Origin of the sequence: Kitasatospora sp. NBC_01266 (genome assembly GCF_036242395.1) — a bacterium.
GTDB lineage: Bacteria > Actinomycetota > Actinomycetes > Streptomycetales > Streptomycetaceae > Kitasatospora.
Genome location: NZ_CP108458.1, coordinates 2623289 through 2679249 on the forward strand (window position 1 = coordinate 2623289; position 55961 = coordinate 2679249).

The following is a 55961-nucleotide window of genomic DNA, read 5'->3' on the forward strand; positions in this document are numbered from 1 at the left end:
GAGACGGCGTCCGCCAGCCCGGCCACCCGGCGGGCGGTGAAGACGGAGGCGATCAGCGAGCGCACCCGCAGGTGGTGCGGGGCGTTGGTCTCCAGGATCGACCGGCTGAGCATCAGCTTGGCGAGGTGCTCGCGGAAGTCGGGTTCGAGGACGTCCCTGGCCTGGGCGTCGGCCATGCCGAAGGACTGGTCGCGCAGCACCTGATGGACCGTCCGGTACCCGGTGGCGAGCAGCATGGCACCGTCCCAGACCGGGACGACCGGGCCGAGTTCGCGCGCGCGGGCGTAGAGGGGGTAGGGGTCTGCCGTGCCTTCTGGGGCCAGCAGCGTGTCGATCAGCTCTGTACCGTCCACACCACGCTGAACGGCGGGGTGGTCCGGCAGGGTTCCCGGGGCTGCGTACCCTGGCCGGATGGAGATCTGGATCAACCCGCGCTGCGGCAAGTGCCGAGCCGCGCTCACCGAGCTGGAAGCGGCCGGCCTGAAGTACACCGTGCGCCGCTACCTGGAGGACCCGCCGTCGGTCGCCGAACTGGAGGAGGTGCTGGGCCGGCTCGGGCTGGAGCCGTGGGACATCACCCGGCTGGACGAGGCCATCGCCAAGGAGCTGGAGCTGCGCGGCTGGGGCCGCACGGAGGCGGACCGCCCGCGCTGGCTGACCGCGCTGGCCGAGCACCCGATCCTGGTGCAGCGCCCGATCATCACGGCCGACGACGGCCACGCCATCATCGCCCGCACCCCGGAGGCGGTGCGCTCGATCCTGCCGTGACCGGTGCGCCACACTGGGCGGGTGGCAGACCAAACCTTCATCGCCTTCCTGCGCGCGGTCAACGTCGGTGGCCGCACCGTCAAGATGGAACGCCTGCGTGAGCTCTTCGCCGAGCTGGGCCTGCGCGACGTCCGGACGTACATCCAGAGCGGCAACGTCTTCTTCACCACGGACGCGGACGTCGACCGCGCCGCGCTGACCCGACGGATCGAGGAGCACCTGGCAACGGCGCTCGGCTACCCGGTGCCCGCCATGCTGCGCACGGTGGCGGAGCTGGCGGCGGTGGTCGACGCCGACCCGTTCCACGGGGTCGAGGTCACCCCGGACCTCCGGCTCTGCGTGGTCTTCCTCTCCGAGCCGCTGCCCGTCGGCCTCGCCCTGCCGCACCTCACCCCCAAGGGCGACCTGGAGGTGATCGCCGCCACCCCGACCGAGGCCTACGTGGTCGCCCACCTCATCAACGGCCGCCCGACCGGCAACGCGGCGACGGCCTTCGGCAAGGCGTACCAGGGGCACGGGACGGCGCGCTTCTTCCACACGACGGTGAAGATCCTGGCGGCGGCACGGAAGGGCTGAGCGCGGTGGGGGCGATGGCGGCGCTGGGGGAACTGCTGGACGCGTCGGTCGAGCAGATCGCGCAGGCGGCGGCGAGCGGGCACGTGTACGACCGACAGGCCGTCGTGCGACTGTCGGATGTCTGGGACAACAACACCGGCCCGTTCTTCGCGGCGGCCACGCGTCGCACGCCCAGAGGGCGGGAGTTGGCAGCCCGGCGGGCGTTGAGCTGGCTGGCCGACTTCGGGGCCGAGCGGCGGGCCTGGGTGGAGCGCACCGCGCAGGTCACCGGTCTGCTGCCACCGATGAGGAGCCCCGCGCCCGAACGCCCGCTGGCGGAGCTGGCCGAGGCCTACGACCTCGACCAGGCGCGGCTGTCCGGCGTGCTGGTGGAGCGGGAGGGCCCGGAGCGGATCAGCGTCCAGGTCACCGCCCGCCTCTCGGGCGTGAAGCTGTGGCTGACGTACCCGGACGTCGACCGACTCGACTTCCAGGTCCACGCCGGTGGTGGCCCGGTACCCCGGCTGAGCTGCCCGGGAGCCAGCGGGTTCACCAATGACCGGCCCGGCGAGCCCTGGACTCAGCCACCCCGGCCGAGCCACGCGGTCCGAGGTTCCGAGGCGAACCGGGCGGCCCGCCTCCTGCACACCGCGATGCTGCAGATCAGAAGTCTCCGCCGCAGCCGCAACAGCGACCTCCGCACCGTCCGGGCCCTGGCACAGGCCCTGCACGGCGCCGGGGCCGACATTCGCACGGCGGGCGAGCGGCACTGGGGACACGAGCGGGCATTCGGCGCGCTGAGCGCCGAATGGCTGCGCCGGGCGGGACCGGTGATCGGCCCGTGGTGGGAGGCGACCGCGACCCGGCAGGCGCCCTGGCGCAATCCGCCGACCGCTCCCCCGCCGCCGCTCGACCTCGACACCGCGCGGCTGCGGATGGTCAGCTACGCGGCAGGCGAGCTGACCGCCCAGCTGGTAGCCCCCGACGGCAGTCTGCACGTGGTCGGGCACACCGGTGTCGACCGGCTGACGATCAGTGCGGAAAGGCCTTGGGTGGCCGTAGCCGGGGCAGTTCGTCTCGGCAGTCTTCGATGATCGAGGAGACCTGGCGCAGCAGCACGGTGGGTTCCAGGCGGTCCAGGAAGAGGTGGCGCTGGGCCAGGCCGGTGGCGGTGACCGCGAAGTAGATGGTCATCAGCGGGTTGATGAACAGCTCGCTGCCCCGGGTGCGGGTGGTGAAGCGGACGTCGCCGAACTGGCCGCGCAGCGCGGCGGCGATCGAGCCGTGCACGATGCTGGGGTGGTCGGCCGTGGCCGCCTGGGCGTGCGCGACCGCGTCGAGGTAGGCGGCGCCCGCGGGGCTGTCGGCGGGCAGGGAGAAGGCGCCGAGGTAGTCGCCGGTGCGGGTGAGGGCGGCGAGGTTCTCCAGGACCAGGGCGTGGTTGACGCCGTGGTAGGCGTCGATGCCGAAGCCGAGGCAGGCGACCAGGCGGTCCGTCAGGCCGGTCAGGCCGGCCACCGCGGCCAGGCTGGTCAGGTCCTCCTCGGGTGTGCCGAGGCCGGCCTCGTCGCCGCGCAGCAGGATGTCGGTGCCGCCGTCCACCAGCACCACCGCCTCGATGCCGAGGTGGTCGATCAGCTCCCGGTAGGCGGCTCGCAGCGGCTGGACGCCGACGGTCGGGAAGGCCCAGACGGTGTCCGGCTGCCCCTGCTCGCGCAACCAGCGGGCCAGCGCGTGCTCGGGGAAGTAGCCCCGGCCGCCGTCCGGGGTGTCGGCCCGGACGGCGGCCACGTCCGGCGCCAGCCAGACCTCGCGCGGCAGCCCGTACAGGTCGCTGAAGGAGAGGTTGGCCAGGTGCACCTGGTGCCCGGCCGCGCGCAGCGCGAGGGCCAGCGGCAGGCCCGCGTAGACGTCGAAGCCGCCACCCGCGCCGGCGATCAGGATCCGCTCGGCCCGGCGCAGCCTGCTGAGCAGCGGTGGCTCGAAGAGGGGCGGTGCGGCGGCTGGAGAGGAGGGCACCCGGTGGACGCTAGCAGGACGCGGCGGGGCCGCCGGGCCGCCCGCCGCTGCTCCCAGCGCGGCGGAGCAGCGAGGCGGGGCGGCGGGCGGCGAGGCGGCGGGCGCGGTGCCGGGCCGTCAGGCGCCGGCGAGCCGGGCGGTGGTGGCGTTGCTCAGCGCGAGCGAGTCGGTGGCGAGCGGCGCCAAGGCGGACCGGACGGCGGGGCCGTCGACCTGCCCGGCCGAGGCGGTGTCCACCAGGGCGGCGGCGTCCTGCTGGAGCGCCGCGAGCCGCTCCTCGACGCTCGCGGCGGGCGCGGACGGCAGCTCGCGCTGCATCGGGCCGCCCGGCTGAACGCCGCCGGGCAGCGCGGGCACGCCGGGCAGGCCGGGCGTCGAGGGCGCACTCGGCAGCGCCGCCCTGAGCTGCTCCGCGGCCGCCCCCAGCTGTCGCAGCCTGCCCTTCAGCGCCACCGCGTCCACGGGGCCGGCCACCGCGCCCGCGCCGGCGCCCTGGTCCGGGGCAGCCGCGGCGGCCAGGTCGTCGAGCTGCGCCAGGACACCGCCGAGCGCGCCCATGGCCGCCACGGTCCGGCGCGCGTCCGGCGCGGCGGGCGCCGCCGGTGCGGTCACCGCTGCCGTCAACGGCGGCTTGATCATCGGGTGGCGGGCGAGCGCGGTACCGGCGGCGATGCCGGTGGTGGCGGCGACGGAGCCGGCCAGCACGGTGCCGAACAGGACCGTGGTCCACTTGCTGTGCATGGGGGGTGAGCTTCCTTCCGGGGAACGGGAGTCAAGGTCAGGGCCGCAGAACGGCCCTCCGCCACCCTGAGCACCGGCAGCCCCGAAGCGCCAGCCCGCGTAGCCCGAATGCCCGTCAACTCACCTGTTCCACGGGCGTGTCACTCCCCCGCGGGCGCCGCTCCCCAGAGCTCCGCCGAGCATCGCGAGTAGACCGCCTGCCAGTGCGGCCACTGGCGGGCCGTCAGGTCGTCGCACTCGGCCAGCAGCGCCTCGATCTGCTCCGCCGCGACCCCCTCGAGCAGCCAGGCCAGCGCGTCCGGGGCGCCCGGGCCGTCGGCCAGCCGCAGCAGGTCGAGCAGTTCGCCGAGGGTGCCGACCCGGGAGGTGGGGGCGAACAGCTCGGCCATCGCCGGCAGCAGCTGCTCCTCCTCGATCCGCAGGTGGGTCTCCAGGCGGGCGGTCAGCTCCTCCACCGCGTAGGCGACCGGCCAGGCGCTGGCGGGGTCCCGGGTGCCGATCCGCATCAGGGTGGTGGTGCGGGTGAAGGAGTGGTCCAGGTTGTGGTGGTCGTCCTCCAGCCAGTTGACCAGCAGCCGCAGCTCCGGGGCGAAGCGGCGCAGCAGCGGCCAGAGCCGGACGTCCTGCTGCTCGTGGTGGCAGGTGAGCATGGCGGTGAGGAAGTCCCAGTGCCGGCGCAGCGCCTCGGCCCCCGCGTCGTCGCCGGGCTGCAGGAGGCGAAGCGCGTTGGGCAGCCGGGCGAGGTCACGGCGCAGCGCGGCGTGGACGAGGCGCAGACCGGCGAATCGGACGGGTCGCACGGCCGGCGCCACCTCACTGGGACCGCGCTGAGCGGGGACGGTAAGCAGATGCGGCTGCATGGCACTCTCTTCAGGACTGTCATGGCGGGCGTCGGAACCAGGTTGCGCTTCCCGCGGCGGGTGAGTCGGGCGGGCGGCGCGACGTTGGGGTTCAGCGTGGCCACAGTCGATCGGAGGTGAATGAATGACGGATTGCTGTGCAGGTCAGGACGGGTACGAACGCGGAACGGGCGGTGCTGACAATTCGTCAGCACCGCCCGTTCCGGATCCCGGAGATCAGCTCAGGCCGGGGTCGGCCCCGCCATGTTCTGGGTCAGCCACTGCAGGGTGTCCGGGATCATCTTCTTGAAGTGCGAGGTGAGGTGCTTGCCGCCGGGCTGCTCGTAGTAGTCGATCTTGGTGGGCGGCGCCGCCTTCGCCACCCAGGCCTTGACCAGCTTGACCTCGTCCGGCGTCGCCCCGCCCGCCGTGGCCAGCATCCTCACGTCGGCCTTGCTCTGACCGACCAGCACGTCGGGGCTGTTCGCCAGCCGATCCGCCTCGTGCCCCTTCCAGAACTCCGAGTCCGGGTCGAAGTAGCCGTCGATCGGCACGGCGGCCTTGTAGAGGTCGGGGTGCTGCAGCGCCATCTTGGCGCTGCAGAACGCGCCGGTGGAGGCGCCCATCAGGCCCCAGCCGTCACGGCTCTTCAGGGTGCGGAAGTTGGCCCGGACGAAGTCGGGGACGTCCTGGGACATCCAGGTCCCCATCTTCGGCTGGCCGGGGATGTCGCTGCAGTCCAGCGTCTGCTTCTCGTCGGCGACCAGGTTCTGCACCGGCATCACCATGATGAACGGGTGCGCCTTGCCCTGCTTGACCAGGTCCTCGTCCGCCACCTGGATCGGCAACTGGTCGTCGGTCCAGGTGTTGTAGCCGTTGCTCTGACCGCCCGCGTAGAGGGTGAGCACCGGGAAGCCGTAGTCGGCGTACTTGGGGTCGTTGTACTCCGGCGGAAGCCAGATCCAGACCTTGGCGGTGACCCCGGACTTCTTGCCGGCCAGCGTGGTCATCATGATCGGCCCGGCGGCGGTGTCGCGGGCCTTGGTCAGCTGGGTCGCGGGGCCGGTCGGCAGCTGCACCTTCGCCGAGTCCCCGGACGGCGCCGCGCTCGCGCCCGCCGAGGGCGAGCCGCCCGCGGCCGCACCGCCCGCGGCCGCACCGCCCGAGGCGGCGGCCGCCGGCGCGGCGTTGGCCGCCGGCTTGTCGCCGCCGCACGCGGCGAGCGTGAGCGCCAGGCCGAGGACGGCGACGGAGGACAGGACGGCACGTGGACGGGCGAACGGCGGCTGCACGGGGGGAACTTTCCGAGTAAGGGGTGGCGCCCGGGTGATGGCTCCGGGCTGCGTCGTCGACCCAGGCGGAGTCGGCGCGCGGTGAAGTTGATCCTATGACGCGGCCCGTAGCTGCCATGGTTGCGACCTGGCGGCCCACCACCCAACAATTGGTACCCGTTTGGCAAAACTCCAGCCGTTCGGCCCCCGCCGACCGGCCGGTCGACCGGTCGCCCGGCGGATCACCACCCGGCGCCGCACTGGGGCCTGTGGGAGGCGCCGCCGACCTGGTCAGTGACCGGTCGGACCGCAGGGGTCGGCCGCGGCCACGGTGCCGTGCCAGAGCGGCTGCAGCGCGCGGTGGCGCGGGTCGGGTTCGGCACCGATACCGGCGCCGGCGGGCAGCACCAGTCGACCGTCGACCGGACGCTCGGCGCCGGTGAGCAGCTCCGGGCGCCAGGCGGCCCCGCCGAAGGCGAAGCCGAGCGACTCGGCGCAGAGCAGGGCGGCCAGATGCGCACTGTGCAGGGTGGCCACCGGGCCCGCCGGGTTGTGCAGCGAGACCCGGGCCGAGCCGGCCGCGGCGGCCAGCGCGAGCACGGCCGACGGGCCGCCGGCGTGCTTGACGTCGGGCAGCAGCACGTCCAGCAGGCCGTCGACGGCCGCGAGTTCGGCCGGTGCGGCGGCGAACTTGGCGCCGGCCAGCGGCAGCTGGGTGCGGCGGCGCAGCTCGGCCAGCTCGGCCGGGCGCCCGATCCCCACGCCGTCCGCCAGCCGGCCGACCCCGAGCTCGGCGAACGGGTCGAGCAGCGGCGAGAGTTCGGCCAGCGAGAGGCGCTCGCGGCAGTCCACCAGGATCCGCACGTCCGGCCCGACCGCCGCCCGCACCGCGCGCACCCGGGCCAGCCCGAGGTGGGCCAGCCGGTCGCCGTCGACGCTGTCGAAGGGCGCGAGCTCGACCGCGGTGAACCCGGCCAGCACGGCGGCACTCGCGGTGGCCGCCAGCTCGGCGGGGGCCCGGCCGCCGGGCGCGCGGTCGAGGTCGGCGTACAGCGGCACGGCGACGGGCTGCTCGCCGATCGGCCCACCTCGGGCTGGCCCGGTGAACGGCCCGGCGAACGACTCACCGCACGGCCTCGCGTCCGGCCCGCCGAGCCAGCGCCACAGCGGCAGTCCGGCCCGCCGGGCGCCCTGGTCGGCCAGCGCCTGGGCGAGCGCCCCGCGCACCGTGCGGCGGGTGAACGCCCCGACCTCGCCGTCCCCGTCCAGCACCCGCAGCACCGCCGCGCGCGGCCCGGCGTCGGAGCACTCGCCCCAGCCGGTCACCCCGTCCTGGTCGGTGAGCCGCAGCAGCAGCCAGTCGGTGCGCCCGCTGACCGCGCAGCGGTACAGCTCGGCGTACTGCGTGCGGGTGGTGCTCGGTGCGACGGTCGTGGTCACAGCAACCCCAGGGAGGTGAACGGTTCGGTGATGACCCGCTCCAGCACCGGCACCGCCGAGGACCGCACCAGGGTCCGGGCGCCGAACACGGCGGGCACGATGTCCTCGGCCACCGCGGCGCCGCGGTGGCTGCGCTCGGCGACCTCGGCGCGCAGGTCGTCCAGGTACTCCTCGGCCACCAGGATGCCGCCGGCCAGCACCACCCGGCTCGGGTTGAGCAGGTCGACCAGGGTGGCGACCGCCCGCCCGGCCCGGCGGGCGCGGCGGCGCAGCAGGTGCTGGGCCCGCTCGTCCCCGCTGCCGGAGCCGGCCGGGCGGGCGGCGGCCACCAGGCGCTCCAGGTCCAGCGAGCCGCCGGCCGGGCCGCTGGGGGCGGGGTCCAGCAGTCCGGCCGCGCGGGCCTCGGCGACCAGCGCGAGATCGCCGGCCGCCACGCTCAGGCAGCCGGTCCCGCAGCGCGGGCAGCGCACCGCCGGATCGTCGGTGACCGGCAGGTGCTCGATGCCGCCGGCCGCCGCGCCGGGGCCGCGGTGCACCGTACGGTCCACCACGATCGCCGCGCCCAGCACGTTGCCGATGAAGACCAGCGCGAAGTCGTCCACCTCGCGCCCGGCGCCGAACCAGAGCTCGGCCCGCGCGATGGCGCGCACGGTCTGCTCCAGCACCAGCGGGCCCGGCAGCCGGCCGGCCAGCTCGGCCAGCAGGTCCACGTTCCGCCAGCCCAGCGGCCCGTGCTCGACCACCAGGCCGCGGACACCGTCCACCCAGCCGCCGATGCTGACGCCGGTGCCGACCAGGCGGCGCCCGGCCAGCTTCTCGTCCAGGAAGGCCCGCACTCCCTCGGTGGCGGCGGCGACGATCCGGCGCGGCGTCAGCTCCTGGGCGCCGCCGTGCGCCAGTTCGCGCTCCACCAGCACCCGCCCGTCCAGGCCGACCAGCCCGAAGGTGGTGCGCAGCAGGCCGAAGTGCACGCCCAGCGCGACGGTGCGCTCGGGGTCGACCCGCAGCGGCACCCGGGGGCGGCCCTGGGTGGGTTCCACGGGGGCGAGCTCGCCGAGCAGTCCGGCGTCGATCAGGGTGCTGGTCAGCTTGGTGACGCTGGGCGCGGAGAGCCCGGTGTGCCGGGCGATCTCGGCGCGGGAGACGGGGCCGTAGGCGAGCACGGCGCGCAGCACCGCGGAGGCGTTGCCCTGCCGCATGTACTCGGCACGCTGACCGGGGGTGATCAGCCCTTGGGGCTGCTCGCTGCGGTTGATCACGGTGATCGCCTCCTTCCCGGCACCCTATCGTTTCCCCCGGTTACTAACTTTCGGAAACTTAATAAGCCTCGGCGGTCCTGACAAGCCCCCGCGCAGCCCGATGACGCCGTTCGGTGGACTCCTACCAATGACAGCCGATGAGCGGATCGGCCATCATCGGGCTCACCAGCAGCCCGAGGAGCACCAGATGCCGCACCAGATGCCGCAGCAGATCGCCGTCGTCACCGGAGCCGGCAGCGGAGTGGGCCGCGCCGTCGCGCTCGAACTCGCCGCCGCCGGCTGGCAACTCGCGCTGGCCGGACGCCGGGCCGAACCGCTGCACGAGACCGCCGCACTGAGCGGCACCCCGGCCGCCGTCATCCCGACCGACGTGACCGACCCGGCGGCGGTGGACGCGCTCTTCACCGGGACGGCCCAGCGCTTCGGACGCGTCGACCTGCTCTTCAACAACGCCGGTACCTTCGGCCCGCAGACCCCGCTGGAGGACCTCTCCTACCAGGACTGGCGCGCGGTGGTGGACCTCAACCTGACCGGCGCCTTCCTCTGCGCCCAGGCCGCCTTCCGCCAGCTGAAGCGGCAGCGGCCGCAGGGCGGACGGATCATCAACAACGGCTCGATCTCGGCGCACGTGCCGCGTCCGCAGAGCATCGCGTACACCGCGACCAAGCACGCCGTCACCGGTCTGACCAAGTCGCTCTCGCTGGACGGGCGGCCGTACCGGATCGCCTGCGGTCAGATCGACATCGGCAACGCCGCCACCGACATGACCGCCGCGATGAACCTGGGGGTGCGCCAGGCCGACGGACGGATCGCGCCCGAGCCGACCATGGACGTGGCGGATGTCGCCCGCACCGTGCGGCACATGGCCGAGCTGCCACTGGAGGCCAACATCCAGTTCGCCACCGTGCTGGCCACCACCATGCCCTACGTCGGGCGCGGCTGACAGCCGAACGGCGACCTTCCCGAGCCTGTCTGACGTTGCGTCAGGACACCGCCCGGCGCTGGCCCCGGACGGCCGCCGGGATGGCCGGCATCCCCAGCGCTGTGAACGCCGACTGGTAGGCCGCCATCGCCGGCCCCCGCTGCCGCCGCTCCGCCCAGGAGTCGCCGAGCCCGCGCCAGAGCAGCGCGACCGATCGGTGCCCGCCGGCCCGGCCCAGCAGCTGTGCGCAGCGCCGCAGTTCGGCCTCGCCCCGGGCCTCCTCCCCTGCTCCCAGGTAGGCCCGCCCGAAGGCCAGCGCGAGTGCCGCCCGCTCCTGCCAGAGCTGGTCACCGATCCCGTCGAGCAGCCCGGCGCCCTGCTCGACCCACGCCAAGGCCTCGATCGGGTTGCCGAGTTGGACCAGCGCCTCGGCCAGCAGCGTGACGCAGCAGACGACTTCGCGGATGGTGGCGCTCTCCCGGACGATCGGGTAGGCGACCACCAGCAGGGCCAGCGCCGCCGCCGGCTCCCCCCTGGCGATCAGGACCAGCGCCAGGTTGCAGCGCAGCACGCCCTGGTGCCGGGCGTTGTCCGCCTCCGCCATCAACGCCAGTGCCCGTTCGGCCTGGACCAGCGCCTCGTCCAGACGGCCCTGCTGCCGGGCGATCAGCGAGGCGTTCCACTCCACCGTGCCGAGCGCCACCCGGGAGCCGGTGGACCGGGCCAGCGGCAGCAGCCGTTCGGCCAGCAGCCTGGCCGAGGCCAGGTCACCGCGCGCGAGGTAGCAGCCCAGCAGCGCCGAGCCGAGCTGCACGTACTCCTCCAGCGGGGCGGCCCGGTGCTCGGCCAGCGCGGCCAGCGCCCGCTCGCCGAAGTCCACGCCCATCGCCTGATCACCGACGTCCTGGTAGCAGCGGCACAGGGCCGCCGCGAGCAGTGCCCAGTCGGCGCTGCCGAACTCGGTGTCGGGCTCGGCCAGCAACGCGCGACAGGCCTCGATCGCCTCCGCCGGGCGGCCCAGCTTCTCCAGCGCCCAGGCCCGGCCCCGCCGGGCCCGGCGGGCGGTCGGCCGATCCGGCGGCGGGTCGGCGGCCAGCACCCGCCCGAAGACCGCCAGCGCCTCGGCGTCACCGCCGTTGCGCAGGGCCAGTTCGGCGAAGGCTGTCTCCAACCGAAGCGTCACAGGGCCTGTCCCCCTCTGCGGTCGGCCGGGTCGGCGACGGGCAGCTGCCGGGTTCGCGGATCCGGGTCAGGCTACCCACCGGTTGTCCGGCCAACCCCGGCGATCCACCGACCCGGCCGGCACCAGGCGCCCGGTCACGGTCACGGTCACGGTCACGGTCACGGTTCGGACGGCCGCAGCACCGCGCGCAGCGGGGCGGCGCCCGACAGGCCGGCCGCCGCGAGCCCCTGCCGGTAGGCGTTCATCGCCGCGTCCGGGCAGCCGTGCCCGAGCCACTGGTCACCCAGCGCCCGCCAGGCCTCGGCCCGCTCCCGCCCACCGGCCAGTCGCGCCTCGGCCTCACCGAGCAGCAGTTCCACCGTGCGCAGCGCCGCGGTGGCCGCCTGCTCCTGGCCCTGCAGCCGGCGGGCCTCGCCCAACTGCAGCCAGGCCCAGACGCCCAGCCCGCTGTACTGGCGACCCACCAGGTCCAGCGCACGCTCCGCATGGGCGGCCCCGTCGGCGTACTGACCGAGCATCAGATCCGCTCGGGCCAGGCTGAGTTCGCAGCCGGCCCGATCCAGCGGGCGCCCGCAGCGGGCGAGTTCGGTGCCGGCCAGGGCCAGGTACTTCTTGGCCTGCCCGGGTTCCGGTGCCGGGCCGTCCAGCAGCAGCGAGCCGTAGCCGGCCTTGAGCAGGCCCAGATGGCGGGCCAGCTCGTCCTCGGCGGGAAGCGCGAGGGCGCGCTCGGCCAGGATCAGCGCCAGCGCGGTCTCGCCGCGCTGCTGCGCCCGGCGGCTGGCCTGCCGGAACGCGGTGGCGCGGGCGGCCGGGGAGGCGGCGCGCTCGGCGTGCGGCAGCAGCCGGTCGGCCAGCTCCTTGGCCGCGGCCAGCGCACCGGCGCGGTGGTGCGCCTCGATCAGCACCACGCCCAGGCCCAGGTGGTCCTCGGTGGGCGGGGCGAGCACCGCGTCCAGCCGGGCCAGCGCCGCCCGGCCGAACTCCACGGCGCTGGCCGGCTCGCCCGCCAGCAGGTGGCAGCGGCAGAGCGCCACCGCGAGCCGCAGCCACTCGGCGGACCCGGGGCCCAGCGCCTCGTCGCGGTACAGCTCGCGCAGCCCGGCCAACGCGTCGGCCGGGCGGTTCAGCCGCTCCAGCGCGTCGGCGCGGGCGATCTCGGCCCGGCGCCGGGTGGCCGGATCGGCCGGCGGCTCCTCGGCCAGCACCGCGTCGCAGGCCGCCAGCGCCGCGCCCAGCTCGCCGCCGCGCAGCGCCAGCTCCGCCAAGGTGGTGCGGAGCAGCAGCTGCTGCTGGCGCTCCAGTTCCTGGTCGCTCGCCGCTCCGGTGCGCAGGTACTCCACCGTGCAGTCGAGTTCGGCGGCCAGCCGGCGCAGGATGACCGGGGTGACGGGACGCTTGCCGGACTCCAGCAGCGACAGGTAGCTGACCGACATGCCTTCACCGGCCAGATCGCTCTGCTTGAGCCCGCGTTCACGACGCAGGTCACGCAGCCGTCGACCGATCTCCGCTGTGGCGTCCTGCGCGTATTCCATGCCCGCCCTTGCCTCGGCCGTCCCGGCGCAGCCGCGCACCGAGTCACTTGACTCCATTGTTTACAGGATTGACAACGTCACTCCAAGACCCGTGGACGGAATGATCGGCACGCGGTGCCCCGGCACCAGCGCGCCTCGAGCACGACTCGGGCCGGCGGACCTCGCGACAAGCCGTCCGGGTGATGCGCCGCCCCGGCGCTGATCAGCTCCGCAACCGGGACCCCGCCTCGCCCCCGGCATTGCGAACGGGTAACAATGGAACGCATGTGTGCCCCTCTGACGCGCGCTACCCGCGCGTACTGTGCCGCCTCCCCCACCCCGGTCGGGGGCAGCCGAGTCGCACTGAGGGAGGACAGCCGGTGAAGAATCCACGACCAGAGGATGATCGGACGGCCACGGATCGTCTGGCAGACTTCTCGTCCATGGGGGAACCGACCGAGATCCAGACGCAGGACGGCGACGACGCCGCCCGGCTGCGAAGCGGTGGTTCCGTCCAAGCCTCGGCCCGATCGGCCGAACAGGTGACGGACGGAGCCAGCGGCAGCACCGCCGTAAGTGCCGCCAACTCACTGCGGCGACGGATCATGGCGCAGCGCCGCGGTCCGGCCCGCCCCCGGCTGCTGTTCGAGCTCGCACTGATCGGCATCAGCTACTGGATCTACTCGCTGGTGCGCAACGCGGTGCCCGAGCAGGCGGTGGTCGCCCAGAAGCACGCGATGTGGGTCTGGCACACCGAGCAGTTCTTCGGCATCAACGTGGAGCGCTCGATCAACCACGCGGTCAACTCGGTGACCTGGGTGATCGTGGGGATGAACTACTACTACGCGACGCTGCACTTCGTCATCACCATCGGCGTGCTGGTCTGGCTCTACCGCAGCCACCCCGGTCGCTACGCGGCCGGACGCACGGTGCTCTTCATCACCACCGCCATCGCGCTGGTCGGGTTCTACTTCTTCCCGCTGGCCCCGCCGCGGCTGGCCGGGCTCGGCTTCGTGGACACCGTCGAGGTGCACCACACCTGGGGCTCGCTGGCCTCGGGCGCGGGGGCCAGCGTGAGCAACCAGTTCGCCGCGATGCCCTCGATGCACATCGGCTGGTCGACCTGGTGCGGGCTGACCATCTTCTTCCTGGCCGAGCGCAAGTGGGTGCGGGCGCTGGGGCTGATCTACCCGCTCTTCACCCTCTCGGTGATCATCTCCACCGCCAACCACTACTGGATGGACGCGGTGGGCGGCCTGATCTGCCTGGCCTTCGGCTTCGCGGTCACCCGGCTGATCTACCACCGCTGGGCCTACCAGTTCCCGCAGATCCCGGCCTCCTGGCAGGCCCAGGCCGCGGTGCCCGAGCAGCGGCCCACCCCGGTGGGCGTCGGCTCCCAGCGCTGAGCCGCCACACCGGCTGAGGCCTCGGCGCCACCGCCGACGCCCCAGCCGCGGCGGCTAGCCGTAGAAGAGCCGCTCCACCACCGAACGGGCCCGCCGGGTGGCCCGCCGGTAGTCGTCCACCAGTTCCCCGCTGTGGCCCGCCCCGTATCCGAGGTAGCGGGCCACTTGCGCGAGTTCCCGCGGCTCGCTCGGGAAGCTGTCACCGGGGCGCCCGCGCACCAGCATCACCGCGCCGCGCACCCGGGAGGCGAGCACCCAGGCGGTGTCCAGCACCGCCGCGTCCTCGCCCGCCAGCAGGCCCGCCCCGGCCGCCGCGAGCAGCGCCTGACGGGTGCGTGTGGTGCGCAGCCCGGCCACCTCGTGACCGTGCTGGAGCTGGAGCAGCTGCACCGTCCACTCGACGTCCGCCAGGCCGCCGCGCCCGATCTTGGTGTGGGTGGTCGGGTCGGCCCCGCGCGGCAGCCGCTCGCTCTCGATCCGCGCCTTGATCCGCCGGATCTCCATCAGGTCCCGCTCGGGCACGCCCGCCGCCGGGTAGCGCAGCGGGTCGATCAGCTCCCGGAACCGCTCCCCCAGCTCGGCGTCGCCGGCCGCCGGCTCGGCGCGCAGCAGCGCCTGGCTCTCCCAGACGTGGGACCAGCGCGCGTAGTACGCCGCGTACGAGCCGAGCGTGCGCACCAGCGGGCCCTGGCGGCCCTCGGGGCGCAGGTCGGCGTCGACCAGCAGCGGCGGTTCGGTGGACGGCGCGGCCAGCAGGGTGCGCAGCTCGTTGCAGACCGCGCGGGCGGCGGCGGTCGCGTCGTACTCGGTGCCCGGCAGCGGCTCGTGCACGAAGAGCACGTCGGCGTCCGAGCCGTAGCCCAGCTCGTGACCGCCGAACCGGCCCATCGCGATCACCGCGAGCCGCGCCGGGAAGGCCTCGCCGTGCGCCTGCTCCCAGCCGGCCGTGCAGGCCGCCAGCGCGCCGGCCAGGGTGGCGGCGTTGAGGTCGGTGAGCGCGTTCGCGGTGGTCTCCAGGGCCTGGTCCGGCTCCGCGCCGTGGCGGCCGAGCAGGTCGCCCGCGGCGGTGCGGAACAGCTCGCGGCGGCGCACCGCGCGGGCGGCGGCCACCGCCGCCGCCGCGCTCGGCGCCCGGCCGACCGCCGAGCGGATCTCCTGCTCCAGCACCACCCGCCCGCGCGGCTCCAGGCCCTGCGCGTCGCCCAGCATGGCCACCGCCTCGGGCGCGCGCAGCAGCAGGTCGGGGGCCAGCCGCCCGGCCGACAGGATCCGGGCCAGGCCCTCCGCCGCCGCGCTCTCGTCGCGCAGCAGCCGCAGGTACCACGGGGTGCGGCCGAGCGCGTCGGAGACCTGGCGGAAGCCGAGCAGCCCGGCGTCCGGGTCGGCGGAGTCGGCGAACCTGGCCAGCAGCACCGGCAGCAGGGTGCGCTGGATGGCGGCCTTCCGACTCACCCCGCTGGCCAGCGCGCCCAGGTGCCGCAGCGCGGCCGACGGGTCGGCGAACCCGAGCGCCTTGAGCCGCTCCTCGGCCGCCACCGGGCTCATCGCCTGGGTGCCGGGGATGATCGCCTCACCGGCCGACAACTCGGCCACGGCGGCCAGCAGCGGACGGTAGAAGAGCTTCTCGTGCAGCCGGCGCACCTCCAGGGCGTGCCGCTTCCACTCGCGTTCCAGCGCCGCCAGCGGGTCGGCCCGGGTGTCGTCGTTGATCATCGCGGCCAGCGAGCGGGCCAGCCGCCGCAGGTCGGCCGGATCCTTGGGCATCAGATGGGTGCGGCGCAGCCGGTGCAGCTGAATCCGGTGCTCCAGGGTGCGCAGGAAGCGGTAGGCGGTGTCCAGCGAGGCGGCGTCGGCCCGGCCGACGTAGCCACCGGCCGAGAGGGCGGCCAGCGCTTCCAGGGTGTTGCCGCTGCGCAGCGCCGGGTCGGTGCGGCCGTGCACCAGCTGCAGCAGCTGCACCGAGAACTCGACGTCGCGCAGGCCACCCGGACCGAGTTTGAGCTGGCGGTCCAGCTCGACGGCCGGGATGGCCTCGATCACCCGGCGGCGCATCTGCTGCACGTCCACCACGAAGTTCTCACGTTCGGCAGCCTGCCAGACCAGCGGTGCCAGCGCCGCGACATACGCCTCGCCCAACTCGGTGTCGCCGGCCACCGGGCGGGCCTTCAGCAGCGCCTGGAACTCCCAGGTCTTGGCCCAGCGCTGGTAGTACGCGAGATGGCTGGCCAGGGTCCGCACCAGCGGCCCGTTGCGGCCCTCGGGACGCAGATTGGCGTCCACCGGCCAGATGGTGCCCTCCCGGGTGGTGTCCGAGCAGAGCCGCATCATGGCCGCCGCGAGCCGGGTGGCGGCCCGCAGCGCCGCCTGCTCCTCGGCGCCCTCGCGCGGCTCGGCCACGAAGATCACGTCCACGTCGGAGACGTAGTTGAGCTCGCGCCCGCCGCACTTGCCCATGGCGATCACCGCGAGCCGGCAGGCGTCGGCGGCCTCCGGCTCCTGCTCGGCGGCGATCTCCAGCGCGGTGCGCAGCGTGGCGCCGGCCAGGTCGGCGAGCTCGGCGGCGGTCTGCGGCAGGTCGATGGTGGCACTCAGGTCGCGGGCGGCGATGGTCAGCAGGCAGCGGCGGTAGGCGGCCCGCAGCGCGTCGGCCGGCTCGCCGTCGGCGTCCCGGACCCGCTGCTCCAGCTCACGACGGAAGTCCCGGATGCCCGGGTGCATGTCGTGCCGCTCGAAGGTGACCAGGGCGTGCCAGTCGCGCGGGTGGGTGGCCAGGTGGTCGCCGAGCGCGGCGGAGGCGCCGAGCACGCCGAGCAGGCGGTCGCGCAGCGGCTTGGAGGCGGTCAGGGTGTCGCGCAGGGTGTGCCGCTCGGCCTCGTTCAGCGCCTCGAGCAGCCGGGCCAGGCCCAGCAGCGCGAGGTCGGGATCGGCGGTGGCGCCGAGCGCGTCGAGCAGGATCGGGTCGTCGGCCAGCCCGTGCAGGGCGGGGGCGGCCAGTCGGCGGACGGCCGCCTCGGGGTCGGTGAAGCCCCGCCGGACCAGGCGGTTCTCGGGCCTGCTGAAGCGGCTGCCACCGGTGGTCATCGCGCTCCTCGGTGCTACGTGCGGGCTTGGTGCTTCATCTGATGATCAGCTCATAGCCTAGGTACTCATTCCCCGGTACGGGCCCCTGACGCACAACTGCCGCGGGGCCCGACCTGATCGGTCGGGCCCCGCGACTGAAGAAGGGTCAGCGCCGCCGCGAGCGGCGGGAGAGCAGGACCAGCCCGCTACCGCCGGCCAGCAGCAGCACCGAACCGATGATCATCGTCGGGGTGAGGCCCGCACCGGTCTGCGGCAGGGTGCCGCCCCCGGGCGAGGTCCAGCCACCGGGCGGGGTCGAACCGCCACCCGGCGGGGTCCAGCCGCCACCAGGGGGCGTGGACCCGCCACCCGGAGGCGTCCAACCACCACCGGGCGGGGTCGAACCGCCACCGGGCGGGGTCCAGCCGCCACCGGGGGGCGTGGAGCCACCACCGGGCGGCGTCCAACCACCCCCGGGCGAGGTCGGCGGACAGCTGGGGCTGCTGGGGCTGCTGGGCACCTCGACGGTGCAGCCCTGCTCGGTCCCGGTCGGGCAGTTGCTGAACTGCGGGCCGGTGACCGCGTCGCGCAGCCGCATCGGCCCCTGGTCCGGGTCCGCGGCGGTGACGCTGTAGACGATCCTGGTGCTGTCGCCCGGGTTCAGGTCGCCGATCCAGGTGAGGATCGGCTGCTGGTACCGGAGTTGGCCGGCGCCGACGGTGGCGTCGTTGTTGTACGAGCCGTCGGCCAGGTCCCCGGAGAGGTCGTCGGTGACCACGGCGCCGGTGATCGGCTGGTGGCCGTCGTTGGTGAGCGTGATGGTGTAGGTGATCCGCTGGCCCGGGAGGTAGGAGGTCCGGTCGGCGGTCTTGAGGATGCTCAGGTGGCAGTAGGTGTCGTCGTCCCGGTTGCCCTGGGCGGCACTGGCCGGCCCGGGAACGCTGACGGCGGGGGTGGCCGCAGGGGCTGCGGGAGCCGACGGAGCCGCGGGTGCGGCGGGTGCGGCGGGTGCGGCGGACGGGGCGGTCGACCCGGGCGAGGCCGATGCCGAGGTCGAGGTCGAGGGCGTGTCGGACGACGCCGGGGCACCCGGAGCCGCCGGGGAGTCAGGTGCCGCCGGAGACCCGGGTGCTGCCGGAGAGTCGGAAGCCGCCGGCGCGGCCGGTCCGGACGCCGACGCGACCTCAGAGGCAGCGGCAGAACCGGTCGGCGCGGACGCGGAGTCGGAGGCCGACGGGGAGTCAGGCGCGCTCGGCGCAGCCGGTGATCCGGAGGCGGCGGCGGACGCGGACGCAGAAGCGGTGGCGGTCGGCGCAACCGACTGCCCGGCCGCCACCGGGACCGCCGCAGCCGCCACCGTGGCGGGCGGCTCCACCTGCGCACTCACCGGCAGGGCGGCGGCCAACAGGCCGGCGCTCGAGGTGCAGAGCACCACGAGCGGAACGATCCAGCGGCGCATGCCTCTCATCGCCCCACCCCGCAACGGCCCGCCGACTGTCTACTGATGCAACCCACAGCAACTCCTTCACGACACCGAGTGAACATCACCTCGATCATGAAACCGCCCCCGGATAAATACGATCAGCGCGCCGATCACTCCATCGGCGGCCAGCAAAATTCACCCGTACCGCCCAATCCGGGCAGAGCGAAGGCCCGCCCTCGATCACGAGGACGGGCCCGGAGCGCCGGAGTTGACGTGACGTCAGAGCACCTGGAGGTTCTTCCGCAGCTCGAACGGCGTGACCTCGCTGCGGTACTCCTCCCACTCCTGGCGCTTGTTGCGCAGGAAGAAGTCGAACACGTGCTCGCCCAGGGTCTCCGCGACCAGCTCACTGCGCTGCATCAGGTCGATCGCCTCGCCCAGGTTCTGCGGCATCGGCTGGATGCCCATGGCGCGGCGCTCGGCGTCGGAGAGGGCCCAGACGTCGTCGTCGGCGCCCGGGGGGAGTTCGTAGCCCTCCTCGATGCCCTTGAGGCCGGCCGCCAGGGTGACCGCGTAGGCGAGGTAGGGGTTGCAGCCGGTGTCCAGGGAGCGGACCTCGATCCGGGTGGACCCCTGCTTGCCGGGCTTGTACATCGGGACCCGGATCAGCGCCGAGCGGTTGTTGTGGCCCCAGCAGATGTAGGACGGAGCCTCACCGCCGGCACCGGCGGTGCGCTGGGAGCCGCCCCAGATGCGCTTGTAGGAGTTGACCCACTGGTTGGTGACGGCCGCGGTCTCGGCGGCGTGCCGCAGCAGGCCGGCGATGAAGGAGCGGCCGACCTTGGAGAGCTGGAACTCCGCACCGGACTCGTGGAAGGCGTTGCGGTCGCCCTCGAACAGCGAGAGGTGCGTGTGCATACCCGAACCCGGGTGCTGGGAGAAGGGCTTGGGCATGAAGCTGGCGTGCACGCCCTGCTCCAGCGCGACCTCCTTCATCACCAGGCGGAAGGTCATGATGTTGTCGGCGGTGGAGAGCGCGTCGGCGTAGCGCAGGTCGATCTCCTGCTGCCCCGGGGCGCCCTCGTGGTGCGAGAACTCCACCGAGATGCCCATCGACTCCAGCATGGTGATCGCCTGGCGGCGGAAGTCGTGGCCCACCCCGCGCGGGGTGTGGTCGAAGTAGCCGGACTGGTCAGCCGGTTCCGGCGGGGTGCCGTCGCCCGGGAGGTTCTTCAGCAGGAAGAACTCGATCTCCGGGTGGGTGTAGAAGGTGAAGCCCTGCGCCGAGGCCTTCTCCAGGGTGCGCTTGAGCACGAACCGCGGATCGGCGTAGGAGGGCGAGCCGTCCGGCATCGCGATGTCGCAGAACATCCGGGCCGTGCCGGGGGTCTCCGAGCGCCAGGGCAGTATCTGGAAGGTCGTCGGGTCCGGCTTGGCGATCATGTCCGACTCGTAGACCCGGGCGAAGCCCTCGATCGCCGACCCGTCGAAGCCGATGCCCTCCTCGAAGGCCTGCTCCAGTTCGGCCGGCGCGACCGCCACCGACTTGAGGAAGCCGAGCACATCGGTGAACCACAGCCGGACGAACCGGATGTCACGCTCTTCGAGCGTACGAAGCACGAACTCCTGCTGCTTGCCCATGGGGACAGTCTCACCTCTGCTCTTTACGCCCGTGTTACGCAAACGGCCCACCCGCGAACGGACAGGCGAGCGACTACGTCCCATCATTCCGGATTCCGGCACCACTGGGGCACCCAGGGCGGCGGAACAGCTCGGGAACGGCATCGGGACGGGCGGTGGAGCCGGACGGTGCCGTCCCCGACCCCCCATAGCGTCAGAACGACGATTAGACTGGTCCCATGCCGAATCTCCGCCTGGCCATGGCCCAGTTCGACCCGCACGTCGGCGACATCGCGCGCAACGGCGAGGAGGTGGTGCGCTGGACCAGGCGGGCCGCCGAGGGCGGTGCGCGGGTGGTCGCGTTCCCCGAGATGGCACTGACCGGGTATCCGGTCGAGGACCTGGCGCTGCGGGCCTCCTTCGTGGACGCCTCGCGGGCGGCGCTGGTGGAGCTGGCGCGGCGGCTGGCGGCCGAGGGGCTGGGCGGGACGGCCGTGGTGCTGGGCTACCTGGGGCGGTCCCAGGCGACCGCACGCCCGCAGAACTGCGCGGCCGTGCTGCACGACGGGCAGGTGGTGACCCGGTTCGCCAAGCACTTCCTGCCGAACTACGGGGTGTTCGACGAGTACCGCTGGTTCGAGCGGGGCGACCAGCTGCCGGTGCTGCGGGTGGACGGCATGGACGTGGCGCTGGCGATCTGCGAGGACATCTGGCAGGAGGGCGGCCGGGCGCGGGCCGCCGGGGAGGCCGGGGCCGGCCTGCTGCTGGTGGTCAACGGGTCGCCGTACGAGCGGAACAAGGACGACGAGCGGCTCGCGCTGGTGCGGCGCCGGGCCGCCGAGGCGGGCTGCCCGCTGGCGTACCTGAACATGGTGGGCGGCCAGGACGAGCTGGTCTTCGACGGCGACTCGCTGGTGGTGGACGCGGCCGGGCAGGTGCTGGCCCGCGCGCCGCAGTTCGAGGAGAGCCTGCTGGTGGTGGACCTGGAGCTGCCGGCCGCGAGCGCGCAGGACGCCGACGGCACGCTGTTCAGCGACGGGCTGCGCCTGGTGCGCACCGAGCTCACCACCGGCGCGGCCGGGGCGCCGCAGGCGGTCGCGAGCCGGATCGCGCCCCGGCTGAGCGACGAGGCGGAGATCTACGCCGCGCTGGTCACCGGCACCCGGGCGTACGTGCGCAAGAACGGCTTCACGTCGGTACTTATCGGCCTCTCCGGCGGCATCGACTCCGCACTGGTGGCGGCCATCGCGGTGGACGCGATCGGCGCCGAGAACGTGCACTGCGTCTCGATGCCCAGCCGGTACTCCTCGCAGCACTCCCGGGACGACGCCGCCGAGCTGGCCCGGCGCACCGGGTTGCACTTCCGCACCGTGCCGATCGCGCCGATGTTCGACGCCTACATGGACTCGCTCGGGCTGACCGGGCTGGCCGAGGAGAACCTGCAGTCCCGGCTGCGCGGCACGCTGCTGATGGCGATCTCCAACCAGGAGGGGCACATCGTGCTCGCGCCCGGCAACAAGAGCGAGCTGGCGGTCGGCTACTCGACCCTGTACGGCGACTCGGTGGGCGCCTTCGGCCCGATCAAGGACGTCTACAAGACGCTGATCTTCCGGCTGGCCGGCTGGCGCAACGAGGCCGCCGTCGAGCGCGGCGAGGTGCCGCCGATCCCGGAGAACACCATCCTCAAGCCGCCGAGCGCCGAGCTGCGCCCGGACCAGGTGGACACCGACTCGCTACCCGACTACGACCTGCTGGACACCATCCTGGACGCCTACATCGAGGGCGACCAGGGCCGCGACGCGATCGTGGCGCGCGGCTTCGAGGCGGCCGTGGTGGACCGGGTGGTGCGGCTGGTGGACGGCGCCGAGTACAAGCGGCGGCAGTACCCGCCGGGCCCGAAGATCTCGCCCAAGGGCTTCGGGCGGGACCGCCGGCTGCCCATCACCAACGGCTGGCGCCGGGGGTAGTGAAGGGCCCTCAGCGGCTGCATCAGCGGTTGTAGCGGTAGTCGGCGGCGATCGCCCGGTGGTCGCTGCCGTCCTCCGGCAGCACCCAGGAGTCGGTGGGCCGCATGCCGCGGCTCATGATCTGGTCGATCCGGGCCATCGGGAACTGGGCCGGGTAGCTGAAGCCGAAGCCGGAGCCCGCCGTGCCCTGGGCCGAGCGCAGCTGCGAGGTGATGGGGGCCAGGCTGCGGTCGTTCATCGTCCCGTTCATGTCGCCTAGCAGCAGCACGTGGCCCAGCGGCTCGGCCTGGATCGCGTCGCCCAGCGCCTGCGCGCTGACGTCGCGCTGCCCGGCCGTGAAACCGCTGTCGAACTTCACCCGGACAGAGGGCAGGTGGGCGACGTAGACCGCGAGCGGGCCCTGCGGGGTCGCCACCTCGCTGCGGAAGGCCCGGGTCCAGCCGATCTTGATGTCCACCACCCGGGTACCGCTGATCGGGTACTTCGACCAGAGCCCGACGGTGCCCTCCACCACGTGGTACGGGTACACCGGCGCCAGCCCGCTGGTGTACAGGGACAGCTCGCCGGCCGGCAGTTCCTCCAGCGCGACGATCTGCGCGCCGGAGCCGTTGACCAGGCGGACGGTGCTCTGCGGGTCGTGGTTGGCGGCCCAGACGTTGTGGGTCAGCACGGTGAAGTCGCCCTTGCCGGTGCCCTTGTCGCCGAGCAGCCCGCCGAAGAGCCCGAACCAGAGCACGGTGGGCAGCAGCAGCACGATCAGCGCGGTGGCCGAGCGGCGCAGCAGCGCGGTGAGCAGCAGCACCGGGACGAACAGGCCCAGCCAGGGCAGGAAGGTCTCCAGCAGGCTGCCGAAGTTGCCGAAGGAGTTGGGCACCTGCCGGTGCAGGCCCAGCAGCAGCGCCAGCAGGGCGCCGAACGCCGCGCTCACCCAGCCGCGCCGCCAGGTCGAGCTGCCGCGGCGGTCCTTGCCCCAGTCGAGCACCCAGGGCCGGCGGCGGGCGGAACCGGAGCCGGGCTGCCCGTCGGCCGCCGTGAGGGCGCTCGCGCCGGTGGCCGCCGCGGCGCCGTCCGGCGGCGCCGCTTCCTGCTCGGCCTGCGTCATCTGGTGACCCCTTGTCGGTCGTCCGGTACCTGTCCAGGCCGCGCCGGATTTATCCAGCCTTAACAGGATCTTCGGCCCAGCCTATGCGGAGACAGACGCGCGGGACGCCAGCCCGGGTTCCACCGGACAGGCCTGGCGTTGGTGGACGACCGGTCCGGCGGTCAGCCGGTGGGCACGCCGCGCGACGGGCCGCACAGCCCCTCCAGCAGCGAGTCCACGATAGTGGCGGGCAGCTCGGGGTCGTCCAGCGGCGATTCGTCCCAGAGCACCGTGCGCAGCAGCATCGGGCCGATCAGCATCTCGCCGAGCAGCTCGACGTCCAGGTCGGCGCGGAACTCGCCCGCGGCCACACCGCGCCCCACCACCTGGTGGATGATCCGGCGGCGGCGCATCACCACCTGGTCGTAGTAGACCTCCTTGAGCGCGGGCATCGAGTGCATCTGGTCCAGCACCACCCGCAGCACCCAGCGCGAGCGCTTGGCCAGGCCCCGGCGGCGCATGAAGTCCAGGATCACCACCAGGTCGTCGCGGGCGCTGGTGCCGGGCAGCACCGGCTCCGGCTCCTCCAGCCGGACCAGCACGTCGACCAGCAGCGCCTCCTTGTTGGGCCAGCGCCGGTAGATGGTGGCCTTGCCGACCCCGGCGGCCTGGGCGATGCCCTCGATGGTGAGGTCCGCCAGGCTCTTGCCGTCCGTCATCAGCCGCTCGACGGCCTCGCAGATCGCCTGCTCGGCCGCCTCCGAACGGGGCCGCCCCCGCCGCGGCGGCACGCAGTGCGGCGCCGCGGCGGGGGCGGTGAGGGTGGCCTGACGCTCCGTGTCCATGGCCCCATTCTCCATCGTGCGGATCAGGCCTTGGTCGGCTGGACCGCCGGGGCCGCCTCGGCCTCGGCCCCGGTGGGCGCGCCGGCACCCGGGCGGCCGGGGGCGGCGATCCTGGCGGGCAGGAAGAACCAGGCCAGCACCACGCCGACCAGGGTGACCCCGGCCGAGACGCTGGCCACCACGTGCATCGCGTGGACGAAGGAGTCGAAGGCGGGGCTGATCAGGCCGGCGCCCTTGGGGCCCATGCTCTGGGCGATCCCGACGGTGGCCTCCACCGACTCCCCCGCCTTGTCGCGCAGCGGCTGCGGCAGCGGGGCGAGCTTGTCGGCGATGCCGTTGCGGTAGCTGGTGGAGAGCACCGCGCCGAGCACCGCGACCCCCAGCGAGCCGCCGACCTGGCGGAAGGTGTTGTTGATCGCCGAGCCGGCGCCGGCCTTCTCGCGCGGCAGCGAGCCCATGATCGCCACGGTCACCGGCGGCATCACGTGCGCCATCCCGGCGCCCATGATGAAGCCGATCACCTCGAGCACCCAGATCGGGGTGGTCCGCCCGAGCAGCAGGTAGCCGAGGAAGGCGAGCGCGATCAGGGCCATACCGCCCGAGCAGGTGGCCCGCACGCCGAGCCTGTCGACCACCAGCCGGGCCCGGGGGGCGAAGATCAGCTGGGCGCAGGCCAGCGGCAGCATCAGCGCGCCGGAGGCCAGCGCGCTGTAGCCGCGCACGCTCTGGGTGTAGAAGACGCCGAAGAAGGAGACGCCCATCAGCGCGAAGAAGACCATGCCGATCACCGTCACCGAGGTGGCGAAGGCCTTGTTGCGGAACCAGCTGACGTTGAGCGCGGGGTGCTCGATCCGCTTCTCGTAGACCACGAAGGCGGCCAGCGCCAGCACCCCGATCGCCACCGGCACCCAGGCCTGGGTCGCGGTGATGTCGGCCAGGTCGCCGGCCTTGATGATGCCGTAGATCAGCGCCACCAGGCCGACGATCGACAGCAGCACGCCGATCGGGTCGAGCTTGCCGGGGTTGGGGTCGCGGGAGTCCGGGACCAGCAGCGTCATCACGACCAGCGCCACCACGACGATCGGGACGTTGATCAGGAAGACCGAGCCCCACCAGAAGTGCTCGATCAGCAGTCCACCGGTGATCGGGCCGATCGCGATCGCCAGGCCCACCGCGCCGGCCCAGATGCCGATCGCCTTGGGCTGCTCGTGCCGCTCGAAGACGTTCATGATGATCGCCAGCGTGGCGGGCATCACGAAGGCGCCGCCCAGGCCCATCACCGCGCGGAAGGCGATCAGCTCGCCGGGGCTGGTGGCGAGCGCGGAGAGCAGCGAACCCGCGCCGAAGATCAGCATGCCGGTCAGCAGCGTCTTCTTGCGGCCGAACCGGTCACCGAGCAGCCCGGAGGTGAAGAGCAGGCCGGCGAAGACCAGCGTGTAGGAGTTGATCGCCCATTCGAGGTCGCTCTGGCTGGCGCCCAGACCCACCGGCGCCGGGGTCGCGATGGTCTTCATCGCGACGTTCAGGATCGAGCTGTCGAGGACGACGACGAGCAGCGCCAGGATCAGCGTGCCGAGGATCGCCCACCGTCGACGGTGGATGGCTTCCGGAACGCGTGGCGCGGTGCCGGCTGGTGCGGTGGTCATACGTCTGTCCCGTTCCGTACGGAGGTGTGCGGGCTTCCTGGGACTCAGCGAGACGGAAGCGTCTCGTAATCCCCCGCCGAGAACTCTACTGCCATTTGCGATACGAGACGTACCCGTATCGCAAAACCCTGGCAACGATTAGGGGTCGCGATCCGCAACCCCGGCTCTTTGCGCCGCGAGCGGGCCGTGCAAGCATGGAGGAGATCCGGGGACGCCGCACGGCGCCACGAGACCACAACCCTTCAGGAGCCTGTTCCATGAACGCTTCTCAGCTTCCGCCTGCCCAGACGCCTGCCGCGGGAGCGGCGCCGACGTCCCAGGGGCGGACTCTCTACGGCGGCGTGACCAACCGGCGGGTCACCGTCCGGGACCTGGCCGCCGCCAAGCGGCGCGGCGAGCGGTGGGCGATGCTCACCGCCTACGACGCCCTGACCGCCGGCGTCTTCGACGAGGCCGGGATCCCGGTCCTGCTGGTCGGCGACTCGGCCGGCAACTGCCACCTCGGCTACCAGACCACGGTGCCGGTCACCATGGACGAGATGGTGATGCTCTCGGCCGCCGTGGTGCGCGGCACCGAGCGCGCGCTGATCGTCGGCGACATGCCGTTCGGCTCCTACCAGGAGTCCCCCGCCCAGGCCCTGCGCAACGCCGCCCGGCTGATGAAGGAGGCCGGGGTCGGCGCCGTCAAGCTGGAGGGCGGCGAGCGCAGCGCCCGCACCATCGAGCTGCTGGTCGAGGCCGGGGTGCCGGTGATGGCGCACATCGGGCTGACCCCGCAGTCGGTGCACGCGCTCGGCGGCTACCCGGTGCAGGGCCGGGGCGACGAGGCGGCGCACAAGCTGCAGCGCGACGCCAAGGCCGTGCAGCAGGCCGGTGCCTTCGCCGTGGTGCTCGAGGCGGTACCGGCCGAGCTGGCCACCCAGGTCACCGAGTCGCTCTCGGTGCCGACCGTGGGCATCGGCGCCGGGGCCGGCTGCGACGCCCAGGTGCTGGTCTGGACCGACATGGCCGGGATGACCTCGGGCAGTGTGCCGTCCTTCGTCAAGCAGTACGCCAACCTGCGCAAGGTGCTGGGCGATGCCGCCCGCGAGTACGCCGCCGAGGTGCTCGGCGGCAGCTTCCCGGCGGCGGAGCACAGCTTCAAGTAAGACCGACCAGGCCCGCTGTCAGGTGCCCACCGGCTCCTGACAGCGGGCCGACCGCCGTGACAGTGCCGTGAGAGCGGCCTGGCAGCGGGGGCGGACAGTCTTGGCGCATGACAACGACGACCACCGCCCCGAACGACCAGGGGCACCGCGGCACCCTGCGCATCGCCGGCCAGGCCAGTGCCGAGCAGGCCGGCACCGACCGGGCCAACGCCGTCGAAGCGCGCGGGATCGTCAAGCACTACGGTGCGACGAAGGCACTGGACGGCGTCGACCTGACGGTCCGCCAGGGCACCGTGCTCGGCGTGCTCGGCCCCAACGGAGCCGGCAAGACCACGCTGATCCGGGTGCTCTCCACCCTGATCAAGCCGGACGCCGGCACCGCCGCCGTCGCCGGCTACGACGTGCTGCGCCAGCCCAAGCAGCTGCGCCGCGCCATCGGCCTGACCGGGCAGTACGCCTCGGTGGACGAGTTCCTCTCCGGCTCGGAGAACCTCTACATGATCGGTCGGCTGCTCGACCTCTCCCGCAAGGACGCCAAGGCCCGCGCCGCCGAGCTGCTGGAGCGCTTCTCGCTGACCGAGGCCGCCGGGCGCCCGGCCAAGACCTACTCCGGCGGGATGCGCCGCCGGCTCGACCTGGCCGCCAGCATGATCGGCCGTCCCCGGGTGCTCTACCTGGACGAGCCCACCACCGGCCTCGACCCGCGCACCCGCAACGAGGTCTGGGCGGAGGTGCGGCAGATGACGGCCGAGGGCACCACCGTGCTGCTCACCACCCAGTACATGGAGGAGGCCGAGCAGTTGGCCACCGACCTGACCGTGATCGACCGCGGCAAGGTGATCGCCAACGGCACGGTGGACGGCCTGAAGGCGGAGGTCGGCGGCCGGACCCTGCGGGTGCGCCCGGCCCGCCCGGACGAGCTGGCCGAGATGGTCCGCTGCCTGACCGACGCCGGGGTCGCGGGGGTCACCGCCGCCCGGGACGGCGACCAGCTCACCGTGCCGATCAGCGGGGACGAGCAGCTGACCACCGTGATCGGGGTACTCGGCGGCCGCGGCTTCGGCATCGCCGGCATCGACACCGACGTACCCAGCCTGGACGAGGTCTTCCTCGCCATCACCGGCAAGCCCGCCGCCACCGAGGAGACCCAGCGATGAGCACCGCGACCGCCACCCTGCCGCGCCCCGCCGGCCCGCCGGCCCGCCAGGACCCGGACAGCCGCACCACCGTGCGCGACCACCTGCGCCACATCGGCGCGCTGACCCGGCGCAACCTGATGCGGATCAAGGCCGACCCGGAGTCGATGTTCGACGTCGTGCTGATGCCGATCATCTTCACGCTGCTCTTCGTCTACGTCTTCGGCGGCGCCGTCTCCGGCAACCAGCAGGCCTACAAGCAGTACCTGATCCCCGGCCTGCTCGGCGGCACCGGGCTCAACCTGGCGATGGCAGTGGGCACCGGCCTCAACTCGGACCTGCAGACCGGCGTGATGGACCGGTTCAGGTCACTGCCGATCGCCCGCTCCTCGGTGCTGGTCGGCAAGATGATCGCCGAGGCGCTGCGCGGGCTGCTCTCCTTCACCATCCTGATCCTCTTCGCGCTGCTGCTCGGCCTGCAGTTGAAGACCGGGATCGGCGGGGTGCTCGGCGCGGTCGGGCTCTCGCTGGTCTTCGGGATGTCGCTGGTCTGGATCTCGATGCTGCTCGGCCTGGTGATGAAGAACGCCCAGTCGGTCCAGGGGGTCAGCATGCTGGTGGTGATGCCGCTGCAGTTCGGCAGCTCGATCTTCGCGCCGACCAGCACCATGCCCGGCTGGCTGCGCGCCTTCACCAAGTACAACCCGCTCTCCAACCTGGCCGACGCCTGCCGCAGCCTGATCAACGGCGGACCGCTGGCCCACTCGGTGACCATGGTGCTGGTCTGGTCGGTGACGGTCACCGCGATCACCGCGCCGCTGGCGGTGCGGCGGTTCCGCAAGCGGGTCTGACCTGCCGGCCGCGTGTCAGAGCTCGGCCAGCACCGTGTCCAGCAGGGCGGCGACCTCCTCCCAGGAGAAGGCACTGCCCTGCTCGCACGCGTCCCGGTACCCCGCCTCACCCAGCATCGCGGTCAACGTCCGCTCGCGGATGTCGCGTTCGATCCGGACCAGGAACGAGCCCTGCGCGCCGAACCGGCCGACGCTGTGCGCCCCCTCCAACACGGCCGCCCAGCGGGCGAGTTCGCGGTCGTCGTCGCGCTCGGCCCGGACCACCAGGGTGCCGGCCATCACCGGGAGCAGCAGCAGCGTGACGTGCTGGGTGAAGGCCAGCACCACCGACGGCACCTCGCGCAGCTCGCGCAGCCCGGTCCGCAGCGCGGCCACTCCTTCGTCCACCTGCCCGCCGCGGGCCAGCACCAGGCCCTCGGTGCAGGAGACCAGGGCGTTGGTGAGCCCCGGCACACCGGGGCCGAAGCGGGCCTGCGCCGCCCGCAGCCGGTGCAGTTCCTCGCGGGCGGCGGTGAAGTCACCCTGGTGCGCGTAGAACCCGCTGAGCACCGTGTGGCCGAAGATCAGGGCACCGTCGGCCTGCTGGCCGGCGCCCTGGGCATCCGCGATGCCCAGGCGGATCAGCCGCTCGCCCTCGGCCCGGTCCCGCTCCAGCAGCGCCTCGCCGAGCCGCACCCGCAGCAGCGGCACGTCCTGCGGGGCGTCGAGCTCCTGGGCCAGCTCGATGGCCCGCCGGTAGGCGGCCACCGCGGTGTCGACGTCGCCGACGCAACCGGCCGTCTCGGCCTGCGCCGCGAGCGCCTCCGACATGCCCCAACTGTCGCCGAGCCGGGAGTAGATCGCCATCGCCTCGTCGCCGTCCCGCCGGGCCCGCGCCAGGCCGCCGACCTGGTCGTTGAGCATCTTGGCGCGCAGTTGCAGGGTCCAGGCCAACTCGCTCTCGCGCCCGTAGCGGCGGCAGCCGTCGACGGTCCGGTCGAGCAGCGGGAGCATCTCGTCGGGTTGGCCGGCCAGGAAGCAGGCGAAGATCCGCAGCAGCGCCGGGTGTTGGTAGGCCTGCGGCAGGTCGGGGTGGTACGCGCGCAGGATCCGCGGCGCGCGCTCGGCCAGCGCGTGGTCGCCCATCGCCTCCATGAGGCCCTCGAACTGGACGACCAGTTGCAGGATCCAGGCCTGCCGGCGGGCCTCGGCCAGGACCACCGGCGGCCAGGGCAGCGGGTGGCTGAGCGGGCCGGACTCCAGCGGTTCGGGCGCGGGGGCGTCCTCGGCGAACGGGTCGGTGGTGAGCGCGCAGACCTGGTCGATCCAGCCGCGGGACTCGGCGCGGTAGTCGCGCAGCACCCAGAACCAGACCATGCCGAGCACCATCGCCAGCGCGTCCGGCTCGGCACCGGTGTCCAGCGCGTGGCGCAGCGCGGCCCGGACGTTGTCCTGCTCGCGTTCCAGTACGCCCATCAACCGCAGTTGCTGGTGGCCGCGCAGATGCGGTTCGGCGCAGCGCACCACCTCGCGGAAGGTGGTCAGGTGCCGGGCGGCGACGGCCGGCCGCTCACCGGACTCCGCGAGCCGCTCGGCGGCGTACTCGTGGATCGTCTCCAGCATCCAGTAGCGCGGCGGGCCCTGCGGGTCCAGGCCGGCGACCAGCAGCGACTTGTCGACCAGCGAGAGCAGCAGCTCGGCCACCGCATCGCCGTCGACCGCGCCGGCACCGGCCGGGCCGGTGTCCGCGCAGACCGCCGCGGCGTCCTCCAGGGTGGCGCCACCGGCGAAGACCGACAGGCGGCGCAGCACCGCGCGTTCGCGCTCGTCCAGCAGCTCCCAGCTCCAGTCGACCACCGCGCGCAGGGTCTGCTGGCGGGGCAGCAGCACCCGGCTGCCACCGGTGAGCAGTGCGAACCGGCCGTCCAGCCGGTCCGCCAGCTGACGGGAGGTCAGCGCGCGCAGCCGGGCGGCGGCCAGCTCGATGGCCAGCGGCAGGCCGTCCAGCCGGCGGCAGATCTCGGCGGCGGCAGCCGGGTCGTCGCTCACCGCGAAGCCGGGCCGGGCCGCCGCGCCGCGCTCGTCCAGCAGACGCAGCGCGATCGGGTCCGGCAGCGGCTCGACCGACAGCACCGCCTCGCCCGGCACGCCGAGCGGCTCGCGGCTGGTGGCCAGGATGCTCAGGTGCGGGCACTCGGTGAGCAGCCGGTCGGCCAGCTCGGCGGCGGACTGGATCAGGTGCTCGCAGTTGTCGAGCAGCAGCAGCATCCGGGCCCGGCCGCAGTGCTCGATGATCCGGCGCACCGGATCGTCCGGTCGGCTGTCGGTCACCGGGTGGTGCAGCACGGTGCCGCGCAGGCCGAGCGCGGAGAGCACCGCGTCGGGGATCGCGGCCGGGCTCTCCAGCGGGGCCAGCTCGGCCTGCCAGACGCCGTCCGGCCACCGGTCGTCCGCCTGGGCGGCACGGCCGGCCTCGACGGAGAGCCGGGTCTTGCCGGAGCCGCCGGGCCCGGTGAGGGTGACCAGCCGGGCCGAGCCGATCAGCTCGGCCAGCGTGGCCAGGTCCTGCTCGCGGCCGACGAAGCTGGTCAGCCGGGGTCGCAGGTTGCCGCCGCCGGAGCGGTCGAACGGCGCGGCGGCGGCGGTCGGGGGCGCGGCGGCGATCGAGGACGCCGGGGATATCGACCCCTGCTGGAGCAGCTCCTGGTGGACGGCGCGCAGCTCGGCGCCCGGGTCGGTGCCCAGCTGCTCGGCCAGCGCCCGGCGCAGCCGCTCGTAGCGCTCCAGCGCCTCGGCGGTGCGGCCGCAGCGGTGCAGCGCGCGGATCCAGAGCACGTGCAGCGGCTCGTCCAGCGGGTGGTCCGCGCAGAGCCCGGCGAGTTCGGCCGCCACCTCCACCGCCCGCCCGAGCGCCAGGTCTGCGCCGATCCTGGCCCGGCGGGCCTCGGCCCACTGGGCCTCCAGGCGCACCGCCCGGCCGGCCCGGTCCGGCAGGTCGGCCAGCGCCGGGCCGCGCCACAGCGCCAGTGCCTCGCGCAGCTGCTCGGCGGCGGCCCGCGCGTCACCGGCCGCCAGCGCCCGCTGCCCGTGCTCGGCCAGCTGCTGGAACCGGGTCAGGTCGCTCTGACGCTGCGTCAACCAGTAGCCGGCCGGGCCCGATCCGACCTCCTCGCGACCGATGGTGCGGCGCAGCCGGCCGACCAGGGTCTGCAGCGCGGCGGCCGAGTCCTGCGGCAGCTCACCGTCCCAGACCTCGGCCACCAGGGCCTCGGCCGGTACCGGGCGGCCCTGGCGCACCACCAGCGCCGCGAGCAGCGCGCGCAGCCGGGCGCCGCCGAGCGGGACCGGGGTGCCGTCGTCGTGATGAGCGGTCGTGGTGCCGAGGATGCCGTAGTGCACGAGGACCATTCTGCTGCTTCCCCCCGGCCGCCTCCCCCACGCACCGAACGGAACGGGGCCGGGCCGTGAGACGTTCACTTGTCGACGGCGCGGGCCGACCGGCATGATCGGTGGAGCCTGCACCTCCATTTACCACCGTTTGCCATCCCTTGACGGAGACCCGTTCCCATGAGCTTTGCCACCACACGCCGCCCGACCAGCGAGGAGCGCCGGATCAGCCCGGTGTTCTGGGTGCTGCTGGCGACCCTGGGCACCTCGGGCTGGGCGGTGTGGACCGGCTACGGCTCGACCCGCTTCGCGGTCTTCCTCTTCGTGGTGGCCGGCTGGATGGTCTCGCTCTGCCTGCACGAGTACGCGCACGCCCGCACCGCGCTGCACGGCGGGGACATCACGGTGGGCGCCAAGGGCTACCTGACGCTCAATCCGTTCAAGTACGCCAACTCGGTGACCAGCTTCGTGCTGCCGGTGGTCTTCGTGGTGCTGGGCGGCATCGGCCTGCCCGGCGGCGCGGTCTTCATCGAGCGCAACCGGATCCAGGGGCGGCTCAAGCACAGCCTGATCTCGGCGGCCGGGCCGCTGGTCAACCTGGCCTTCGCGGTGGCGCTGCTGGTCCCGGTGGGCGCCGGCTGGCTGGACGGGGTGAAGCCGGAGTTCCTGGCCGCCCTGTCGTTCCTCGGCATGCTCCAGATCAGCGCCGCGCTGCTGAACCTGCTGCCGATCCCCGGCCTGGACGGCTACGGGATCGTCGAGCCCTGGCTCTCGGCGCAGACCCGCCGCGCGGTCGCGCCGTTCGCGCCGTACGGGATGCTGGCGGTCTTCATCGTGCTGTGGCAGTCCAAGGTCAACACCTGGTTCTTCAACCTGGTCTACGACGTGATGAACCTGTTCGGCGTGGACCGCACCTTCGCCTGGGCCGGGGACTACCTGTTCCGGTTCTGGACGAACTAGCCGTCCGGCGGCCCTAGCCGCGCTGGCCGGCCGCCCGCTCCAGCTTCTCCTTGCGCAGGTAGTACCAGGCGATGTTGCTGGCCACGCCGGCCATCAGCACCCAGATCACGCCCAGCCAGTTGCCCTCCACGAAGGAGACCACGGCGGCACAGACCGCGAGGACGAAGACGATCGAGGCGTACAGGGCGTTGCGGGGCATGACGGCCGGCTCCAGGGAGATCGGGTGGGTTTACGTACCCCATTCTCACGGAAGGTCCGGATCCGCCCGCAGCCGGGTGGGTCCGGACCTTCCGTGTCGTCACGCGATCGTCATGCCCGGACAGCACTGCGTCACCTGCGCGTCGGTCACACGTCGGTGATCCGCAGCCCCGCGTGCGCCTTGTAGCGCCGGTTGACCGAGATCAGGTTGGCCACCAGCGACTCGACCTGGTGGGCGTTGCGCAGCCGGCCCGCGTAGACGCCGCGCATGCCGGGGATCCGGGCGGCCAGCGCCTGGACCAGGTCGGTGGCGGCCCGCTCGTCGCCGAGGACCAGCACGTCGGTGTCGATCGAGTCGATCTGCGGGTCCTGCAGCAGCACGGCGGACAGGTGGTGGAAGGCGGCGGTGACCCGCGAGTTCGGCAGCAGCGCGGCGGCCTGCTGGGCGGCGCTGCCCTCCTCGGGCGTGAGCGCGTAGGCGCCCTGCTTGTCGAAGCCCAGCGGGTTGACGCAGTCCACCACGACCTTGTCCGTGAGCTCGCCGGCCAGGGTGGCCAGCAGCTCACCGTGGCCCGCCCAGGGCACCGCGACGATCACGATGTCGCTCTGCCGGGCGGTGGCCGCGTTGTCCGCGCCGCGCACGCCCAGGCCGAGTTCCGCGGCTGCGGCCTCGGCCCGTTCGGCGCTGCGCGAGCCGATGATCACCTGCTGGCCGGCCTTGGCCAGTCGGTAGGCCAGGCCGCGCCCCTGGTCGCCGGTGCCGCCGAGGACACCGACCACCAGCTGGGTGACGTCGGGCAGTTCGGGGGCGGGGTTCGCTGATTCGAGGGAAGTCATACCGAGATCCTGCCAAAGCCGCGGGCCCACCTCCATCCTGGCGTGATGGACGTGACGAGAGTGAGCGCACTGCGCGAGGTCCTGTCCGGTTCGCCGCTGCTGGACTCCACCAGGAGCTTCGCCGGCTCGCTGCGCCGCGCGGTGACCCGGCGCTCGGCGCTCGGCCTGCTGCTGGTCGGCAGCGCGGGGTACGAACCCTGGCACCTGGCGGCGCACCTGGACGACGAGGCGAGCTGGTCCCGGCTTCCCGGCCTGGCACCGACCCTGATCCGCCATCAGGTGCCCGACCCGGCCACCGCCGCACCGCAGTTGCGGCACGACCTGCGGCGACTGGCCGCCGCCGGGCGCGGCGAGACGGTGCTGGTGGTCACCCCGCGGGACCCGGGCGGCGCGTTGCTGGAGCGGGTGCACGACGCCCGCCGCGGTGGCGCGACGGTGCTCGCCCTGGCGGCGGACGCCCCCGAGCTGGCCGGGCTCGCGGACGAGAGCCTGACCGTGGAGAGCCCCGACGAGCCGGGGTTCGACCTGGTGCAGCACCTGGTCAGCGCGGCGGCGGGCGAGCGGCCCCGGTCGCGGTTCGCGGGGCTGGCGGGGCTGTCCCGACTGGTCGGGCAGTTCACCACCGAGCCGGTCAACCGCTGGTGACCCGCCAGGCCCGCCAGGCCCGCCACGAGACCGGCGGTCGGCGGCCCGGATGGTCTCGGCGCCCCGGATAATCCGTTGCGCCCACCGAGCCGCAGCCCGCAGGATGTCCGCTCGTGACCGAGGCCTGCCATACCGCACCTGAACCGCCGCCCCCGAGCCTGCTGCGCCGCCTGCGCCCCGACCTGGCGCCGATGCGGACCTCCCGGGACTTCCGGCTGCTCTGGGGCTCGGGCTGCGTCTCCAGCTTCGGCAGCTTCCTCACCTACGTCGCCGTCCCGCTGCAGATCAAGCAGCTGACCGGCTCCTACCTGGCGGTCGGCTCGATCGGCGCGGTCGAGCTGCTCCCGCTGATCGTCTTCGGCCTCTGGGGCGGCGCGCTGGCCGACGCGCTGGACCGCCGCAAGCTGGTCCTCTGCGCGGAGGCCGGACTGGGCCTGCTGAGCGGCGTGCTGCTGCTCAACGCGCTGCTGCCGCACCCCCGGCTCTGGCCGCTCTACCTGGTGGCCGGCCTGGTCGCGGCCCTGGACGGCCTGCAGCGCCCGGCGCTGGACACGCTGGTGCCGCGGATCGTGCCGCACGAGCAGATGACCGCCGCGTTCTCGCTGATCTCGCTCTACCGCAGCACCAGCACCATCGCCGGCCCGGCGCTGGCCGGCTTCATCGTGGCGTACGGCGGCGGCCCGGCCACCGCCTACGCGCTGGACGTGGTGACCTTCGCCGTCTCGCTCCTGCTGCTGGTGCGGCTGCGCGCGGTGCCGCCGCCGACCGGGGCCGCCAAGCCCTCGGTGGCGGCGATCATGACGGGTGTCCGGTACGCCTGGAGCCGTCCGGAGCTGCTGGGCACCTACCTGGTGGACATCGCCGCGATGCTCTTCGCCTTCCCGAACGCGATCTTCCCGTTCCTCGCCGACGACCTGCACGCCGACTGGGCGCTGGGGCTGATGTACGGCGCCACGGCGGTCGGCGCGCTGCTCGTCTCGGCCACCAGCGGCTGGGCCGGCGCCGTCCACCGGCACGGCCGGATGGTGCTGCTGGCCGCTCTCGGCTGGGGCGCGGCGATGACCCTGGCCGGGCTGGCGGGCAACATCTGGCTGGTCCTGCTCTGCCTGGCGGCGGCCGGCGGCGCGGACATGATCAGCGGGATGGGCCGCTCCACCATGTGGAACCAGTCCATCCCGGACGAGCTGCGCGGCCGGCTGGCCGGGGTGGAGCTGCTCAGCTACTCGGTCGGCCCGAACCTGGGCCAGGTGCGGGCCGGCGGCACGGCCGCGGTGGTCGGCGCCCGGGGTTCGGTCTGGCTGGGCGGGGTGGCCTGCCTGCTGAGCGTGGGCGGGCTGGCGGCGGTGCTGCCGAAGCTGCTCGCCTACGACGCGCGGACCGACCCGCACGTGGCGGCGGCCCGCGCGGCGCGCGAGGCCTCCGCCGCGCGCGAGGGCGGCAGCGCGGGTGGGGCCGGCGCGGCACAGGCGGCGACGGTCGGGGTCCAGGCCGACTGAGCGGGCGTCAGCCCCGGTCCTCCTCGGGAGGTTCGGCGCTGTCGTTCCACCGCGGGTCGTGGCTCCACTCCTCGTTGCGCTCGCGCGCCGTCTCCAGCGCGTGCTCCGCCTCCTCACGGGTCTCGTACGGGCCGAGCCGGTCCTTGGCCGGGCACTCCGGGCCCTCCTCGACCTTCTGGTGCTTGAGGCAGAAGTACCACTCGCCCGGTTTCCCGGCGGTCCTCCGCTTGAACAGCGCCATGTTCTCCTCCTCGTCCGCTACTGCTGATCATGCCCGCCGGCGCCTTCGCACACACAGCCGGGACGCCGGAGCCGAGCGCTAGACTCGCCGCCATGGCTCACCTCGTTCCCGGCATCCAGTCCCCCACTCGCAAGGTCCCGGCACACATCGCCCGACCGGAGTACGTCGGCAAGCCCGGTCCGACGCCGTACACCGGGCCCGAGGTGCAGGACGCGGAGACCATCGAGAAGATGCGGATCGCCGGCCGGATCGCCGCCCGGGCGATGGCGGCGGCGGCCGAGCTGATCGCGCCCGGGGTGACGACCGATCAGTTGGACGTGGTGGCCCACGAGTACATGTGCGACCACGGCGCCTACCCGTCCGACCTGGGCTACCGGGGCTTCCCGAAGTCGATCTGCACCTCGGTCAACGAGGTGATCTGCCACGGGATCCCGGACTCGACGGTGCTCCAGGACGGCGACATCGTCAACATCGACGCCACCGCCTACATCCACGGGGTGCACGGCGACCTGAACGCCACCTACCTGTGCGGCGAGGTGGCCGAGGAGTCGCGACTGCTGGTGGAACGGACCCGGGAGTCACTCGACCGGGCGATCAAGGCGGTCAAGCCGGGGCGCCAGATCAACGTGATCGGCCGGGTGATCGAGTCCTACGCCAAGCGCTTCGACTACGGCGTGGTGCGCGACTTCACCGGGCACGGGATCAACACCTCGTTCCACTCCGGCCTGATCATCCCGCACTACGACAGCGACCGGGCGACCCAGGTGATCCGGCCCGGGATGACCTTCACCATCGAGCCGATGCTCACGCTGGGGACGTACGACTACGAGATCTGGCCGGACGGCTGGACGGTGGTCACCAAGGACCGCAAGCGGACCGCGCAGTTCGAGCACACGCTGCTGGTCACGGCCGACGGTGCGGAGATCCTCACCCTGCCGTGACGGCCGAGGCCGAGGCCGTGACCGGGCCCGGGGGCGCACCCCGGGCCTGACCGCACGGCCGCTCTAGCCGATCAGCCACTGCTCCTCGGCGACGGCGCCCACCTCGGTGCAGGCGTCGGTGAGCACGTCCAGCACGCGCAGCGGGTCCGGCAGCGGCTGCTCGGGCCCGCGCAGCCAGCGGACCTGCGAGCCGTCGGGCAGCGCGGCCGGGGGCAGCAGGGTGTAGGAGCCGCGGCAGTGCCAGCGCAGGCCCGGGTGCTCGGACATGGTGTCCGGGTAGGTGTCCAGCGCGCTCGACCACCACTCGTCCTCGTCCTCCGGCCGGCCGCGGGTGGCGGTGAAGAAGAGGTAGCGCTCCTCACCGACGGCAGCGACCGGCCCCTCCACGCCGAGCGCGGTGAGCCGGTCGAGCGCGAGGCGGCCGGCCTCGGCGGGGACGTCCAGCACGTCGTGGGCGCGTCCGGTGGCGGTGATGAAGTTGGCGAGCGGGTCACGGGTGAGCCAGCGGGTCAGCTGCTCGGCATCGGTGGTGGCCTGCGACTGCCAGGCGAAGGAGACCGGATGCTGCGCCGGGGCCGGACAGCCGACCCGGTCGCAGGAGCAGCGGTAGCCCGCCGGGTGCGCGGCCGGGGCGAGCGGGAAGCCGGCCTCGACCGCGCCCAGCAGCAGTTCGAGCCGGGCCGCGGGGGAAGTCTCGCCTGCGTCCGACCCGGTGCGCTGCCGATCGCGTCGCTGCCACCACGTCGTCCACCTGCTGCTGGCTTCCATCGGGCCCCTTTCGCACGGCTGTGACGGGTGCGGCACAGTGTCGCTCCTACGGACGCAAACGCCCGGCGCTGCCCACGGCTTCCCGGGATCACCGGTGCGCCGCTCCTCGGCGGCGGCGGTCGTCAGGCGGGGTCGGGCGCGTCGTCGCGCGCCGTAGCCGACCCGCGACGGGCCGCTGACCCGGGTCGGGCCCGAGGGCGTACAGAGCAGGATAAGGGAGTATCCAGGTTGCCCGGACCGGGGGGTGTACGGGCCGCGGTGTTCGAGCCACAGCGCCGGAGCACGGCTCGGCGGACGCCGCGTTTGGGCCGACCGGGCCATCGGTGCGAAGCTGGCCGGATGAGGAGCGCGGATACGGAATTCATCGGTGGGCCGCTGGACGGCCGGGTACTGCCGGTCTACCTCAGTCCGTTCAACGCGGTGCCCAAGGTCTACCAGGTACCGGTGCCCGCGACCGACGAGCAGCCGGCCCGCACGCTGGTGTACCTCCGGGCCAAGCGGTACAGCTCGAAGGGGCGACCGCGCTGGGTGTACGAGTACCAGGTGCCGGAGTCCGAGCGGCCGCTCGAGGAGCAGCGCCCCGAAGAGCAGCGGCCCGACCCCGGAACGGAGCGGCCGGAGTCGGGCGCCGAGTGACTCACCCCTCCTCGGCCAGGATCAGGTAGAGCTTCTTCCTGGCCTCGACCAGCACCGCGAGCCCCTTGGTCCGCTGCTCCTCGGTGCCGGTGGACATCACCTGCCGGATCGCCTGCTCCACCGAGGCCAGCGCCTGGCCGACCTCGTGCACGGCCTCCCAGTCGATCCCGCGTCCGGCCTCCTGCCAGGGCTCGGCGGCCCCCGCCTCGGCCTGCGCCCGACCGGTCTCGGTCAGCGTGAACAGCCGCTTGCCGCCGGTCTCCTGAGCCTCGATCAGCCCCTCCTCCTCCAGCAGCTGGAGGGTCGGGTAGACCGAACCCGGGCTGGGCCGCCAGGCCCCCGACGTCCGCTCACCGATCTCGGTGATCATCTCGTAGCCGTGCATCGGCCGCTCCTTGAGCAGCGCCAGCAGCGAGGCCCGCACATCACCACGACGGGCCCGCCCGCCGTGCCGCCCGCGCCCCCGGCCGCCGTGGCCGCCGAAGCCGCCCCGGAACGGACCGCCGAACGGTCCCCCGAAGGCCCCGCCACCGGGCGGGAACGGCGGGCCGTAAGCCTCACGCTGCTCGGCGTACTCGCCCGGGATCCGGTCGAACGGCCGACCACCGTCGCGGCGACCACGGCCGCCGCCGGTCATCCTCTGCCTGCGCATGACGCGCACCACCTTTTCGCATCGGCCGACGAAGCGCTCACGAGGTTTCGCGAGCTACCTTCGTACGATCTCGATGCTTCGACGATATATCGGTAACTGTCGCTCGTCAACGACAACCGAGCACGCACCCCGGCGCGACCGGACTCCACGGGACGGCAGCGGGGGGGCAGCGGGGGGCAGCGGGAGGACAGCGGCGACCGGGACGGTCAGCCGATGGTGAGGACGACCTTTCCGGTGACGCGGCCGGTGTCGCCGAGCCGGTGGCCCTCGGCGGCCTGGTCGAGCGGGAACTCGGCCGCCACGACGGCGCGCAGCCGGCCCGCCGCCGCCAGCTCGGCGATCGCTTGCATACCCGCCTGGTCCGCCTCGACCAGCAGGCCGCGGGAGCGCACCCCGCGCGCGGCGGCCCGCTCGGCCAGGTCCGCCGGGAGGTTCATCAGCGAGATGGAGATCAGCTGGCCGCCGGGCCGCAGGACCTCCAGGGAGCGCACCGCCGTGTCGCCGCCGAGGGTGTCGAGGACCAGGTCGACCGGGGCGATCTCGGTGAAGTCCGCGGTCCGGTAGTCGATCAGCTCGTCGGCGCCCAGCTCGCGCAGCAGCGCGTGCTTGGGGGCGCTGGCGGTGCCGATCACATGGGCGCCGCGCTCCTTGGCGATCTGGACGGCGAGGTGGCCGACCCCGCCGGCGGCCGCGTGGATCAGGACGCGCTGGCCCGGCTGGACCTCCGCCGCGTCCACCAGGGCCTGCCAGGCGGTCAGGGCGGCCAGCGGGAGCGCGCCCGCCTGGACGTGGTCGATCGCCGCCGGCTTGCGCACCAGCGCGCGGGCCGGGGCGACGACGTACTCGGCGAACGAGCCGACGCCGTGCGGGTAGGGCAGCATGCCGAACACCTCGTCGCCGGCCTGGTGCAGGGTGACGCCGAGGCCGACGGCCTCGACGACACCGGCGACGTCCCAGCCGAGCACCAGCGGCAGGCGGTCGACCAGGCCGGGGAACTGGCGGTGCTTCCAGTCGGTCGGGTTCATGCCCGCCGCCCGGACCCGGACGAGCGCCTCGGAGGGGCCAGGGGTGGGGCGGTCGAGTTCGACCCGGTGCAGGACTTCCGGGCCGCCGTACGTGGTCTGGCTGATCGCGTTCATCGTGGTCATGTGCCCAGGATGTCCCGGTGCCGAGCTGCGGGAACAGTGGCCCGGAGGCCATGATGTGCAAGAATCGGGCCATGCCTGCTGCCGTGCACCGTGTCGTGGTCCTGGCCCTGGACGGGGTCATTCCGTTCGAGCTGAGCCTGGCGTCGAGGCTGTTCGGGGTCGCTGCCGACGCGGACGGGCAGCCGCTCTACCAGGTGGTCACCTGCTCGCCGGACGGCCGACCGGTGCGGACCGCCGCCGACTTCTCGATCACCGTGGAGCGCGACGCCTCGGCGCTGGCCGAGGCGGACACGGTGGTGATCCCGGCCGCCGAGCAGTTCGCCGAGATCACCGGCCCGGACGCGCTGCCGCGCCGGATGGCCGAGGCGCTGAGCCGGGTGGGGCCCGACACCCGGATCGTCGGGATCTGCGTCGCCACCTTCGTGCTGGCCGCGGCCGGCCTGCTGGACGGCCGGCCCGCCGCCACCCACTGGCACCACAGCGCCCGCTTCCGCCGGCTCTACCCCGAGGTCGAACTCGCCCCGGACGTGCTGTTCGTGGACACCGGCCGGGTGCTGACCTCGGCGGGCGCGGCGGCCGGCATCGACCTGATCCTGCATGTGATCCGCAAGGACCACGGCAGCGCGGTCGCCAACCACGTCGCGCGGCGGTGCGTCGTCCCGCCGCAGCGGGAGGGCGGTCAGGCCCAGTACGTGGAGCGGCCGGTGCCGCAGGACTCGGCCAACGGGACGTCCGCGACCCGCGCCTGGGCGCTCGACCGGCTGCACGAGCCGCTCCAGCTGGCGGATCTGGCCCGGCACGCGGACATGAGCCGGCGCACGTTCACCCGCCGGTTCCGGGCCGAGGTCGGGCTGAGTCCCGGCCAGTGGCTCACCCAGCAGCGGGTCGAGCTGGCCCGGCAGTTGCTGGAGAGCAGCGACCTGCCGGTGAGCCGGGTCGCCGAGCGGGCCGGTTTCGGCACCGACGCCGCGCTGCGGCAGAACCTGCACGCCGCGATCGGCGTCTCGCCCGGCGCGTACCGGCGCACCTTCCGGGCCTGACCGGCCTCAGGCCCGGCGGCGCAGCACCACGACCCGATCGCCGCTGAACAGCACCGCATAGCCGCTCCCCGGGTGCAGCGCCGCGAGGTAGCCGGCCGGGTCGGGCGCGACCGGGTCGTGCTCGGCGAGTTCCAGGCAGACGTACTGCGGCGCCGCCTGCCTGGCGGCGCCGATCAGGTAGGTGTCGTCGCGGGCGGCCAGTGGGGCCAGCGTGACCAGCGAGGACTCGACCCGGACACCCGGCGGGATCCGGGCGATCGCGGCGCGCAGCGCGGCGACATGCGGCCCGCCCGGCCAGGCACCCGGATCGGCGAGTCCGCCGAACCCGACCGGCAGGCTGACCAGGCAGGCCACCGCGATCACCGGGGCGGCCGCGACCACCGCTTCGGCATAGTGCTTCAGCCAGGGCGGCGCGGCCTCCCGGCAGCGCCGGACCGCGTCCGCCAGCGCGAGGAAGAGGATCGGCATCAGGGTCGCGCTGTAGTGCCAGTCCGGGCCCCAGAACGCCGGGTTGGAGCTGGCGAACCGCCAGGCCAGGGTGGGCAGGGCGATGATCGTCAGCGGTGAGCGCAGGGCCAGGAATCCGACGATGCCCAGCAGCCAGCCCATCGTCTTCCAGACCGTCAGGCGGGTGAACGGAGCGCCGAACACCTGCCCGAGGTTCGGCTGGACCCCGCCGGGCAGTTTGGACCAGTAGTCGTACTGGTGCAGCGGGTTGAAGTGCGGGACGAGCAGCGCGAACGTCAGGGCCGCGAAGCCCAGCCCGAGGAGGACCAGCACCGACCCGGTGCAGCGGCGGCGTCCCGACCAGGCCAGCAGCACGCCCACGACCGCGACGGTCAGCCCGAGGTCCTCCTTGACCAGCACCAGCGGCAGCGACCACCAGGCGGCGCGCTCCCATCTGCCCAGCAGGATCTGCCGACCGACCACGGCGAGCAGCGGCACGGCGAAGGCGATCTCGTGGAACTCCGCGTCGATCGCGCGCTGCAGGCCCCAGGAGAGACCGTAGGCGGTACCGATCTGCAGGCCCTGCGCGCGCCGGTGCAGGACGCGGGCCGAGGTCTGCGACACCACGCCCACCGACCAGGCGAAGAGCGCGGCCTGACCGACCAACAGCGTTGCGGCGGACGGCACCAGGCGGAAGAACGGGGCGAGCAGCAGCAGGATCGGCGACCAGTGGTCGCCCAGCGCGTTGAAGCCCGGACCCTTGGCCGAGACCAGCGGCGCCCCGAAGTGGGCGTATCCCTTGACCGCTTCGGTGAAGATGGCCAGGTCCCAGGAGGGTGAGCCGAAGCGTTCGTAGCGGACCAGCGCGAGCAGGCAGTACCCGGCCAGGAACGCCAGGGCGAGGGCGAGGTGCGGCCAGTTCTCGAACAACCGGTCGGGGCAGCGCAGGCGCACGGCGCGCCTCCAGCCCGCGGTGCGCTGGGGCGGGGTCGCGCTCTCGCGGAGCTGCGCCATGCAAGTGCCTTCCTGAGCTGCCCGAATGAGGTGCGGGACGGCTGCACGGTATCCCGGGCCGCTTCGGACGCCAGGGCCGCTGATCGCGAACTGCCGTGAGCTTCCGTCGATCGGAGCAGGGCCGAGGACAGGTGCTCAGCTCCTCAGGTCCTAGGCTGGGCGCATGGACTCGTCCCCCCTCCCCGCGGTGCTGCGGATCGTGTCGCGCTCCTCCCCGATGGCACTGGCCCAAGTGGCAAGGTTCCGGGCCGAACTGGCCGAACTGCACCCCGGGATCCGCACCGAGGTGGTCCCGGTGACCACCGCCGGCGACCGCTGGACCGGCTCGCTCTCGGCGCTCGGCGGCAAGGGGGCGTTCACCAAGGAGGTGGACGCCGCGCTGCTCGCGGGCGAGGCCGACGTCGCCGTGCACTGCGTCAAGGACGTGCCGGCCGACCGGCCGCTGCCGGCCGGCACCGTCTTCGCCGCCGTGCTGCGCCGCGACGACCTGCGCGACGCCCTGGTGCACCCCGACGGATTGACGCTCGATCAGCTGCCGCCGGGCAGCAGGATCGGCACCTCATCGGTCCGCCGGGTGGCCCAACTCGCCGTCAGCCACCCCCAGCTGAGCTGCGTGCCGATGCGCGGCAACGCCAACGGCCGGCTGGCCAAGCTGGCCGCCGGCGAGGCCGACGCCCTGCTGCTGGCCGCCGCCGGGCTGGCCCGGATCGGCGAGCAGCGGCAGATCAGCGAGGTGCTGAGCCTGGAGACGATGTGCCCGCCGATCGGCGCCGGCGTGCTCGCCCTGCAGTGCCGCGAGGACGACACCGCCACCATCGAGGCGGTGCGCGGCCTGAACGACGAGGCCGCCTGGCGCGAGACGACGGCCGAGCGGATGTTCCTGCACGTGCTGCAGGGCCACTGCAACAGCCCGATCGCCGGCTACGCGCGCGCCGAGCGGGACGGGCGGCTCTCGCTGCGCGGCCGGGTCTTCACCCCCGACGGCAAGACGGTGCTGGACGCCCACGAGTGGGCCGGCCCGCTGGACCCGGCGACCCTGGGGACCTCGGTGGCGGTGGCGCTGCTGCGCCAGGGGGCCCGGGAGCTGATCGACAGCATCCCGCACTGACCGCCGCCCCGGCTGTCACGGGCCGCACGCCCCTCGTCGGTGCGGGCCGCTACTCCCGCTCGCGCCGGTTCTCCTCCGCCGTCTCGGCCACGGCCGCCTCGTGCCCGGCCACGTAGACCCGGCGGACGAAGTCGGCGGCCTGGTCCTGGGTCAGGTCGCTGGTCAGCGTCATCAGCTCGTCGGTGAAGCGGATCAGCCAGTGCTGTCGGTGTGCCATGCCTCCCATGCCACACCGTCAGCAAGCGGCTCGCGCGCGCTGTCACCCGTTCGGGGGTTCGAGCCCCGAACGGGTCACGGATCCGCAAAACTGGCCGACACCCAGCCCGCGAGGAGCAGCCGATGACGATGACGATGGCCCAGCACATCCACCACACCCTGACCGCCTATCTGGCCCACCATCCCGAGGAAGCGGCCGAGCTGGCCCCCGCGCTCCGCCTGGCCGCCGCCCCCGAGACCGAGCCGGCCGAGCACTTCACCGTCAGCACGGCGCTGCGGGTCCGCGGCCCGCGGGCCGAGGTGCTCTACCTGCACCACCGCGCCCAGGCCGACTGGCTGCTGCCCGGCGGCCACCTGGACCCGGCCGACCCCTCACTGCTCGCCGCCGCCGAACGCGAACTGGCCGAGGAGACCGGGATCGCCGGCGCGGTGCCCGCCGCCACGCTCCCCGTCGACTTCTTCCGCTACACCAGCCGGATCACCGGCCGCACCGCCTACCACGCCCGGTTCGCCCACACCGTGGACGCCCGCCCCGCCTGCCGCCTCCAGGAGTCCGAGGTCACCGCCGCCCGCTGGGTCCCGCTGGCCGAACTGCCCGACGAGCGGCTGCGCGAGCGGCTGCGCGCGGTGTGACCCGCGGATCAGGCAGTCGACCAGGCAGTTGATCAGGCGGCGGATCAGCGGCCGGGGGTCGCGGCGCTGTGCTGATAGAGGTCGCGGAGCAGTGCGATCTCGGCGCCGTGGTGCAGGAGTTCCTGGTTGACCCACCAGACCACGTCCAGGAACCGCTCCTCCGAATCACCGCCGTACGGGTAGGTGCAGTACCCGACCGTGTCGAGCGCGGCGTCGTCGGCGCCGAGCAGCGCCGCTCGCCAGGCGGTCGCGCCGGCCTCGAAGGCGGCGACCGCGTCGGCCGCGCCGGCGGGGCAGGGGTGGTCGTCCCGGGTCAGCGCGCGGCCGCCGTTGGTGTACTCGGCGCGGAGCGCGAGCAGCTCGCTCAGGTGGCTCAGGCGCCAGGCGATCGTGGTGAACGGCGGCGGCACCGGATGCGGGCTCGGCGCCGAGTCGCGCCCCCACGCTCCGGCGCCGACCAGTAGCGTGGCGCGCGGGCCGGGACCGTCGGTGCGGCGCCGGACCGACCAGCAGCCCGGGACCGGCGCCCAGTGGTACTCCTCGTCGGTCAGCGGGCCGACGGGGACGTCCGTGCCGTTGCCGCTGTTCACCAGCGGCCCCGCCAGCCGGCGGTGGAGGCGCTCCCGGGCGAAGTCGAACTGCTCCAGCAGCGGGATCAGCCGGGCGGGGGTCGTCGTCGCCATCGAGCGCTCCTGAGTGGGTCGTTGAACAGGACCATCCGCACCCTGCTACAGGTGGCCGTGCCGGTGCACCCTATTTTCTTTCCAGCACCGGCGACGACCGACGAGACCACGCCAAGCAAGGGGACCAGATGGCACCGGCACGGATCCTGCTGATCGACGCGGCACCGGGCGAGTTGCTGGGCCGGGAGCTGTCCCGGCTGCTCGACCACGGCCTCTCCCCCACCCTGAACCTGCGCCGGCTGCCCGCCGCCGAGCGGGCGGCGGTGCGCGAGGCGTGGCGCGGGCGGGTCGCGTTCGCCGACTTCGACGCCTTCGACGAACGGGAGTTGATCGCCGCGACTGTCGGTGACGGCTTCGGCCACGACGCCGTCAAGTCCCGTTCGGGGCCGCCGTTGCGTGCCGCCTTCCTGGCGGCGGCGGCCGATCCGGCGCTGGCCCACCCGCTGCGGGTGATCGGCCGCGCCGGAGCCGGCACCGACCACGTCGACCTGCCCGCCGCCACCGCGCACGGCGTCACCGTCACCCATACCCCGGGCTCCAACGCCGACGCGGTCGCCGAGTTCGCGCTCGCCCAGCTGCTCGCCCTGACCCGGCGGCTCGACTCCCACAACCGGCGGTCGCACCAGGGGAACTGGCCGAAGAGCCTGGCTCCGGCGGTGGAGCTGTCGGAGCTGACCCTGGGCATCGTCGGCCTGGGCCTGATCGGGCGGGCCCTGGCGAGCAGAGCCGAAGCCCTCGGCATGACGGTCCAGGGCATCGGCCGCGACGGGGACTTGGCCGCCCTGCTGACGAGCAGCCAGGTGGTCTCGCTGCACCTGCCGCTCACCGGGCGGACCCACCACCTGATCGGGCGGGCCGAGTTGGCGCTGCTGCCGCCCGGCGCGATCCTGCTGAACACCGCGCGCGGCGGCATCGTGGACGAGCAGGCACTGGCCGACGCCCTGCGCGATCCGGGCCACCCGCTCGCCGCGGCCGCCGTGGACACCTTCGAGCACGAGCACGCCGCCTTCGCCTCACCGCTCTTCGGGCTGCCGAACGCGCTGCTCACCCCGCACGTCGCGGGCATGACCAGGACCGCGATGGCCACCGCCGCGCTGCGCTGCGCGGACCACCTCGCGGCCCTGCTCGGCGGGCGGGCGGACGGCATCCCGATCGTGAACTGACCTGTCGTCAGACCGTGTTGGACAGCGACGCGGCGGCCGCCGGAACCACCGCGACCAGGTCCGGCGCGGCACCGGTAGCCGCCGGCCGCCGCCCGCGCCACCAGGCCGCGGCCACCGGCTTCGGCTCCGGCTCGGCCCCGGGGACGGCGACGGACTTGACCAGCTCCCCCGTCCGCCCACGGATCTCGACCCGGACCGGCAGCGTGCGGCCTCGCACGCTGGTCCCGCCGGGCCCGACCGGGTGCTCCTGGCCGAGCACCCCGCGGACGGCGGTGACCAGCGCCGCCGCCACGGAGTCCTCGGTGATCTGCCCGAGGTCGTCCCCGAGCCAGTGCAGCACGAGCACCCAGTCACCGCTTCTGCTCGCCGTGCGGGGCTGGGTCGGCTCCGCGCGGATGCCGAGCTCGGCGAGGGCCTCGATCAGCGCCTCCACGTCCTGGCCGTCGAGGTGCTGGAAGTTCTCTTCGATGAGCAGCTGCGCCATGAGTGTTTCCCCCGTGTGCCGGTCGGGCGGTCGCAGGCGGTGCGTCCGCCGGACGTCCCGTGCTGCCGGACTCCCTGACGGACGACCAGCGCCCCCGATGACCATTGACGATCATTCCAACGCACCGGGCGTGCCATCGTTGATCACCTTGACGCGCTCTGTACGCGCGGGCGCCGGGTCTTAACGCACTCTTGCCACCGTGCGCCGCACTGCCTACCCGCGCAGGGCGGTGACCGTCGCGCCGAAGACCTCCTGGCCGTGCTGGGTGATCGTCACGCGCGAGGAGACGTGGGTCGGCAGCTGGGCGGGCAGGATCTCGGCCTCGATCCAGCAGGGGGCGTCGAACTCGACGTAGCGCTGGAAGGTGCTGTGCATCCCCGTGATGACCGGGACCCGGGGATAGGCCACGGCGTACGCGGCCTGGCGGGCGGCCTCCAGGAGCAGCATGCCCGGGGCGTGGTCCGTGCGGTGGTCGAAGAGTGCGGGGTGGGCGAGGTCGGCGCGGAGCTGGAAGCGGTTCGGGGTGTCGGTCGGCGCGAGGACCACGTCGCGGCGGCGGTCGCGGCCCGCGGTGTACGGGGCGATCGGCGGGGCGGGGGTGAGGGCGCCGCAGACGGCGTGCTCGAGGTCGGCGTACTCGCCGCGCAGCCGCTGGTAGATCGCGGGCGACTGGTTGGTGAAGTGCGTGTTCGCGGTGCCCAGCGGCACGCCGTCGCGGGTCACGTCGACATCCATGGTCAGGGCGGCCAGTCGGCTGCCCCGGCGGATCACGTCGGAACAGGTGACCCGGGCGACTATCTCGGCCGGCGTCGCCTCGCAGACGAGGGCCGCCGGGCTGGCCGTCCAGGTCAGGTGGTCCCAGATCTGGCGGTGCCCGAAGGGGGCGTCGTAGCCGAGGTGGCTGAGCAGCGGGATCGCCTGGCGCACGGTCTCCGCGAGGAGCAGCGGGTCGTGCCGACCGTCGGCGGAGTCGTAGAAGCTGTGGGTGCGCGGCCATTGAGCGGTCACGGTGAAGGTGTCGTCGCCGTGCACCTCACAACCGGTCAGTAATACCTCGCTCTGGGCCGCCTTGTGGACGTACTGCCGGGGAATGGTGGAGGTGAGGACGGGGTGGTGCGCAGCGAGAACAGCCATCGAGATGTCTCCTACGGCGTCAACAGCAGCCTGTGGGTGTTGCGGCGCACGGGGGCGGTGCGGCCAAAAGCCGCCCGCCGACTTCCGCGCTTGGCGCCACACCGATAAGATAAAGGACGATCGTTTTTTTTGTCGAGAGGTATTCAGGTGAGCCCCAAGGTGAGGACCCGCCGGGAGCCGCAGGAGCGGGCGGTGCGTACCCGCGCGGTCATTCTGCAGGCCGCTGCGGAAGTGTTCGACGAGTTCGGCTTCAGCGGCGCGTCCATCAGCAAGATCATGAAGCGCGCCGAGGTCACTCAGGGCGCCATGTACTTCCACTTCGGCTCCAAGGAGGAGCTCGCCCACGCCGTGATGATAGGCCAGGGCGTGGGCCTTCAACTGCCGGACGGGGAGGACGGCCTGCAGCGGCTGATCGACATCACCATCTACCTGGGGCGTCAGCTGCAGACCAACCCCGTGCTCCGCGGCGGCGTCCGACTCGCAGTCGAACAGGGCGAGTTCGGCATGCGTGACGACCAGCCCTACCAGCAGTGGGTCGACGTCTTCCGCGAGCAGCTGAGAGCGGCCCGCACCCGTGGCGAGCTCAACGAGGCGGCCGACGAGGACGAGCTGGCCGTGGTGCTGGTCGGCGCCTTCTCCGGTACCCAGCTGTTCTCGCAGGTCACCACGGGACGGGCCGATCTGCCCGAGCTGATCTGCACGTTGTGGCGGTACCTGCTGCCGGCCGCCGCCTCGGACGAGGCGCGCGGTTCGTTCCGGCTCGATCCGGCCGCACCCGGCACCTGCCCAGCCGGCAGCACCCCCGCCCGGTGAGGGCGACCGTACTGGGCGCCACCGGCTTCGTCGGCGGCGCCGTCATCGGCGAACTGCTGCGCCGGGGCGTCGAGGTGAGGACGGCCGGCCGGCGGCCCCCGCGCGACGCGGGACCGGGCGGCGCCGAGTGGGTCTACGCGGACCTGCGGGATCCCGGCTCGCTGCACGGGGTGTGCGAGGGCAGCGAGGTGCTGCTCCAACTGGCCTCGTACGTCGGCCCCGACGAGGAAATGTGCCGGGCCGTCAACGAGCTCGGGACGAACGCGGCCGTCGCGGAGGCCCGGCGGGCCGGGACCGGGCACGTGGTGCTCCTGTCGACCACGGCCGTCTACGGCGCCGGCCCGCACAGCGGGATCGCCGTGCACGGGGTCGAGGCGCGGCCGGTGTCCCCCGCCAGTCGCACCCGGTTGGCGGGGGAACGGGCGGTGCTGGAGGCCGGCGGTACGGTGCTCCGGCCGGGGCTGATCCTCGGGGAGGGGGACCGCTGGGTCGTACCGGCGCTCCAGGAGCTGCTGCGCCGGGTGCCGGCCCGCTGGGACTCGGGGCAGGCCCTGCTGTCGGTGGTCGGCGTGCGCGAGCTGGCCCGGCTGGTCGCAGGCGTGGCCGGGCACCACGCGGGCGTGGCCGGTCACCGCGCGGGCCTGGGCGTGCGGCACGCGAGCCACCCCGCACCGGTCTCGACCGGCGAACTGCTCGACGCGCTGGCCCGCTACGAGGTGCTGCCCGCGGCCGGCGAGCCGTGGCCGCTCGACCGGTGCCTGGAGCGGCTCAGGGCCACCGACGGCAGGATGAGCGAGCGCCAGTTCCGGCTCTTCGCCGAGGACCACTGGTACGCCGACGACGGGACCTGGCAGACCGTCGGTGTGCCGCCCGGGCGGGGTCCGCTGTCCGGACTCGAGGAGGCGGCGCCCTGGTACCGCGCCCAGCTGGCCGGACAGTTGGGGCCGGCGTGACCCTCCGCAGCGCCGGGCGGGGCGGCGAAGGTGCCAAGGTCGCTCGCTCCGACGCCCGAGGTGCCAAATTCGTCGGGACGTTGTGCCAGGTCGGAGCCCCGCCGAAGCGTCCCGGTTAGATTCCCCTGCACCTGATGCCGCGCGTGGCGCCCGCCGCGCCGCGGGCGGACGGTGTTGTCGGGGCGTTCCGGCGGAGTCGACCGGGCGCCCGTGCTGGGATCGCAAACTTCATACCGGGAGTGAACTGTGGGGAGACAGGAGAGAGCCGAGCGGACCCGTCAGGCCCTCGTCGTCGCCGCCGCCGTCGAGTTCGATCGGCACGGCTTCAGCGGCACGTCACTGTCCCAGGTCAGCAAGGCCGCCGAAGTGACGATGGGAGCACTGTCGTTCCACTTCCCGTCGAAGAACGACCTGGCGGCGGAGGTGTGTGCGCAAGGCACCGCCGCCACCCGGGCGGTACTGGACCGGGTGGCGGCCGCGCCGCGGCCGGGCCTGCTGGCCGCGGTCGACCTGACGCTGGCGCTGGTGCGACTGCTGGAGCTGGACGTGCGCCCGCGGGCCTGCGCCCGGCTGTCGCGCGACCTGGCGCCGGAGCTGCCGAGCTGGAACTCGCTGTGGTGCAAGGACATGCGCGAACTGCTCGACCGGGTCCGCCCCGAACTGCCGTCCGCCGCCGCCCCGGAGGGCCTGGAGCCGCTCGTGCGGTACCTGATGGCCGGCGCCGAGGCGTCGATCCGGGAGGGCAGGCTGTGCGGCGGGGTGGCGGACGAACTGGCGAGCGTGTGGGAGTTGCTCGGCCGGGGCCTGGACCTCGGCCCGCTGCCCGGGCCCGTGGTCCGGTCGTCCTGAGCAGAAGTACCGGATACCGACGAGAGGAAGACGCCCCACCATGGACGGTGTACCCGTGCGGGTCTCCCTGCTGCAGATCGAGGTACGGGAGCAGGAGGCCGTGCCCGACCGGCGTGCGCGGGTCGCGGAGCTGGTGCGGCGGCAGCGCGGCTCGGGCCTGGTCGTGCTGCCCGAGCTCTGGCACGTCGGCGCCTTCCGCTTCGACGCCTTCGCCGACCACGCCGAGCCGCTCGACGGGCCGACCGCCCGCGCGCTGGGCGCGGCCGCGCGCGACGCCGAGGTCTGGCTGCACGGCGGTTCGATCGTGGAGCGCGCCGCCGACGGCTCGCTGTACAACACCTCGCTGCTGTTCGCACCGGACGGCGAGCGGCGCCGCACGTACCGCAAGATCCACCGCTTCGGGTTCGACCGGGGCGAGGCGGCGCTGCTGTCGCGCGGCACGGAGATCGTCACCGCGCGGCTGCCCGAACTGGAGCTGACGGCCGGCCTGGCCACCTGCTACGACCTGCGGTTCCCCGAGCAGTTCCGGCAACTGGTTGACGCCGGAGCACAGTTGCTCGTCGTCCCCGCCGGGTGGCCGGCGCGGCGCCGGGCCCACTGGTCGCTGCTGGCCCGCGCCCGCGCGATCGAGTCGCAGGCCTATGTGCTGGCCTGCAACACGGCGGGGACGCACGCCGGGGTCGAACAGGCGGGGTTCAGCGCGGTGATCGATCCGTGGGGCGAGGTTCTCGCCGAGGCGGGGGCGGGCGAGGAGGTGCTGGTCGCCGACCTCGACCCGCGGTCCGTCGCCGCCGTCCGCGCCGAGTTCCCGGCCCTGCGCGACCGGGTCCTCGGCCTGCCCGAGCCGGCGTGACCGGCCGCTTTCCGCAACGACGAAGGCCTCCCGACGCCGGTCAACGGCGCGGGGGGCCTTCGTCGTTGAGGTACTCCGGCAAGTTCTCCCGGCCGGCCCTTGTGTCCGCGGACGGGGTGTGTAAAGCTTCTCGGCGAGCCACTCTGCCTTCTTCCAGGTGCTCATCTCCGGCCGCGCCCCGTGCGCGGCTTTCTTGTTTTCCGCCGCCTCCCGCGCGGCGCGAGACCCCCTCCGGCCCGCTCGCGCGATCCGCGCGCGGGCCGGCCCGTCTTCTCGTATGTCCTCTCGTACGGCAAGGAGTTGCGATCGTGGCGGAGACAGTCCAGCACGACGAGCAGTACTGCACCTCGACCCGCTGCAGCCGGGCCGACCAGGCCGGCCCGGCCCCGCACCGCCGCCGCGCGACGAGCGGGACCCGGCTGTGCACCGCCTGCCGTGCCACGCTGCTGCGCGACCTCGCGGCGCTGCCCGAACTGCACGCCGAGAGCGAGGAGTTCCTGCAGACGGGGTCGACCGACTCCGTCCCGCAGCGGATCACCGGCAGCCGGGAGCAGCGCCTGCCGGTGAGCTCCGGCGCCCTGGAGGCACGGCACGACGCGGTCGCACGGCTGTCGTCCTGGACGCAGGCGGTGCTCGACGAGGTGCCGTCCGCCAGGGCGCCGCGCCGTACCGTCGCCGACATGGCGGACTTCCTCGGCCGGCACGCCGACTGGCTCGCGGCCCATCGCGCGGCCGGCTGCGCGGCCGACGAGATCGCCGCGACCGCGGCGGCGCTGCGTGCGCTGAGCGCCGCGCCGCAGACCGGTCTCGTCCCGCTCGGCCAGTGCTCGGAGCCCGGGTGCACGGCCCCGGTCTCGATGCCGAGCCGGGGCGGCGAGGCGGTGGTGCTGCGCGGTCCCATGTGCGCGGCGGGACATGTGCTCACCCCGCTGCAGTGGCTCGCCCAGGGGCGGTCGGGGACGGGCCGGACCCGGCGGGTGCCCACCGAACTGGCCGCGCTCGCGCTCGGCGTGCAGGAGGGCACGATCCGCATGTGGGCCCGGCGCGGCAAGCTCACCCGCTACGGCACCCGGCAGAGCGCGCTGTACGACCTGGCGGAGCTCACCGCGCTGGCCCAGCAGCGCGAGGCCGGCTAGGCCGTCGCTGGGCAGTACAACAGACCTCTTCCGCGGGCGGGTTGGGGCGGCCGAGGCCGCCGCCACCCGCCCGACGCGTTTCCGGGGACAACCCTTGCCGTCGGAAGGCGTTTTAACAGCATTTTTCACCTTCTTTCCCTGCTCCCAGCCCGTCATGACGAGGAGTCACATCCATGAACGCAAACCGTTGGCAGGACAGCTGGCATGCCCGCCGGGCAGCCTTCGTCGAGGAGTGCCGACAGGCCCGCGAACGCCTGCTGGTCGAGTTGAAGGACCCGCAGGCCGCCCAGCGCAAGGTGCTGGCGGACATCATCGACCTGTGCGCCGGGTCCCTGCACTGGAAGGAGCAGGGCTACGACGCGGTGGCCGCCGACCCGGACTCGTTCCGCGCGGTGCTGCCGGTGATGCGGTACAACGACTTCGCCGCCCAACTCGACCGGGAGACCCGGACCAAGGGCGGCGTGCTCTCGTGCAGCCCGGTACTGCGCTGGCTCAAGACCAGTGGTACGACCGGGGTGCCGAAGCAGGTGCCGTACACCCTGCACTGGCTGCTCACCTACCGGGCGCCGGCGATCAAGGCGATGTGGGGCACCTACCTGGAGCACCACCCCGAACTGCTCGCCCACCCGCACGCCACGCTGGACACCCAGACCACCCGCGAAGACGTGTACGACTTCGTGCACGGGGTGCGCCACCAGGCGATCAGCAACCGGCACCCGCAGATCAACAGCCTGGACTGGAACCCGCCGTGGTACGACTCGCCGTGGTTCGGCCCCGACACGCCCACCGGGCACGCCGCCCGGATGTACCACCGGGCCCGTCATCTCATCGGCAAGGACCTGCACTTCATCTCCGCGATCAACCCGAGCACCCTGGTGTCGATGCGGGACCTGATCGCCGAGCACGGCCCGGCCCTGGTGCGGGACCTGCGCGAGGGCACGCTGGAGGGCGTGCCGTACACCGAGCCGGACGAGCGGGCCGCGCGGCATCTCGAATCGGTCCTGGCGCAGGGCGAGTTCAGCCTCAAGGACGTCTGGCCCTCGCTGACGCTGTACAGCTGCTGGCTGTCGTCCTCGGCCCAGCTGTACCGGGCCAAGCTGGCGGCGGTGCTGCCCGGCGTGGCCAAGATGCCGTTCATGAGCTGCGGCACGGAGGGCGTCACCACCATTCCGGTCGACGACTCGCTGGACAGCCAACCGCTCGCCGTGGGGCAGGCGTTCTTCGAGTTCGTCCCGGCCGAGCTGCCGCTCGGTGACCTGATCGAGCGGGGCGAGGCGGTCGACACCCTGCTGATCGACCAGGTCGAGGCCGGCCGCGACTACCACCTGATCATGACCCAGGGCAACGGCCTCTACCGGCTGTGGACCGGCGACATCTACCGCGTCGACCGGATCGTCGACGGCACCCCCTGGGTGCACTTCGTCCACCGCGACGGCGTCTACCACTCCTTCACCGGCGAGAAGATCACCGAGTCCCAGGTGACCGACGCCATCCAGCAGGGCATGGCGGCCGGCGGCCTGGAGACCGGGCTGTACCTGTGCGGTCCCCAGTGGGGCGACCTGCCGCGCTACGTCGTGGTCGGCGAGGCGCCGCGGCCCGGCCCCGAGTTGGACCGGCGGCTGTCCACGGCGGTGGACGAGGCGCTCAAGGAGATCAACATCGAGTACGCCTCCAAGCGCGACAGCGGCCGCCTCGGCGGCCTGGAGGTGATCACCGTCGAGCGCGACGCGATCTCGGCGTACATCGAGGCGCGCCGCCAGCAGGGCAACGCCACCCAGTACAAGTACAAGCCCTTCCAGACGGACATCGACTTCGTCGCCGACCTCACCGGCCGCTGAACCTTCCCCGAAAGCCGTCCCGCCCCGACGCCGCACCTCCCACCGAGCCATCACCCACCAGCTGAAAGGCAACACGCGATCATGATCGAGACCAAGAGGCCGCCGCAGAACACCCGCCGCGAGATCACCGACCTCCGCTCGGACGACCTCGACCTGGCCCTGCACGTGTGGCGGCCGCAGAGCGGGCGCACCAAGGGCGCCGTCTTCTACTTCCACGGACTGCAGAGCCACGCCGGCTGGACCTGGGAGGTGGGCCCCCGCTTCGCGGACAACGACGTGGCCTTCTACGTCCTGGACCGGCGGGGCAGCGGGATCAGCCCCGGCGACCGCCAGGACCTCCCGGACGCCGAGACGCTGCTGCGGGACTACATACGCGCGCTGGCGCGGGTGCGCGCGGAGATCGGCGAGGACGTTCCGCTCTCGCTGTTCGGCCACTGCCTGGGCGGCTCCTTCCTGGCCGCGCTGCTGCACCACCCGGACTTCGACACGCGCTACGACGCCGCGGTCTTCTGCTCGGCCTGGCTGGGCAAGCTGCACGCCACCCTGGACGAGGACGGGCTGCGGGCGCTGGCCGCGGAACGCGGCACCGAGCCCTGGGACGCCGGCCTGAAGTCCTCGGACTTCACCGACGACCCGAAGTACCGCCACTTCATCGACCACGACGACCTGGCCGTGCGCACGCTCACCCGGCGCTCCCGGGCGACGCTGCTGGAGCTGGAGCGGCGCTATCTCCAGCCGTCCCGGCAGCTTCCGGAGCTGCCGTTCACCTTCGTCACCGGCATGACGGACCCCATCGTCGACCTGGACAGCGCGCACCGGGCCTTCGACGCGCTGGTGTCCGGACGCGGCACGATCATGAAGCTGCCGACGGACAAGCACTACCTCTTCTACACCGGCGTCGCCGACGACCTGGTCGACTGGATGTCGGCCCACACCCTGCTGCAGGGCCTGGTCCGCGATGTCTGAGGCGGTGCTGTACCGGGTCAGGCTGCCGATGGCGACCCCGTTCGACCACCCC

General features: G+C 73.5%; 53 protein-coding genes (2 of these 53 running past the window's edge). 26 read left to right on the forward strand and 27 right to left on the reverse strand.

All coding sequences use genetic code 11. The annotated features are described in order from the left end of the window. Window positions 1-353, reverse strand: partial view of a cytochrome P450 gene (locus tag OG403_RS11050; protein WP_329563642.1) — the start only. 868 nt of this gene lie to the left of the window's left edge; 353 of the gene's 1221 nt are visible here — the first part of the coding sequence; the start codon lies at window positions 351-353; the stop codon falls past the left edge of the window. Between the two features lie 58 nt (window positions 354-411). Here OG403_RS11050 and OG403_RS11055 point away from each other — a divergent pair, with 58 nt between their 5' ends. Genes OG403_RS11055 through OG403_RS11065 form a run of 3 tightly spaced genes read left to right on the forward strand, consistent with a single transcriptional unit; the run spans window position 412 to window position 2417 of the window. Then, window positions 412-768 carry an arsenate reductase family protein gene (locus OG403_RS11055; protein WP_329563644.1) on the forward strand — a complete coding sequence of 119 codons (357 nt, stop codon included), beginning with the start codon at window positions 412-414 and terminating at the stop codon, window positions 766-768. Window positions 769-789: 21 nt separating this feature from the next. Continuing rightward, a complete protein-coding gene (locus OG403_RS11060; protein ID WP_329563646.1) occupies window positions 790-1344 on the forward strand; it encodes a DUF1697 domain-containing protein in 555 nt (184 codons plus the stop codon). 14 nt (window positions 1345-1358) lie between these two features. Further along, window positions 1359-2417 (forward strand): hypothetical protein, encoded by a 1059-nt coding sequence (locus OG403_RS11065; RefSeq protein ID WP_329563648.1) that lies wholly within the window; start codon window positions 1359-1361, stop codon window positions 2415-2417. Here the strand turns inward: OG403_RS11065 and OG403_RS11070 are convergent. From OG403_RS11070 to OG403_RS11095, 6 genes are all read right to left on the reverse strand, one after another. Continuing rightward, window positions 2356-3267 (reverse strand): DUF1152 domain-containing protein, encoded by a 912-nt coding sequence (locus tag OG403_RS11070; RefSeq protein WP_329572244.1) that lies wholly within the window; start codon window positions 3265-3267, stop codon window positions 2356-2358. The two genes, OG403_RS11065 and OG403_RS11070, sit on opposite strands and share 62 nt — an antisense overlap. 192 nt (window positions 3268-3459) lie before the next feature. Next, window positions 3460-4083 carry a hypothetical protein gene (locus OG403_RS11075; protein ID WP_329563649.1) on the reverse strand — a complete coding sequence of 208 codons (624 nt, stop codon included), beginning with the start codon at window positions 4081-4083 and terminating at the stop codon, window positions 3460-3462. 140 nt (window positions 4084-4223) lie between these two features. After that, window positions 4224-4883, reverse strand: coding sequence for a hemerythrin domain-containing protein (locus tag OG403_RS11080; RefSeq protein WP_329563650.1), 660 nt, complete (start codon window positions 4881-4883; stop codon window positions 4224-4226). A gap of 281 nt (window positions 4884-5164) precedes the next feature. Next, window positions 5165-6214: an alpha/beta hydrolase gene (locus tag OG403_RS11085; protein ID WP_329563651.1), complete on the reverse strand. Its 1050-nt coding sequence runs from the start codon at window positions 6212-6214 to the stop codon at window positions 5165-5167. Window positions 6215-6484: 270 nt separating this feature from the next. Continuing rightward, a complete protein-coding gene (locus tag OG403_RS11090) occupies window positions 6485-7633 on the reverse strand; it encodes an enolase C-terminal domain-like protein (protein ID WP_329563653.1) in 1149 nt (382 codons plus the stop codon). After that, window positions 7630-8892, reverse strand: a complete 1263-nt coding sequence (locus tag OG403_RS11095; protein WP_329563655.1) for an ROK family transcriptional regulator — start codon at window positions 8890-8892, stop codon at window positions 7630-7632. Before OG403_RS11095 ends, OG403_RS11090 begins: the two co-directional genes overlap by 4 nt. Window positions 8893-9091: 199 nt before the next feature. Between OG403_RS11095 and OG403_RS11100 the strand changes: the two genes are divergently transcribed. Next, entirely contained in the window at window positions 9092-9835 is a 744-nt protein-coding gene (locus OG403_RS11100) for an SDR family oxidoreductase (RefSeq protein WP_329572246.1), read from the forward strand. Between the two features lie 40 nt (window positions 9836-9875). Here the strand turns inward: OG403_RS11100 and OG403_RS11105 are convergent, their stop codons facing one another. Beyond that, the gene (locus tag OG403_RS11105) at window positions 9876-10997 is read right to left on the reverse strand and encodes a tetratricopeptide repeat protein (protein ID WP_329563657.1); all 1122 of its coding nucleotides are present in this window, start codon (window positions 10995-10997) and stop codon (window positions 9876-9878) included. 158 nt (window positions 10998-11155) lie between these two features. Further along, window positions 11156-12586, reverse strand: a complete 1431-nt coding sequence (locus tag OG403_RS11110; protein ID WP_329563659.1) for a helix-turn-helix transcriptional regulator — start codon at window positions 12584-12586, stop codon at window positions 11156-11158. Window positions 12587-12951: 365 nt separating this feature from the next. Between OG403_RS11110 and OG403_RS11115 the strand changes: the two genes are divergently transcribed. After that, window positions 12952-13914 (forward strand): phosphatase PAP2 family protein, encoded by a 963-nt coding sequence (locus OG403_RS11115; RefSeq protein ID WP_442910900.1) that lies wholly within the window; start codon window positions 12952-12954, stop codon window positions 13912-13914. 54 nt (window positions 13915-13968) lie between these two features. Here OG403_RS11115 and OG403_RS11120 read toward each other — a convergent pair whose 3' ends face one another. The 3 genes from OG403_RS11120 to OG403_RS11130 form a co-directional block, all read right to left on the reverse strand. Then, window positions 13969-16995, reverse strand: coding sequence for a bifunctional [glutamine synthetase] adenylyltransferase/[glutamine synthetase]-adenylyl-L-tyrosine phosphorylase (locus tag OG403_RS11120; RefSeq protein ID WP_329563661.1), 3027 nt, complete (start codon window positions 16993-16995; stop codon window positions 13969-13971). Between the two features lie 145 nt (window positions 16996-17140). After that, on the reverse strand, window positions 17141-18442 hold the full coding sequence (locus OG403_RS11125; protein ID WP_329563663.1) for a DUF7927 domain-containing protein: 1302 nt from the start codon (window positions 18440-18442) through the stop codon (window positions 17141-17143). A 234-nt stretch (window positions 18443-18676) separates the two neighbouring features. Further along, complete coding sequence (locus OG403_RS11130; protein WP_329563666.1) at window positions 18677-20038, reverse strand: glutamine synthetase family protein; 1362 nt, start codon at window positions 20036-20038, stop codon at window positions 18677-18679. Window positions 20039-20256: 218 nt separating this feature from the next. Between OG403_RS11130 and OG403_RS11135 the strand changes: the two genes are divergently transcribed. After that, window positions 20257-21984 carry an NAD+ synthase gene (locus OG403_RS11135; protein ID WP_329563668.1) on the forward strand — a complete coding sequence of 576 codons (1728 nt, stop codon included), beginning with the start codon at window positions 20257-20259 and terminating at the stop codon, window positions 21982-21984. 22 nt (window positions 21985-22006) lie between these two features. Here the strand turns inward: OG403_RS11135 and OG403_RS11140 are convergent, their stop codons facing one another. From OG403_RS11140 to OG403_RS11150, 3 genes are all read right to left on the reverse strand, one after another. Next, on the reverse strand, window positions 22007-23086 hold the full coding sequence (locus OG403_RS11140) for an endonuclease/exonuclease/phosphatase family protein (protein WP_329563670.1): 1080 nt from the start codon (window positions 23084-23086) through the stop codon (window positions 22007-22009). 161 nt (window positions 23087-23247) lie between these two features. Further along, window positions 23248-23910 (reverse strand): TetR/AcrR family transcriptional regulator, encoded by a 663-nt coding sequence (locus OG403_RS11145; protein ID WP_329563672.1) that lies wholly within the window; start codon window positions 23908-23910, stop codon window positions 23248-23250. Between the two features lie 23 nt (window positions 23911-23933). After that, a complete protein-coding gene (locus tag OG403_RS11150; protein WP_329563673.1) occupies window positions 23934-25556 on the reverse strand; it encodes an MFS transporter in 1623 nt (540 codons plus the stop codon). Window positions 25557-25813: 257 nt separating this feature from the next. Between OG403_RS11150 and panB the strand changes: the two genes are divergently transcribed. From panB to OG403_RS11165, 3 genes are all read left to right on the forward strand, one after another. Then, on the forward strand, window positions 25814-26704 hold the full coding sequence (panB, locus tag OG403_RS11155; protein ID WP_329563674.1) for a 3-methyl-2-oxobutanoate hydroxymethyltransferase: 891 nt from the start codon (window positions 25814-25816) through the stop codon (window positions 26702-26704). 107 nt (window positions 26705-26811) lie between these two features. Then, window positions 26812-27861: an ATP-binding cassette domain-containing protein gene (locus tag OG403_RS11160; RefSeq protein WP_329563676.1), complete on the forward strand. Its 1050-nt coding sequence runs from the start codon at window positions 26812-26814 to the stop codon at window positions 27859-27861. Continuing rightward, on the forward strand, window positions 27858-28691 hold the full coding sequence (locus tag OG403_RS11165; protein WP_329563678.1) for an ABC transporter permease: 834 nt from the start codon (window positions 27858-27860) through the stop codon (window positions 28689-28691). The genes OG403_RS11160 and OG403_RS11165 overlap by 4 nt, the downstream gene beginning before the upstream one ends. 15 nt (window positions 28692-28706) lie before the next feature. On the opposite strand, the gene OG403_RS11170 is transcribed toward OG403_RS11165, so the two are convergent. Continuing rightward, window positions 28707-32069 carry an AfsR/SARP family transcriptional regulator gene (locus tag OG403_RS11170; RefSeq protein ID WP_442910901.1) on the reverse strand — a complete coding sequence of 1121 codons (3363 nt, stop codon included), beginning with the start codon at window positions 32067-32069 and terminating at the stop codon, window positions 28707-28709. A 168-nt stretch (window positions 32070-32237) separates the two neighbouring features. Here OG403_RS11170 and OG403_RS11175 point away from each other — a divergent pair, with 168 nt between their 5' ends. Further along, window positions 32238-33017, forward strand: a complete 780-nt coding sequence (locus OG403_RS11175; RefSeq protein WP_329563683.1) for a site-2 protease family protein — start codon at window positions 32238-32240, stop codon at window positions 33015-33017. 13 nt (window positions 33018-33030) lie between these two features. Here OG403_RS11175 and OG403_RS11180 read toward each other — a convergent pair whose 3' ends face one another. Beyond that, window positions 33031-33216: a hypothetical protein gene (locus tag OG403_RS11180; protein ID WP_329563685.1), complete on the reverse strand. Its 186-nt coding sequence runs from the start codon at window positions 33214-33216 to the stop codon at window positions 33031-33033. Window positions 33217-33362: 146 nt separating this feature from the next. Next, window positions 33363-34052, reverse strand: a complete 690-nt coding sequence (gene npdG, locus OG403_RS11185) for an NADPH-dependent F420 reductase (RefSeq protein ID WP_329563686.1) — start codon at window positions 34050-34052, stop codon at window positions 33363-33365. Window positions 34053-34097: 45 nt separating this feature from the next. On the opposite strand from npdG, the gene OG403_RS11190 reads away from it, so the two are divergent. Together OG403_RS11190 and OG403_RS11195 are read left to right on the forward strand one after the other, a co-directional pair. Further along, window positions 34098-34697, forward strand: a complete 600-nt coding sequence (locus OG403_RS11190) for a hypothetical protein (RefSeq protein WP_329563688.1) — start codon at window positions 34098-34100, stop codon at window positions 34695-34697. Between the two features lie 191 nt (window positions 34698-34888). Continuing rightward, window positions 34889-36193, forward strand: a complete 1305-nt coding sequence (locus tag OG403_RS11195; RefSeq protein WP_329572248.1) for an MFS transporter — start codon at window positions 34889-34891, stop codon at window positions 36191-36193. 7 nt (window positions 36194-36200) lie between these two features. Here the strand turns inward: OG403_RS11195 and OG403_RS11200 are convergent, their stop codons facing one another. Continuing rightward, window positions 36201-36434 carry a hypothetical protein gene (locus OG403_RS11200; RefSeq protein ID WP_329563690.1) on the reverse strand — a complete coding sequence of 78 codons (234 nt, stop codon included), beginning with the start codon at window positions 36432-36434 and terminating at the stop codon, window positions 36201-36203. A gap of 92 nt (window positions 36435-36526) precedes the next feature. On the opposite strand from OG403_RS11200, the gene map reads away from it, so the two are divergent. After that, on the forward strand, window positions 36527-37375 hold the full coding sequence (gene map, locus OG403_RS11205; protein WP_329563692.1) for a type I methionyl aminopeptidase: 849 nt from the start codon (window positions 36527-36529) through the stop codon (window positions 37373-37375). Between the two features lie 63 nt (window positions 37376-37438). On the opposite strand, the gene OG403_RS11210 is transcribed toward map, so the two are convergent. Next, on the reverse strand, window positions 37439-38143 hold the full coding sequence (locus OG403_RS11210; protein WP_329563693.1) for a bifunctional DNA primase/polymerase: 705 nt from the start codon (window positions 38141-38143) through the stop codon (window positions 37439-37441). Window positions 38144-38482: 339 nt separating this feature from the next. Here OG403_RS11210 and OG403_RS11215 point away from each other — a divergent pair, with 339 nt between their 5' ends. Continuing rightward, entirely contained in the window at window positions 38483-38779 is a 297-nt protein-coding gene (locus OG403_RS11215; RefSeq protein WP_329563694.1) for a hypothetical protein, read from the forward strand. A 1-nt stretch (window position 38780) separates the two neighbouring features. Here OG403_RS11215 and OG403_RS11220 read toward each other — a convergent pair whose 3' ends face one another. Continuing rightward, window positions 38781-39431, reverse strand: a complete 651-nt coding sequence (locus OG403_RS11220) for a PadR family transcriptional regulator (protein ID WP_442910902.1) — start codon at window positions 39429-39431, stop codon at window positions 38781-38783. A gap of 206 nt (window positions 39432-39637) precedes the next feature. Next, the gene (locus OG403_RS11225) at window positions 39638-40570 is read right to left on the reverse strand and encodes an NADP-dependent oxidoreductase (RefSeq protein ID WP_329572252.1); all 933 of its coding nucleotides are present in this window, start codon (window positions 40568-40570) and stop codon (window positions 39638-39640) included. 80 nt (window positions 40571-40650) lie between these two features. Between OG403_RS11225 and OG403_RS11230 the strand changes: the two genes are divergently transcribed. Continuing rightward, window positions 40651-41619: a GlxA family transcriptional regulator gene (locus OG403_RS11230; RefSeq protein ID WP_329563696.1), complete on the forward strand. Its 969-nt coding sequence runs from the start codon at window positions 40651-40653 to the stop codon at window positions 41617-41619. A 6-nt stretch (window positions 41620-41625) separates the two neighbouring features. Here OG403_RS11230 and OG403_RS11235 read toward each other — a convergent pair whose 3' ends face one another. Further along, window positions 41626-43080: a DUF2079 domain-containing protein gene (locus OG403_RS11235; RefSeq protein ID WP_329563697.1), complete on the reverse strand. Its 1455-nt coding sequence runs from the start codon at window positions 43078-43080 to the stop codon at window positions 41626-41628. Between the two features lie 163 nt (window positions 43081-43243). Here OG403_RS11235 and hemC point away from each other — a divergent pair, with 163 nt between their 5' ends. Further along, on the forward strand, window positions 43244-44188 hold the full coding sequence (gene hemC / locus OG403_RS11240; protein ID WP_329563698.1) for a hydroxymethylbilane synthase: 945 nt from the start codon (window positions 43244-43246) through the stop codon (window positions 44186-44188). 49 nt (window positions 44189-44237) lie between these two features. On the opposite strand, the gene OG403_RS11245 is transcribed toward hemC, so the two are convergent. Then, window positions 44238-44405, reverse strand: a complete 168-nt coding sequence (locus tag OG403_RS11245) for a hypothetical protein (RefSeq protein WP_329563700.1) — start codon at window positions 44403-44405, stop codon at window positions 44238-44240. Window positions 44406-44527: 122 nt separating this feature from the next. On the opposite strand from OG403_RS11245, the gene OG403_RS11250 reads away from it, so the two are divergent. After that, window positions 44528-45037 (forward strand): NUDIX domain-containing protein, encoded by a 510-nt coding sequence (locus OG403_RS11250; protein ID WP_329563702.1) that lies wholly within the window; start codon window positions 44528-44530, stop codon window positions 45035-45037. Window positions 45038-45081: 44 nt separating this feature from the next. Here the strand turns inward: OG403_RS11250 and OG403_RS11255 are convergent, their stop codons facing one another. Further along, window positions 45082-45720, reverse strand: a complete 639-nt coding sequence (locus OG403_RS11255) for a DinB family protein (protein ID WP_329563703.1) — start codon at window positions 45718-45720, stop codon at window positions 45082-45084. A gap of 128 nt (window positions 45721-45848) precedes the next feature. On the opposite strand from OG403_RS11255, the gene OG403_RS11260 reads away from it, so the two are divergent. After that, window positions 45849-46883 (forward strand): NAD(P)-dependent oxidoreductase, encoded by a 1035-nt coding sequence (locus tag OG403_RS11260; RefSeq protein ID WP_329563705.1) that lies wholly within the window; start codon window positions 45849-45851, stop codon window positions 46881-46883. Between the two features lie 7 nt (window positions 46884-46890). Here OG403_RS11260 and OG403_RS11265 read toward each other — a convergent pair whose 3' ends face one another. Together OG403_RS11265 and OG403_RS11270 are read right to left on the reverse strand one after the other, a co-directional pair. Further along, on the reverse strand, window positions 46891-47367 hold the full coding sequence (locus OG403_RS11265) for a hypothetical protein (protein ID WP_329563707.1): 477 nt from the start codon (window positions 47365-47367) through the stop codon (window positions 46891-46893). Between the two features lie 213 nt (window positions 47368-47580). Beyond that, window positions 47581-48501: a ScbA/BarX family gamma-butyrolactone biosynthesis protein gene (locus tag OG403_RS11270; protein WP_329563709.1), complete on the reverse strand. Its 921-nt coding sequence runs from the start codon at window positions 48499-48501 to the stop codon at window positions 47581-47583. A gap of 147 nt (window positions 48502-48648) precedes the next feature. Here OG403_RS11270 and OG403_RS11275 point away from each other — a divergent pair, with 147 nt between their 5' ends. From OG403_RS11275 to OG403_RS11310, 8 genes are all read left to right on the forward strand, one after another. Next, window positions 48649-49314 carry a ScbR family autoregulator-binding transcription factor gene (locus tag OG403_RS11275; protein ID WP_329563710.1) on the forward strand — a complete coding sequence of 222 codons (666 nt, stop codon included), beginning with the start codon at window positions 48649-48651 and terminating at the stop codon, window positions 49312-49314. Further along, window positions 49311-50267 (forward strand): NAD-dependent epimerase/dehydratase family protein, encoded by a 957-nt coding sequence (locus tag OG403_RS11280; protein WP_329563712.1) that lies wholly within the window; start codon window positions 49311-49313, stop codon window positions 50265-50267. The genes OG403_RS11275 and OG403_RS11280 overlap by 4 nt, the downstream gene beginning before the upstream one ends. Window positions 50268-50513: 246 nt before the next feature. Beyond that, entirely contained in the window at window positions 50514-51116 is a 603-nt protein-coding gene (locus tag OG403_RS11285) for a TetR family transcriptional regulator (RefSeq protein ID WP_329563714.1), read from the forward strand. Window positions 51117-51171: 55 nt separating this feature from the next. Continuing rightward, window positions 51172-51969, forward strand: a complete 798-nt coding sequence (locus tag OG403_RS11290) for a carbon-nitrogen family hydrolase (protein ID WP_329572254.1) — start codon at window positions 51172-51174, stop codon at window positions 51967-51969. 308 nt (window positions 51970-52277) lie between these two features. Beyond that, a complete protein-coding gene (locus OG403_RS11295) occupies window positions 52278-53105 on the forward strand; it encodes a hypothetical protein (protein ID WP_329563716.1) in 828 nt (275 codons plus the stop codon). A gap of 173 nt (window positions 53106-53278) precedes the next feature. Beyond that, complete coding sequence (locus OG403_RS11300) at window positions 53279-54943, forward strand: GH3 family domain-containing protein (RefSeq protein WP_329563718.1); 1665 nt, start codon at window positions 53279-53281, stop codon at window positions 54941-54943. 81 nt (window positions 54944-55024) lie between these two features. Further along, window positions 55025-55909, forward strand: a complete 885-nt coding sequence (locus OG403_RS11305; protein ID WP_329563720.1) for an alpha/beta fold hydrolase — start codon at window positions 55025-55027, stop codon at window positions 55907-55909. Further along, window positions 55902-55961, forward strand: partial view of a mandelate racemase/muconate lactonizing enzyme family protein gene (locus tag OG403_RS11310; protein ID WP_329563722.1) — the 5' end (the start) only. Its footprint extends 1107 nt past the window's final position; 60 of the gene's 1167 nt are visible here — the first part of the coding sequence; the start codon lies at window positions 55902-55904; the stop codon falls past the right edge of the window. Before OG403_RS11305 ends, OG403_RS11310 begins: the two co-directional genes overlap by 8 nt.

What these genes read in the sequence shown, in the direction of transcription:
- OG403_RS11055 (WP_329563644.1), top strand. Translation starts at nt 412, where the DNA reads ATGGAGATCTGGATCAACCCGCGCTGCGGCAAGTGCCGAGCCGCGCTC.
- OG403_RS11065 (WP_329563648.1), top strand. Translation starts at nt 1,359, where the DNA reads ATGGCGGCGCTGGGGGAACTGCTGGACGCGTCGGTCGAGCAGATCGCG.
- OG403_RS11075 (WP_329563649.1), bottom strand. Translation starts at nt 4,083, where the DNA reads ATGCACAGCAAGTGGACCACGGTCCTGTTCGGCACCGTGCTGGCCGGC.
- OG403_RS11100 (WP_329572246.1), top strand. Translation starts at nt 9,092, where the DNA reads ATGCCGCAGCAGATCGCCGTCGTCACCGGAGCCGGCAGCGGAGTGGGC.
- OG403_RS11110 (WP_329563659.1), bottom strand. Translation starts at nt 12,586, where the DNA reads ATGGAGTCAAGTGACTCGGTGCGCGGCTGCGCCGGGACGGCCGAGGCA.
- OG403_RS11115 (WP_442910900.1), top strand. Translation starts at nt 12,952, where the DNA reads ATGGGGGAACCGACCGAGATCCAGACGCAGGACGGCGACGACGCCGCC.
- OG403_RS11120 (WP_329563661.1), bottom strand. Translation starts at nt 16,995, where the DNA reads ATGACCACCGGTGGCAGCCGCTTCAGCAGGCCCGAGAACCGCCTGGTC.
- OG403_RS11125 (WP_329563663.1), bottom strand. Translation starts at nt 18,442, where the DNA reads ATGAGAGGCATGCGCCGCTGGATCGTTCCGCTCGTGGTGCTCTGCACC.
- OG403_RS11130 (WP_329563666.1), bottom strand. Translation starts at nt 20,038, where the DNA reads ATGGGCAAGCAGCAGGAGTTCGTGCTTCGTACGCTCGAAGAGCGTGAC.
- OG403_RS11135 (WP_329563668.1), top strand. Translation starts at nt 20,257, where the DNA reads ATGCCGAATCTCCGCCTGGCCATGGCCCAGTTCGACCCGCACGTCGGC.
- OG403_RS11140 (WP_329563670.1), bottom strand. Translation starts at nt 23,086, where the DNA reads ATGACGCAGGCCGAGCAGGAAGCGGCGCCGCCGGACGGCGCCGCGGCG.
- OG403_RS11145 (WP_329563672.1), bottom strand. Translation starts at nt 23,910, where the DNA reads ATGGACACGGAGCGTCAGGCCACCCTCACCGCCCCCGCCGCGGCGCCG.
- OG403_RS11150 (WP_329563673.1), bottom strand. Translation starts at nt 25,556, where the DNA reads ATGACCACCGCACCAGCCGGCACCGCGCCACGCGTTCCGGAAGCCATC.
- panB (WP_329563674.1), top strand. Translation starts at nt 25,814, where the DNA reads ATGAACGCTTCTCAGCTTCCGCCTGCCCAGACGCCTGCCGCGGGAGCG.
- OG403_RS11160 (WP_329563676.1), top strand. Translation starts at nt 26,812, where the DNA reads ATGACAACGACGACCACCGCCCCGAACGACCAGGGGCACCGCGGCACC.
- OG403_RS11165 (WP_329563678.1), top strand. Translation starts at nt 27,858, where the DNA reads ATGAGCACCGCGACCGCCACCCTGCCGCGCCCCGCCGGCCCGCCGGCC.
- OG403_RS11175 (WP_329563683.1), top strand. Translation starts at nt 32,238, where the DNA reads ATGAGCTTTGCCACCACACGCCGCCCGACCAGCGAGGAGCGCCGGATC.
- OG403_RS11180 (WP_329563685.1), bottom strand. Translation starts at nt 33,216, where the DNA reads ATGCCCCGCAACGCCCTGTACGCCTCGATCGTCTTCGTCCTCGCGGTC.
- npdG (WP_329563686.1), bottom strand. Translation starts at nt 34,052, where the DNA reads ATGACTTCCCTCGAATCAGCGAACCCCGCCCCCGAACTGCCCGACGTC.
- OG403_RS11190 (WP_329563688.1), top strand. Translation starts at nt 34,098, where the DNA reads ATGGACGTGACGAGAGTGAGCGCACTGCGCGAGGTCCTGTCCGGTTCG.
- OG403_RS11195 (WP_329572248.1), top strand. Translation starts at nt 34,889, where the DNA reads ATGCGGACCTCCCGGGACTTCCGGCTGCTCTGGGGCTCGGGCTGCGTC.
- OG403_RS11200 (WP_329563690.1), bottom strand. Translation starts at nt 36,434, where the DNA reads ATGGCGCTGTTCAAGCGGAGGACCGCCGGGAAACCGGGCGAGTGGTAC.
- map (WP_329563692.1), top strand. Translation starts at nt 36,527, where the DNA reads ATGGCTCACCTCGTTCCCGGCATCCAGTCCCCCACTCGCAAGGTCCCG.
- OG403_RS11210 (WP_329563693.1), bottom strand. Translation starts at nt 38,143, where the DNA reads ATGGAAGCCAGCAGCAGGTGGACGACGTGGTGGCAGCGACGCGATCGG.
- OG403_RS11215 (WP_329563694.1), top strand. Translation starts at nt 38,483, where the DNA reads ATGAGGAGCGCGGATACGGAATTCATCGGTGGGCCGCTGGACGGCCGG.
- OG403_RS11220 (WP_442910902.1), bottom strand. Translation starts at nt 39,431, where the DNA reads ATGCGCAGGCAGAGGATGACCGGCGGCGGCCGTGGTCGCCGCGACGGT.
- OG403_RS11225 (WP_329572252.1), bottom strand. Translation starts at nt 40,570, where the DNA reads ATGAACGCGATCAGCCAGACCACGTACGGCGGCCCGGAAGTCCTGCAC.
- OG403_RS11230 (WP_329563696.1), top strand. Translation starts at nt 40,651, where the DNA reads ATGCCTGCTGCCGTGCACCGTGTCGTGGTCCTGGCCCTGGACGGGGTC.
- OG403_RS11235 (WP_329563697.1), bottom strand. Translation starts at nt 43,080, where the DNA reads ATGGCGCAGCTCCGCGAGAGCGCGACCCCGCCCCAGCGCACCGCGGGC.
- hemC (WP_329563698.1), top strand. Translation starts at nt 43,244, where the DNA reads ATGGACTCGTCCCCCCTCCCCGCGGTGCTGCGGATCGTGTCGCGCTCC.
- OG403_RS11245 (WP_329563700.1), bottom strand. Translation starts at nt 44,405, where the DNA reads ATGGCACACCGACAGCACTGGCTGATCCGCTTCACCGACGAGCTGATG.
- OG403_RS11250 (WP_329563702.1), top strand. Translation starts at nt 44,528, where the DNA reads ATGACGATGACGATGGCCCAGCACATCCACCACACCCTGACCGCCTAT.
- OG403_RS11255 (WP_329563703.1), bottom strand. Translation starts at nt 45,720, where the DNA reads ATGGCGACGACGACCCCCGCCCGGCTGATCCCGCTGCTGGAGCAGTTC.
- OG403_RS11260 (WP_329563705.1), top strand. Translation starts at nt 45,849, where the DNA reads ATGGCACCGGCACGGATCCTGCTGATCGACGCGGCACCGGGCGAGTTG.
- OG403_RS11265 (WP_329563707.1), bottom strand. Translation starts at nt 47,367, where the DNA reads ATGGCGCAGCTGCTCATCGAAGAGAACTTCCAGCACCTCGACGGCCAG.
- OG403_RS11270 (WP_329563709.1), bottom strand. Translation starts at nt 48,501, where the DNA reads ATGGCTGTTCTCGCTGCGCACCACCCCGTCCTCACCTCCACCATTCCC.
- OG403_RS11300 (WP_329563718.1), top strand. Translation starts at nt 53,279, where the DNA reads ATGAACGCAAACCGTTGGCAGGACAGCTGGCATGCCCGCCGGGCAGCC.
- OG403_RS11305 (WP_329563720.1), top strand. Translation starts at nt 55,025, where the DNA reads ATGATCGAGACCAAGAGGCCGCCGCAGAACACCCGCCGCGAGATCACC.